At 46.5% G+C, this 53,038-nt stretch carries 37 protein-coding genes; 17 read left to right on the top strand and 20 right to left on the bottom strand.

Features of this window, described 5'->3' with window-relative positions; translation table 11 throughout:
* The first annotated feature begins 341 nt into the window (after nt 1-341).
* Nucleotides 342-1,064, top strand: a complete 723-nt coding sequence (locus tag H6G00_RS10590; RefSeq protein WP_190796698.1) for a TPM domain-containing protein — start codon at nt 342-344, stop codon at nt 1,062-1,064.
* 56 nt (nt 1,065-1,120) lie between these two features.
* On the opposite strand, the gene H6G00_RS10585 is transcribed toward H6G00_RS10590, so the two are convergent.
* Nucleotides 1,121-1,504: a DUF4346 domain-containing protein gene (locus tag H6G00_RS10585; RefSeq protein ID WP_190680127.1), complete on the bottom strand. Its 384-nt coding sequence runs from the start codon at nt 1,502-1,504 to the stop codon at nt 1,121-1,123.
* Nucleotides 1,505-1,802: 298 nt separating this feature from the next.
* On the opposite strand from H6G00_RS10585, the gene H6G00_RS10580 reads away from it, so the two are divergent.
* A complete protein-coding gene (locus tag H6G00_RS10580; protein ID WP_190796697.1) occupies nt 1,803-2,534 on the top strand; it encodes a precorrin-2 C(20)-methyltransferase in 732 nt (243 codons plus the stop codon).
* Between the two features lie 160 nt (nt 2,535-2,694).
* The gene (locus tag H6G00_RS10575) at nt 2,695-3,738 is read left to right on the top strand and encodes a hypothetical protein (RefSeq protein ID WP_190796696.1); all 1,044 of its coding nucleotides are present in this window, start codon (nt 2,695-2,697) and stop codon (nt 3,736-3,738) included.
* A 16-nt stretch (nt 3,739-3,754) separates the two neighbouring features.
* Here the strand turns inward: H6G00_RS10575 and H6G00_RS10570 are convergent, their stop codons facing one another.
* The 4 genes from H6G00_RS10570 to H6G00_RS10555 form a co-directional block, all read right to left on the bottom strand.
* Nucleotides 3,755-4,516 carry a class II aldolase/adducin family protein gene (locus H6G00_RS10570; RefSeq protein ID WP_190642944.1) on the bottom strand — a complete coding sequence of 254 codons (762 nt, stop codon included), beginning with the start codon at nt 4,514-4,516 and terminating at the stop codon, nt 3,755-3,757.
* Between the two features lie 371 nt (nt 4,517-4,887).
* Nucleotides 4,888-5,103, bottom strand: a complete 216-nt coding sequence (locus H6G00_RS10565; protein ID WP_190642943.1) for a hypothetical protein — start codon at nt 5,101-5,103, stop codon at nt 4,888-4,890.
* A 387-nt stretch (nt 5,104-5,490) separates the two neighbouring features.
* Complete coding sequence (locus H6G00_RS10560; protein WP_190796695.1) at nt 5,491-6,729, bottom strand: Zn-dependent hydrolase; 1,239 nt, start codon at nt 6,727-6,729, stop codon at nt 5,491-5,493.
* Between the two features lie 17 nt (nt 6,730-6,746).
* Entirely contained in the window at nt 6,747-7,478 is a 732-nt protein-coding gene (locus tag H6G00_RS10555; RefSeq protein ID WP_277881865.1) for an aspartate/glutamate racemase family protein, read from the bottom strand.
* Nucleotides 7,479-8,869: 1,391 nt separating this feature from the next.
* Between H6G00_RS10555 and H6G00_RS10550 the strand changes: the two genes are divergently transcribed.
* The 10 genes from H6G00_RS10550 to H6G00_RS10505 all read left to right on the top strand — a co-directional run bounded on the left by H6G00_RS10550 (nt 8,870) and on the right by H6G00_RS10505 (nt 22,705).
* Nucleotides 8,870-9,199 carry a peptidase gene (locus H6G00_RS10550; RefSeq protein ID WP_190642939.1) on the top strand — a complete coding sequence of 110 codons (330 nt, stop codon included), beginning with the start codon at nt 8,870-8,872 and terminating at the stop codon, nt 9,197-9,199.
* Between the two features lie 196 nt (nt 9,200-9,395).
* Nucleotides 9,396-10,436 carry a hypothetical protein gene (locus H6G00_RS10545; RefSeq protein WP_190642938.1) on the top strand — a complete coding sequence of 347 codons (1,041 nt, stop codon included), beginning with the start codon at nt 9,396-9,398 and terminating at the stop codon, nt 10,434-10,436.
* Nucleotides 10,437-10,487: 51 nt separating this feature from the next.
* The gene (locus H6G00_RS10540; RefSeq protein ID WP_190642937.1) at nt 10,488-10,964 is read left to right on the top strand and encodes a Rieske (2Fe-2S) protein; all 477 of its coding nucleotides are present in this window, start codon (nt 10,488-10,490) and stop codon (nt 10,962-10,964) included.
* Between the two features lie 1,222 nt (nt 10,965-12,186).
* Nucleotides 12,187-12,426: a hypothetical protein gene (locus H6G00_RS10535; RefSeq protein WP_190796693.1), complete on the top strand. Its 240-nt coding sequence runs from the start codon at nt 12,187-12,189 to the stop codon at nt 12,424-12,426.
* Between the two features lie 84 nt (nt 12,427-12,510).
* A complete protein-coding gene (locus tag H6G00_RS10530) occupies nt 12,511-13,959 on the top strand; it encodes a methyl-accepting chemotaxis protein (RefSeq protein ID WP_199318423.1) in 1,449 nt (482 codons plus the stop codon).
* Nucleotides 13,960-14,147: 188 nt separating this feature from the next.
* Complete coding sequence (locus H6G00_RS10525; RefSeq protein WP_199318422.1) at nt 14,148-15,599, top strand: methyl-accepting chemotaxis protein; 1,452 nt, start codon at nt 14,148-14,150, stop codon at nt 15,597-15,599.
* A gap of 169 nt (nt 15,600-15,768) precedes the next feature.
* The gene (locus H6G00_RS10520; RefSeq protein WP_190796692.1) at nt 15,769-19,326 is read left to right on the top strand and encodes an Hpt domain-containing protein; all 3,558 of its coding nucleotides are present in this window, start codon (nt 15,769-15,771) and stop codon (nt 19,324-19,326) included.
* A 1-nt stretch (nt 19,327) separates the two neighbouring features.
* A complete protein-coding gene (cheB, locus tag H6G00_RS10515; RefSeq protein WP_190796691.1) occupies nt 19,328-20,410 on the top strand; it encodes a chemotaxis-specific protein-glutamate methyltransferase CheB in 1,083 nt (360 codons plus the stop codon).
* A gap of 88 nt (nt 20,411-20,498) precedes the next feature.
* A complete protein-coding gene (locus H6G00_RS10510) occupies nt 20,499-21,611 on the top strand; it encodes a protein-glutamate O-methyltransferase CheR (protein ID WP_190642934.1) in 1,113 nt (370 codons plus the stop codon).
* On the top strand, nt 21,608-22,705 hold the full coding sequence (locus tag H6G00_RS10505) for a chemotaxis protein CheW (RefSeq protein ID WP_190796690.1): 1,098 nt from the start codon (nt 21,608-21,610) through the stop codon (nt 22,703-22,705). The genes H6G00_RS10510 and H6G00_RS10505 overlap by 4 nt, the downstream gene beginning before the upstream one ends.
* Nucleotides 22,706-23,149: 444 nt before the next feature.
* Here H6G00_RS10505 and H6G00_RS10500 read toward each other — a convergent pair whose 3' ends face one another.
* From H6G00_RS10500 to H6G00_RS10450, 11 genes are all read right to left on the bottom strand, one after another.
* On the bottom strand, nt 23,150-24,340 hold the full coding sequence (locus tag H6G00_RS10500; protein ID WP_190796689.1) for a response regulator: 1,191 nt from the start codon (nt 24,338-24,340) through the stop codon (nt 23,150-23,152).
* A gap of 487 nt (nt 24,341-24,827) precedes the next feature.
* Complete coding sequence (locus H6G00_RS10495; RefSeq protein ID WP_190796688.1) at nt 24,828-28,142, bottom strand: response regulator; 3,315 nt, start codon at nt 28,140-28,142, stop codon at nt 24,828-24,830.
* Nucleotides 28,143-28,202: 60 nt separating this feature from the next.
* Nucleotides 28,203-30,677, bottom strand: coding sequence for a methyl-accepting chemotaxis protein (locus tag H6G00_RS10490; RefSeq protein WP_190642930.1), 2,475 nt, complete (start codon nt 30,675-30,677; stop codon nt 28,203-28,205).
* A gap of 113 nt (nt 30,678-30,790) precedes the next feature.
* Nucleotides 30,791-33,778 (bottom strand): cache domain-containing protein, encoded by a 2,988-nt coding sequence (locus H6G00_RS10485; protein ID WP_190796687.1) that lies wholly within the window; start codon nt 33,776-33,778, stop codon nt 30,791-30,793.
* A 47-nt stretch (nt 33,779-33,825) separates the two neighbouring features.
* Complete coding sequence (gene dctP / locus H6G00_RS10480; protein WP_190796686.1) at nt 33,826-34,935, bottom strand: TRAP transporter substrate-binding protein DctP; 1,110 nt, start codon at nt 34,933-34,935, stop codon at nt 33,826-33,828.
* Nucleotides 34,936-35,212: 277 nt separating this feature from the next.
* Entirely contained in the window at nt 35,213-35,722 is a 510-nt protein-coding gene (locus tag H6G00_RS10475) for a chemotaxis protein CheW (protein WP_190796685.1), read from the bottom strand.
* A gap of 15 nt (nt 35,723-35,737) precedes the next feature.
* Entirely contained in the window at nt 35,738-36,094 is a 357-nt protein-coding gene (locus H6G00_RS10470) for a response regulator (protein ID WP_190642926.1), read from the bottom strand.
* Between the two features lie 2 nt (nt 36,095-36,096).
* Nucleotides 36,097-37,323: a response regulator gene (locus tag H6G00_RS10465; protein WP_190796684.1), complete on the bottom strand. Its 1,227-nt coding sequence runs from the start codon at nt 37,321-37,323 to the stop codon at nt 36,097-36,099.
* 857 nt (nt 37,324-38,180) lie between these two features.
* On the bottom strand, nt 38,181-38,753 hold the full coding sequence (locus H6G00_RS10460; protein ID WP_190796683.1) for a putative glycolipid-binding domain-containing protein: 573 nt from the start codon (nt 38,751-38,753) through the stop codon (nt 38,181-38,183).
* Between the two features lie 27 nt (nt 38,754-38,780).
* Nucleotides 38,781-39,293, bottom strand: a complete 513-nt coding sequence (locus tag H6G00_RS10455; protein ID WP_190796682.1) for a DUF1579 domain-containing protein — start codon at nt 39,291-39,293, stop codon at nt 38,781-38,783.
* A gap of 77 nt (nt 39,294-39,370) precedes the next feature.
* A complete protein-coding gene (locus tag H6G00_RS10450) occupies nt 39,371-39,790 on the bottom strand; it encodes a VOC family protein (RefSeq protein WP_190796681.1) in 420 nt (139 codons plus the stop codon).
* Between the two features lie 312 nt (nt 39,791-40,102).
* Between H6G00_RS10450 and H6G00_RS10445 the strand changes: the two genes are divergently transcribed.
* Complete coding sequence (locus H6G00_RS10445) at nt 40,103-40,477, top strand: nuclear transport factor 2 family protein (RefSeq protein WP_190796680.1); 375 nt, start codon at nt 40,103-40,105, stop codon at nt 40,475-40,477.
* A 113-nt stretch (nt 40,478-40,590) separates the two neighbouring features.
* Here H6G00_RS10445 and H6G00_RS10440 read toward each other — a convergent pair whose 3' ends face one another.
* On the bottom strand, nt 40,591-41,961 hold the full coding sequence (locus tag H6G00_RS10440) for a Type 1 glutamine amidotransferase-like domain-containing protein (protein ID WP_190796699.1): 1,371 nt from the start codon (nt 41,959-41,961) through the stop codon (nt 40,591-40,593).
* Between the two features lie 222 nt (nt 41,962-42,183).
* Complete coding sequence (locus H6G00_RS10435; RefSeq protein WP_190796679.1) at nt 42,184-43,968, bottom strand: hypothetical protein; 1,785 nt, start codon at nt 43,966-43,968, stop codon at nt 42,184-42,186.
* 1,088 nt (nt 43,969-45,056) lie between these two features.
* On the opposite strand from H6G00_RS10435, the gene H6G00_RS10430 reads away from it, so the two are divergent.
* Nucleotides 45,057-47,108: a helix-turn-helix transcriptional regulator gene (locus H6G00_RS10430; protein ID WP_190796678.1), complete on the top strand. Its 2,052-nt coding sequence runs from the start codon at nt 45,057-45,059 to the stop codon at nt 47,106-47,108.
* A 73-nt stretch (nt 47,109-47,181) separates the two neighbouring features.
* Here the strand turns inward: H6G00_RS10430 and H6G00_RS10425 are convergent, their stop codons facing one another.
* Nucleotides 47,182-48,963: a C2 family cysteine protease gene (locus H6G00_RS10425; RefSeq protein ID WP_190796677.1), complete on the bottom strand. Its 1,782-nt coding sequence runs from the start codon at nt 48,961-48,963 to the stop codon at nt 47,182-47,184.
* Nucleotides 48,964-49,660: 697 nt separating this feature from the next.
* Between H6G00_RS10425 and H6G00_RS10420 the strand changes: the two genes are divergently transcribed.
* Both H6G00_RS10420 and H6G00_RS10415 read left to right on the top strand, forming a co-directional pair.
* On the top strand, nt 49,661-50,908 hold the full coding sequence (locus H6G00_RS10420) for an FtsX-like permease family protein (protein ID WP_190642917.1): 1,248 nt from the start codon (nt 49,661-49,663) through the stop codon (nt 50,906-50,908).
* A gap of 224 nt (nt 50,909-51,132) precedes the next feature.
* Nucleotides 51,133-51,882: an ABC transporter ATP-binding protein gene (locus tag H6G00_RS10415; RefSeq protein ID WP_190642916.1), complete on the top strand. Its 750-nt coding sequence runs from the start codon at nt 51,133-51,135 to the stop codon at nt 51,880-51,882.
* A gap of 7 nt (nt 51,883-51,889) precedes the next feature.
* Here H6G00_RS10415 and H6G00_RS10410 read toward each other — a convergent pair whose 3' ends face one another.
* A complete protein-coding gene (locus H6G00_RS10410; RefSeq protein ID WP_190796676.1) occupies nt 51,890-52,846 on the bottom strand; it encodes an NAD-dependent epimerase/dehydratase family protein in 957 nt (318 codons plus the stop codon).
* Between the last annotated feature and the right edge of the window lie 192 nt (nt 52,847-53,038).

Genomic DNA, 53,038 nt, shown 5'->3' with positions numbered 1-53,038 from the left:
TTATCGGGGCGCTATCGCAATCGGCGACGGCACTTCACGCGCAGAGTGCATTTGCTCGCAGGCATCCTCAACTTTGAGTTGGCTCTCGCTTGCTGATTCGTGCAAGAAGTCTAATGATTTTCGTAGGGACACGGCAATGCCGTGCCCCTACAGCAGGCGATTCGCATGTCGGGAATTTCCGCGTCCTTCTCAATTTGTGCAACGCCCTGAAAAGTAAGGGAAAGCAGGATTCCTGTTTGCTCTTGAGCAAAATTAAGGGTTGATTTAATTCATAGTTACTTAGCACAGCAGTATAGTATTTTGAGAGATAAGTAACAAAAGATAAATATGGACTCATAAATATGCTCCTCTCTTCTCTTACTTCAACCTTGGCAAAGCTTCTGCGTGGGTTGCTGCTAGCGGCTGTAGGACTGATTTTTGTTGCTCAAGTCAGCGCTGCACCTGCTTATGCCACAAGCGTTTACAGTATGCCAAGATTAGCAGCGGGCGATCCCACCTGGGTCGTTGACGAAGCAGAAATCTTAAGCCGTTTGAACGAAGGCAGAATCAGCGGTGAATTAGAAAAGCTCGCCCAGTCGACAGGCAACGAAGTTCGATTTGTAACGGTGCATCGGCTCGATTATGGGGAGACGATCCAGAGCTTTGCCGATCAGCTTTTTGAGCAGTGGTTCCCTACCCCTGAAGCGCAAGCCAATCAAACGTTGCTGGTGTTAGACAACGTCACTAATAATGTTGCGATTCGGACGGGCGATCGCGTCAAAGCAACTTTAAATGATGAAATTGCCCAAAGTGTAGCTCAGGAAACGGTTATGGTGCCGTTGCGCCAAGACAACAAGTACAATCAGGCATTTTTGGATGCAAGCGATCGCCTGGTTGCGGTTCTCTCTGGTCAGCCTGATCCCGGACCACCTGTCGTAGACAACACTGTCCTGGTTGAAGGCACCTTCGCCACCCCTGAGGACACCGAAAAAAGTAACGCAACCATCTGGGTTGTGGGTTTCCTAGTTGCTGCAACGGTCATTCCAATGGCAACCTACTACCTGTACCAGATTCTTCAGGGCTAATTCTGTGAGGGAAATTTTTTGTTCGCTAAGCGAACAAAAAATTTCCCTTGTTTACTTTAGTCCTGTATATATTCCTCCCCGCTGACTAAGGCTGTCTCTGCCCGCACCAATTCTCTTCCCAGATAGGCAGCGTGGTCGAGGTAGTTGACCAGGGGAGGTTTCATCTCTTCAAACAGTTTGATGCAAAGTTCTTTAGCGGTTCTGCCGCTAAATACAGCGTTAGCCGTTCGTTCGACTTTGCCCCGCACAGGAATGGGTTTGCCCGTCTCTGGATCAAGTGCCAGTCCTTTTTCACTGATCACGTTGGTGAAATGCTTGACGCAAATTAACTCCTCCTCCCGATCTAAGTAGATGATGAAATAACCACCCGGATCGAGTTCAATGTAGCGCTGAGAATGTTTGCGATCGATTTCGGCTAGTCGTTGAGCAATCTGATTCATAACTCTGTCAAACGAGCTGTTGTATATACAAAAGTTTTACTGGACTTAGAATTTTTGGGTTTCAAATTTCAGCTTGGAACAGGCTAATACAATTTTGAAATGCATCGTCTCGCTCGCTCGGACACTCTCCTCTGGCTCAAGCATTCCAGGTGGAATCCTTATCGTTTGTACGATGCGTATGCTTTTAGGTTTAGGTTTGTCAATTTCTAGTTTAAGGTCTTAAGGCAAGGCAAATTCATTCAATCAGGTGAGCTGTTGGGTGGATTGTGGAAGGAGGCGATCGCTAATTCTAAACACCATGACTGATTCTTATTTGGGAAAGCTGTACGGCGTTGGCGTTGGTCCAGGTGATCCAGAGTTGATCACTTTGAAGGGGCTTCGCCTGCTTAAGTGCGTTCCTGTAGTTGCATTTCCGGCCGGGCTGTCTGGAAAATTGGGGATCGCAGAACGAATTGTACAGGAGTGGCTTCAGCCTGAGCAGGTACATTTGGCGCTAAATTTTCCTTACGTGCAAGAGTCCAAAACTTTAACCGAAGCATGGCAAGCAGCAGCCGAGCAGGTTTGGCAATACCTGATGCAGGGGCAGGACGTAGCATTTGTGTCCGAAGGAGATGTGAGCTTCTACAGCACCTTTACCTATCTAGCGCAAACGCTGCTGCATTCTCATCCTGAAGTTGAGGTGCAGACGATCCCCGGCATTTGTTCGCCGCTGGCAGCAACGGCAGCACTGGGACTTCCATTGACTCTCTGGAATCAACGCTTAATTGTTTTGCCTGCTCTTCACACCGTTGCAGATTTGGAAACTGCGATCGCTACTGCCGACGTAGTCGTTTTACTAAAGGTAAGTTCTGTCTATGAGCAGGTCTGGGCAGTGCTCAATCGGCACGGACTGCTTCAGCAAAGCTATGTGGTAGAACGAGCTACATTACCTGAGCAGGTAATCTACGCTGATCTAAGCGATCGCCCTCAGCTCAAACTCCCCTACTTTTCTTTACTGATCGCCCAGGTTCACCGGGCGGATTTAGGATAAGGATGAAGAAAAAACTACAAGGGATATCCAGACGTTCCCGCTCCTGGGCTGTCAGACAGGAACGTAAATCTAGTACGCTTGGTCAGTACGCTTGGTCGCTATCTACCCCATTCATCTGAAATTCCTTGCCCCCTAGCTTGAACAGAGTCCTCCACTTGCTATGTTCCGATCTTCCTTCGCTCGCTCTATTGGCCCAACCCTGAGTCAGGTTGTGCGTCAGCCTGGCTGGATTGCAACTGCCCTCTCGATAGGTGTTCATGGGCTGCTGTGGGGTGTTCTGCCAATTTTGCCGTCTTCATTTTTGGCGGAAGAGGCAGATGATCAGCGCACCGTTGGGGTTGTAGAGCTATCGCCCGAGGAGCTAGCCCGCGTTCCAGATTTCTCCACGCCAAGTCTGGAACTGCCACCGCTTTCCGAGTCTGATTTATATTCACTCACGCCGGTGCCCAATCAGGCTCCGCCGTCTCAGCTTTTTCCGCCGTTCCCACCCTTTTCGCCCGATCTTTATCCATCCTATGAGCCGCCGCCTGGTCCTCCAGCAACCAGACAGACACCCTCGACCTTTCCCTCGACCTCTGTTTCACCGTCGCCAATGCCGTCCGCTTCTCCCTCACCTTCGCCTTCACCCGGAACTGTTGCACCGACCAACCCTGGCGTGGCTCGAAATCCTGATTTAGATAACCTCACAGGCAGGGCGGGTACCGGTTCGAGTCCTGTGCCAGAAGACAATCCACGTCCTCAAGACAACCGCACCGCAGAACAGCGGCTACAGGATTCGATCGCTCAACGTCGAGCGGCGATCGCTCGTCTGGGCGCTGACTCTAGCGGAACGACCCAGGAGGAAGCCAGAACAACCTTCGTTGAATGGTTTGAAACTCAGGTCGAAGAGGGAGCCGATAGTGAATGGAAGTCGATGGAAATTGCTGCGGTCTATCCGGCAGAAGCTTGTCCACTAGAAGTTGAACCTGCGGCTGTGTATGGAGTCGTGGTAGACAATGAGAATAAGCTGGTTGGCGAACCCAAACTGGTTCAAAGCTCTGGCTATCAGTTGTTTAATCAGAAGGCGTTGGAGACAGTTGCCACTTACGAGTTTGAGAACGAATCGGATGCCAATCAGGTTTACGTGGTCACAGTCAAATTTGACCACACCGCTGAATCTTGTCAGGCTCCTGCTCCACAAGCCGACGAACCACCTGCGGGTTAGGTCTACTCAAAGCTGATTATTCCAGCAGGTCAGATTCTTCGCGCACAATCTTGTCGTAGAGCGGCTGAAAGCAAAACCAGCCAGAAGAGGGCGTACCAACCTGAGTTTGGGCAAGCTGAGCAATTTCTGGCTTGATCAGGATAGGATTGCCTGCCGCTTCTGCCATCATCTGCACCTGGCAGGATCGCTCCATCGTGATAAACCACCAGGCAGCTTCATCAACGGAATGCCCGACGGTTAATAGTCCGTGATTTTGTAGGATGACAGCTTTGCGATCGCCCAGAGTTGCGGCAATGCGATCGCCCTCAGAAGTATCCAGCACCACACCCGTATAGTCTGAAAACACCGCATGGTCTTGATAAAACGAGCAGGCATCTTGGGTTAGGGGATCAAGCGTCCTGCCAAACGTAGACCACGCCTTGCCATAGGTCGAGTGAGAATGCGCCGCCGCTACAACATCAGGGCGATGAGCATGAATCGGTGCATGAATCGCAAAAGCTGCCTGGTTAACGGGCTGATTTCCCTTAATGACATCACCGTCACTGCTGACCAGAATCAGATCAGACACCCGAATTTGACCAAAATACATGCCAAAGGGATTGACCCAAAAGTGGTCAGGAAATTCGGGATCGCGTACTGTGATGTGTCCTGCGATGCCTTCATCAAAACCATAGCGAGCGAACAAACGAAATGCAGCTGCCAAGCGCTGTTTGCGGTGTAGTCGTTCGTCTTCAACGCGCTCAAATACAGGAGGTTGGGGAAGAGCAAATTCTGACATTGCAACCCTCAGTGGTTAAATTGCAGTAGGAACTACTCAGTATAGACCCCTCAATCCTAAAGCAATTTATTCAAAACTTAAGTCTGCTTGTACAGGTACAATTCATTGCGTCTCTGTCAGAGCATCTACCATCGCAACAAATTTTTAATCTCTATCAACCCGTCTTTTCAGAAAGCTAGCACTGCTAAAAATAATAAAAACAACACTTCCAGGAAGGGGATGAAACGCAAAGGGAAAAAGCCAATCAACTTCTACTCCCTCTTTCCCTTAGCCTAAAAGCATTGCAGATCTAAAAGAAGTTCCAGGGCAAACCCCGAATAATCTTTTACGGAATGAATTTAGCAAAGAAATGCCAAACTCATCCGGAGGAATTATGAGTTGACGAGGAGATAATGAAGTTCGTCTGCTTCACGTGACTCCTGACGAATTTGCCCTTCCATTGCTGCCTGTTGGAGCTTGATAAAGGCATTCAGGTCTTCCCAGCCATACTTGGTCTGCTGGAGCAGTCTCCGCAGCTGATCTTCCGCCTCTAAAGGCAGGTAGCCAGTTTCCAGCGTTTGTCCGACGATTTCACGAATAGAAGTCATACCAGTACTCTTGAGAGTTAGAGCAGATTTAGATAGAGCTTTGGAGCTAGATTTTTGAGCGGCGATCGCTCTGTGATCTAGATCGGGCAGTGCTTCACATTTACATCAAGAAGTGTTTACAGTCCTTCAGGTTCCCGAATTGGTGAAATTACTGATAAAGCAGTGAATCGCACAGCCAGAGCGGCTTTGAGGTGAACAGAAAGCGCTTGCCAGCGTGAACTTGCTTAAGAAATGCTGTACAAACTCGACTTTCTCATAGGCATACTGTAATGCATCCTTGTAGAAGCTAGCGTATCTCATATCACAATTTTGATGAGAATTTTCGCCAAAATTGAGATAAAACGCTCTAGCCTAAACTTTATTTCCTGTGCTATGTACGATCATAACCTAATAGATCTTGTCTAACTTCAGCAGCGTGTGCAGTAGCACATTTCCACCCTGAACGCACTGTTGGGGAGAAGTGTATTCGGCTTCAGAGTGGCTAACCCCCGATTGGCTAGGCACAAAAATCATGCCCATGTCGGTGATTCGACCAACTTCCAGGGCATCGTGTCCGGCACGGCTGGGCAAGTAGCAGTAGCTTGACCCCAGTTCTCGGCAGACTAATTCGATCGTGTCTTGAATCTGGGGCATTGCGGGAGTGGGCTCAACATTGAGCAGCGGCGTGATTTGAATAGCGGTGTGGGTGGCGGCGGCGATCGCTTCCACAGCCTGCTTGAGCTGCATCTGCATTTGATTCAGGCAGTCTTTCGACAAGTCGCGCATGTCTACGGTTAGCTCGACCTGACCGGGCACAATATTTACCGCGTTTGGGGAAACTGTCAGGTAGCCAACGGTGGCAACGGGTCGGCTAGGCATTTGTCGAGCAATTTCCTGAACGGCTAGGACAATTTGGGCAGCAGCAACGAGGGCATCTTGGCGTGTATCCATTGGAGTCGTGCCTGCATGGTTTGCTTGACCGGTAATGGCGATCGCCTCACGCACCATTCCGACGACACCCTGGACGACTCCGATCTGAGCTTGAGTGTTTTCTAAGACTGCGCCTTGCTCGACGTGCAGTTCTACAAAGGCGGTCAAGTCTGCGCGAGTGCGTTTGGCGGTAGCCAGGTCGTCCCAGTTGCCGCCCAGGTTTTCCAGGCACGCCTGGATTGATTCGCCTACTTTGGGTTTGTACTGTTCAGGAGCGTTAAGCAGAACGGTTCCGGCGATCGCCTGAGAACCAATCATGCTGCTCTCCTCATCGGTGAAAACAATGACTTGAATCGGATGACTTAGGCGCAGATCATTTTCCCGCAAGGTTCGTACCACCTCAATTCCAGCCAGCACACCCAAAACGCCATCAAAGCGTCCCCCTGATGGAACCGTATCAATGTGAGAGCCAGTCGCCAGGGCAGGGATGTTCTCTTTGCCAGCGTAGGTGCCGATCAGGTTTCCGGCTGCGTCTGTTTTGACGCTCATGCCTGCCTCAACCATCCACTGCTGCACCAGATAGCGAGCCTGCAAGTCTTCTGGGGTAAAGGCCAGGCGACAAATGCTGCCACTGGGCTGTTTACCAATTCGGGCTAGACGGTTGATGCTGTCGTTGAGGCGATCGCCATTAATAGAAAGGAGCGAAGTAGTAATCATCGGCTGCATCCTGAAAGTTATTGGGGAGCAAAGGCAGACAGCATTCCCATATAGGGTTTGGCGATCGGATATGCCAGGTCGCCAACTTTACTGGTGGTCAGTCCTAGACTGACTAACATCTCCACAAATTTCACCGCCACACTCACGCCATCAATTACTGGAATGCCAAGCTGGCTGCTGATCTCAGTCGCCAGGTCAGCCATGCCGCCGCAGCCCAGGGCGATCGCCCCGCAGCCATCTTCTTTTAGCGCAATTTGGCACTCCTTCAGAATCATTGTTTTAGCGAATGAATCTGCTTCTAAACTGAGAACGGGCAGGTTAATAGCTCGAATTTTGCGACAAAAGTGAGTCATGCCATAGCGTTCGACCAGATGTTGAGCAATGATTTGAGTGCGGCTTAACGTCGTCACAATGGAAAATCCTGTTGCCACAAAAGTGGCAGCGTGCATGGCAGCTTCGGCAATTCCTAAAACCGGACCTTTTGCCAATTCACGTGCCGCAAGCAGCCCCGGATCACCAAAACAGGCAATCACATAACCATCAACCCCCTCTGTTTCCCCTTTGCGAATTTCCTCCAAGATTCCTACCACACTCAGAGCTTCGTCGTAGTGTCCTTCGATTGAAACTGGACCCGTGGTTGGATTGCAAGCAATAATCTCAGTGCCAGGACTAGCGACTCTGCAAGCCGCGATGCCGATCTTTTCGGTCATGCTAGCAGTCGTGTTGGGGTTGATGACTTTGATTTTCATGAATGACAACCATGGGGCAACGCAGAGGGCAGCACAAAGGGCAGGGTATTTAGATAGAGTAGTTGCTTTCCTTCAGCAATTTGGCATTTTTTCTCACTTTTACCCCACCTTTTGAGGCTAACAGGACTCTTTCGTTCAGCTTGTACCCATTCCAAAAATTAGGGCTACGGATGGAAGGGCACCCCACAGTGCGGGGTGCCCTTCCATCCGTAGCCTCTTTTTAGAGAAAGGTTATAGAAGTTTCGCTGGGTTGACGAAAGCGGCAGTTTGGTGCGGTTAGGGAGCTGAGTACAAACCTAGTTGGTAGTTCTGCTTTTCGCTTAGCCGTTAGTTGCCCAAAAATGGGAGAAAGCCTTGGAAAACCTTGTATTAGCTTATCAAAAAGAACTCAAAATCTTTCCTCTACTCTAAAGCTTAGGACAGGAGCGTTGAAGTAGCGATTTCGAGCCGCAAAGATACTGCTTGCGTAACCAAAGTCATTATCTGTATAGGAGTAGCCATCTAAAAAGTATAAGTATAATTTCATACATTAGAGTATAATTCCGCACTCTAAGCAAACAAGCGGAATAAAGAGCTGTCATACCTTCTGCTGTTGAAACTACCATGTTCTAAATAGCAAAAGATTCTCGCTTCAAGGATCTTTGCAGTTTCTTTCTATAATAGACGGTCTACTAGCTATCTGATTTCTACTTAATCTGCTTATCCAGAGTTTGAAAAAGCAAATTGACAACTATCTTAAGCAAGATGTGTCTTGCATTTTTCATTATTTTGTCGTAATTAATACTTACACGTACTTCCATGACCTACTAATATCTCATGGGAAATTGAAGTTCGACCTTCGCCAGTACGGTCAAGGTTCAGAAAAATTTTCTCTGAAACGGAGAATTTGAGTTAATCAACGCCAACCCGAGGACACTAAAGTGCAAAAGCATCTACTAGGCTCAGTCAGTCCAGTCTTTTTAATACGCTGGGCTGTTGTTAGCTTCCACCTTCACTACCTTTCATAGTGACTGTTGAGCAAGGCTACTTGGAGCCGAATAGCTTTTTGAGTGCGGAATTGACTCACCTATCTGTGCAGCGCAGGACTACTTTCCCTGCTCAAATGGAGCAATAGTGTAGTTCCCTCGCAGATACGTGAATAGGCGTTTTTGTGAGTTATTAGTAGTCAATTTAAAAGCACTGAGACACGACCACAAGCTTCTTCATAGCAGACTAACAGCCCTTTGAAAGACATTGGTTGATCCAATTTTCCTGGGTCTAGTTTGTAGCGAATTGCGACTAGTTCTAAGTGGCGATCGCTAGGTAAAAACTTGTGTCTAGTTATCTCGCGAGTTTATTAAGTTGATTGCCTGCTGCTCGCTGTTCCGTCCTGCATCATAGTGGAGTGCAAAATGAGATTAAGCAGTGCTTTTCGCCGTTATCATCGACAACTTGCCATAATCATGTGCTTGCCCCTAGCACTGACCATAATTTCAGGAATGGCTTACCCCATTTTTAGCGAATGGCTTTCCCTGAATAGCGTGGCGGGGTTTCTAGTTCAGGTTCATTCAGGTAGAATCTTTGGATTACAAGGGATTTACCCCCTCCTCAATGGATTGGGTCTAGCAGGATTATTAGTTACAGGAATGAGCATGACAAGCCTATCTCGTCAACGCTCTATGAAAGATACTTTGAGTGGCAGCCGTTCTGAAAAAGTGGCTCCAGACTATATCGAGAGATAGTTTGCAACCAAGCTGTTTCTCAAAATTTTATGGATCGCTCTGCTTTGAGTGACTCGTTGATCTTAGTCCTGTTGCTAGTACCTGCTAGCAGCAGATCTGGGCTGCGGCAACGCAGATACTAAGACTCTAAAAAATAGATGTTGCAAGCTGAAATAGCGATCCAAACCACACAGCATTATTGCCGGAGAGAATTTGTATGTTTGAAGGGCGTAGGCTTCGTCGAACGCTTCTGATGGCCTTGCTAGCCATCGCTGCGATGCTTGGAGTATTTTTCGCAGGCTTTTTGAGTGGTGGGCAACCTGCTAATGCAGAAACCAGACTTGCCGAAGAGATTGCAAAAGAAGTTATTGCTGCTTGTCCGTTAGCAGATCCTTCAGATTCGGCAGCTCGTGATGAATGCGGACAAAAGCTAGGTGATTCTAAGATTCTGTCCGACGCTACAGCCGTTCCTGTACTTTGGGGTACTCAATTACAAAGGAACAACTACAACATCAGGACTTTAAGGACGACAACTCGATTCCATCCCCTTGTCATGTGGCGAGTATATCTCTCAGTATTCATGTTTAAGGGTGACTATAGAATCGAACAGGTTGGGGATGCGAATGCAGGAACTCAGCAAACGATTATCTATTTCCCCTATGAATATCGTAATGATCTAGGTCTAGGCGAATATCCCTATCCATACTGGCACTCCAGAACAAAGTGGGAATCTTTCCAGTTTTCTCCTGAAGTACTTATGGTGATAGAGCAAGGGAAAATCAAAGCCGTGCTGCGTTCAGCAGAAAAAGATCGCTCTCGTGATTACAACTCCAGAACGTGGGATGGTCGCTGGACCTGGATTGGTGAGACCGGGCAACAAGAACCCCGTGTGACGCTGTTCTCCTACTTGCTCTCCGAGGATAATCCCTACACTGAGGAACTTGATCAGACTTACCGTGCATTAGATGCAGAGTCACGCAAGCACGATTGCCAAACTTGTCATAATCCTGGCAACCCCTCGTTTATTGCTCCACTCGGCATCATGAATTACCCAAACCAGGCGCTCTCAATTCGTCATACGATTGTACGAGTCATGGAGTCGAATCGTATGCCGCCAGCAGCCGTAGACAGTGACGGTGAGTTTATTCATGCCGGAATCATTGATGAGGCTGAACGGCGAAAATATCTTGAGCTTGCTAGAGCTTTTGCAGAAGCCGGAGACAAGGCTCTCAAATTTGAAGGACAACCTATTCAGTAAATGAGGTTGTCTCAGGTTAACGGATCATACTAAGAGTGAGGTTTGAGATTTATGGATCGTCGCGAGTTTATTAACTGGGTTGGTTTGTTTGGGATTTCTGCTTCCTTGCCTATCGCCATTGCAGCTTGTACGAGTTCTCCGGAGGAAGAGCAAGCCGCAGCGCCTGAAGCAGCACCTAGTGAGGGGACTGGAACGCTAGAGATGGCACCCCGTGACGATGGGTTTATTCCAGTGGGCAGCTTAACCGCACTACAGGCTTCTCAATCTGGGGCGATCGTTCCTCCTGAGGTGGCTGTTGTGATTGTGAGAAATGCTAATGACCCAACTGCTCCAACCGCAGTCAATCCAAAGTGTACTCACACTGGATGTCTTGTAGAATGGCACACCGCTGTCAATTCCTTTGTCTGTCCGTGCCACAATGCTGAGTTTGACCCAGCTGGAAATGTGACACAGGGTCCTGCCGAAGAACCCCTGCAGACCTATGATGTGAAAGTTGAGGGAGACTCAATCTTGGTGAAGCTCGCTTAAAGCATCTCTTGCTTTATAGCACTAGTCACCTCAGTTAGGATAAGAAAAAGGAGTAGGGCTAAGTCCTGCTCCTTTTTCTTGTCCTAACCTGTACATAGCAGTTCTTACTTGAGTGGAATACAAAGCACGGCATAGAAAGTTAGGGTCATGCTGTACTTAAGTTGCTATTAAATTCTCAGTATCCTATTTCAAATGCTGTTTAATATTTGATTGCATTGAACGAGCGAGCACAGCATTAAAAGATTAGCCGCTACATTCAGCCTAGCAAAAATGCCCCTCCAGGGAGTACTTCCACATTCCTTATCAATCAGGGGTTTTCTAGCAATGCTGTGTGAACGATTGATGAAAATTGCCAGAAGACCTTGCTGAGGAAGAAAGAGTCGCAATACAATTTGGGCTGGGTGTATGACATGTCTTGCACGCTCTAAAACGCTAAGAACGTATGAGACACAGGTGCATCATCAGTCTCTGAAGAGTTTGCAAAATCTAGTAGCGAGCTTCTATCTGTAGCATTTTATACATCCAATACCCCTGTTTTGATGATAGTTCAGGATCAATTTGCCTCCCATAACGTCTTGTGCAAGACTACATATTTTGGATGCATCCTGTCCACGCTTTAGTTCTTACAGCTTGGCAAGACTCGTACAAACTTCAACAATTCCCTGCTGAAACTATAAGTAATTCAGTCAATTACTATGTCAACTTAATCGTTAAAAGGTTAAGTTAAAGCTTTTTAACTGTTAGCTGATTAGGTTACAAAGCAGCTTTTTGCTGTCCTTTTTTTCTACACAAATTTGTTGACCGACCATACGACTATTTCTACTAAAAGCATCCTGATTTAGGGTGATTTTTCCGTAGTTATGATGAGACGACTTGAGCAGAGCCAAGTTTAATTTGAAGCAAAACTCTCGTAGCATAATCCTCCAGGTAGAGGATTACCACACTAGAAGATCGAGCAATTCAATGTGATAGTAATTTGTCAGTTTATCTATAAAGCCAAACATGAGAATTCATTTTCTCACCATTCTTCCATTCACAGGTTCTCTAGATATGTCTACAGCTCCTCTCAAGTCAGTCAAAAACATCATTGTTCAGTTACAGATCGCATTGGTAGTACTCCTCCGAAAAGATTAGTACCCTAATTTCTAATATTCAGGATGCGATCAATTCAACAGTGATGCTAACTGAAGAAAGGGCGGAAACGGTAAAGACTAGAGTGAAAATGGCTAGAGAAACAATGCAAGCTTTTTCTGGTGTAGCAAATGCGGTAAACGATGTGATTGTGAGTAATCAGCAAATCCCGCTGAATCTAAAGCAGCAACTTGACGGCATTCAGCAGATCGTTCAAGCGATGGGAGTGATTAACCAGGGGGCAAAAGAAACTGCCGCTGGTTTAACTCAAACCAAAGTAGGAACTGAGCAGCTTAACCATGCTGCTTCAGTTTTAAAGGAAATGGCGTAGCTCTATCCGCTTCAGAGCTTGACTGCCTCAATGCATCTATCCATATCTGATTAGTTGTTCCCACAAAAAATTTTGGAGTAAACGATGGCAACCCTTGGCAACTTAAAGCTCAGAACACGTATCTTTTTGGGATATCTTCCCTCTGTTCTAATTTTGCTCATCTTGAGCGGGCTGACATACTCGTATGTTTTAGAGAGAGAAAAACTGAACGAGGAAATTGAAGTTGCTCAAAACACGGTTTTTCAAGCACAGCAGACTGCACTTGGAATTTCTCGAATGGTTAGAGCGTTGAGAGGACAGGTGATCGATCCAAATGAGCCTCACTATCAGGAAGGTTATGAGAAGGGACTGAAGGCATTCCAAGAAGCTTCTGCGGAGCTGATTCCGCTGCTCGATGATCCTGCAACTGTTGAACAAATGAATACCGTTTTGGTGCAGGCTGAGGAAGTACAAGAAGTAGCTGGTCAAATTATCACCCTGTCAAAAGCGGGACAATTTGAAGAGTCCAAGGAGCTTGTCACTACAATCATTCTGGATGAGATGGATACGACAGTCAGGGGAATTTTAGATCAAGAAGTTGCCGCTTTAGAAGAGAAAAGAATTGAAGGAGAAGCGTCGAGACAATTCCTACTTAATGTCGTGATAGCGAGCGCTGCTGTCGCAACTGCCGTTACCGCATTTCTGGGCTTCTTGATTGCTTCTGGAATTAGCCGCAAAGTGCAGCAGTCTGTTGGGGATATCACCACTTCCTCTAATGAGATTGCTACGACGGTTGAAGAGCAGGAACGAGTTGCTCACCAGCAAGCTGCTTCGGTAAATGAAACCACTACCACGATGGACGAGTTAGAGGCATCATTCCGTCAGTCGGCTGAACAAGCCAAGGCAGCAGCAGCAGCAGCGAAACGGGCACTTGAGCTAACAGAGGGGGGCAACCAAGCCGTGGGAGAGAACCTAGAAGGCATGTTTATGCTGGAGAAGAAGGTTGGAACGATCGCCGAACAAATGTTGCAGCTGAGTGAGCAAGCTCAACAAATCGGCAGTATCTCTCAACTGGTATCTGATATTGCTAGCCAAACCAACATGCTGGCGCTTAACTCTTCGGTTGAGGCAGTTCGAGCAGGCGAACATGGCAAAGGGTTTACTGTCGTTGCCAACGAAATTCGTAAGTTAGCAGACCAAAGCCAAAGATCTGCCGACAAGATTAACGAACTGGTGTCTCAGATTCAGAATGCAATTAACTCAACCGTGATGGTGACTGAGGAAGGCACAAAAACGGTTTCTACGGGCGTAGACATTGCAAGAAGAACGGAGCAAGCCTTCACCGGAGCAGCAGATGCAGTCAATCAGGTGGTTCTCAACAACCAACAAATCTCACTTAATCTGAAGCAACAGTTAGATGGCATCCAGCAGATTGTTCAAGCAATGGAAACGATCAATCAAGGGGCAAAAGAAACCGCTAGCGGTATCACGCAAGCCAAGGTAGGAACTCAGCAATTGAATGAAACCGCTCTTAATCTCAAGCGATTGGTCTAGAGAGAGTTTCTGGGCATGTTTATCCCTGAGCAAAAGATAGAGTTCACACCAAGGCAGATACAGAACAACTCAACGATGCTGTTCTGGTTTTGAAAGAAATGGCGCGGCTCTAGTACTTAACAGTTAGGCTCAACGACTCACTACAACTGATCAATCAATTCAATGCCGCAGGAATTTTTAGGGTAACGATGAAGAATTTCAATAGTCTGAAGGTTAGAACTCGCATCTTCTTAGGATACATGCCCCCTTTAATTCTGCTATTTATTTTGGGTGGAGCTACCTACGTGAATGCGTTGGATCGGGAAAAGCGAAATGAAGAGCTAGAGGCTTCATACACCACAATTAATCAAGTCACTCAATTGGCACTTGGTCTGGGCAGAATGGCTAGGATCACGAGAGCAGCGATTGTTAATCCTGAGCAAATTGATTCTTATCAAGCTGCTTATCAAGATGGATTTCAGCGCTATCAGCAAGCATCTATAGGAATCCTTGATGTGTTAGAAAACCCCGAGGATAAAGAGAAAATGCAGGCTGTATTAGCAGATGGCGAAAGCTTTGCAGCGGTTGGGGAAGACGTGCTCTCTCTGGTGAGAGCAGGTCAAGTTGAGCAAGCAACTCAGCTCGTAGAAAACTTGAGAGTGTCTACTTTAGACTCAACAACAGATGCAATTTTGCAAGAACAACTGACTCTTCTGAATGAAAAAAAGCGTCAAGCGGAAGCTGCTGGAAATGCTTTGCTCCTGATAGCGGTAGCTGGTACTCTCTCAGCTTCGGCGTTAACCATAGTTTCGGGTGGATTAATTACGGCAGGAATTAGTCGGGCACTTCAGAAATCTATTGGCTACATTACGACTTCTTCCAATGAGATTGCCACGACGGTTGAGGAGCAGGAGCAAATTGCTCACCAGCAAGCTGCTTCGGTAAATGAAACCACTACCACGATGGACGAGTTAGAGGCATCCTTCCGTCAGTCGGCTGAACAAGCCAAGGCAGCAGCAGCAGCAGCAAAACGGGCACTTGAGCTAACAGAGGGGGGCAATCTGGCAGTGGGAGAGAACCTAGAAGGCATGTTTATGCTGGAGAAAAAGGTTGGAACGATCGCCGAACAAATGTTGCAGTTGAGTGAGCAAGCCCAACAAATTGGCAGTATCTCTCAACTGGTGTCTGATATTGCTAGCCAAACCAACATGCTGGCGCTTAACTCTTCAGTTGAGGCCGTTCGAGCGGGCGAACATGGTAAAGGGTTTACTGTCGTTGCTAACGAGATTCGTAAGTTGGCAGACCAAAGCCAAAGATCTGCCGACAAGATTAACGAACTGGTGTCTCAGATTCAGAATGCAATTAGCTCAACTGTCATGGTGACTGAGGAAGGCACAAAAACGGTTTCTACGGGCGTAGACATTGCAAGAAGAACGGAGCAAGCCTTTGCTGGAGCAGCAGATGCAGTTAACCGGGTGGTTCTCAATAACCAACAGATCTCACTTAATCTGAAGCAACAGCTGGATGGCATCCAGCAGATTGTTCAGGCAATGGAAACGATCAATCAAGGGGCAAAAGAAACTGCTAGCGGTATCACGCAAGCTAAGGTAGGAACTCAGCAATTGAATGAAACCGCTCTCAATCTCAAGCGATTGATTTAGGGAGTCTAGTTAATCGTTAGTAATCGGTAGTAGCTAATTGAATCCACTAGTTTGAAGTTGCAGCAGGTAGTTCAGCAAGATTCCTGCTTTCCCAAAAATTCGATAGGGACAGTTCTAAATCAGGGGGCATCATCCCTTCGATCGCCAATGGCATGAGCAATGATGAACTATGAAAATAGATGATGAAGAGCTGCGGGATCTGTACGAACTCTCCAGCCAGGAGCGGCTGCGGAGGCTAGAAGCGGGTTTTCTACACTTGCAAGAACATCCAGAGGATGAAGCTGTTTTAGAAGAGCTACGGCGCGATGCTCACAGCCTCAAAGGTGACTCAAGAAGTGTAGGTGTAGAAACGGTTGAAGCGATCATTCAACAGGTTGAAGCAATTCTAAAAACCGTTCAGACGAAACGAGTTGCTTTAACTGCGATGGTGAGCGATCGCCTTCAGCAAGGGCTCCATGCAGTCAATATGCTGGTTCACGAAGCGGTAACGGGGCAGCAGAGCGAAGTAGACATTCCCCACATCGTTGAACTGCTAATGGCAGCTCATCAAGAATTGAAAACCCTACAACCTTTTGGTCCTGCTATAGAAAATCCGGTTAACTCTGCGGCTCTGTCGAGTTTTATTGACGATGAAGAGCTGCGAAATTTGTATGATTTTTCTAGTCAAGATCGATTACAGAAACTCCAAGCAGGACTGCTGTATCTTCAACAACACCCCAATGATGCTACGACCCTTGAAGAAATGCGTCGCGAAGCTCACGGGCTTAAAGGGGACTCTAGGAGTGTCGGTGTTGAAGATATTGAGGTATTGATCCAACAAATCGAAGGGATTCTCAAGAACATTCAAGCCCATCGGTGCGCCCTCAACATTGAAGTGAGCGATCGCATTCGTCAAGGGCTAGAGGCGATCGGACAACTCGTCCACGAAGCTGTAACAGGACAACCCAACACTACCGATGTCATTCAAATTTTGGATCAATTGGTGCAGGTCGTTGATCATCCAGAAGAGTTTCCACCGGACTCTCTTTCTCCGGTCTTATCAAGTTTTATAGAAGACGAAGAATTACGTCACCTCTATGAAATTTCCAGTCAGCACCACCTCCAAACACTGAAAGAGGGATTGCGATACCTGGAACAGCACCCTACTGATCAGGCAACCCTCGAAGCACTGCAGCAGGAAACCCATAGCCTTAAAGGTGACTCTAGAGGAGTTGGGGCGGATGCGGTAGAAACGCTAACTCATCATGTAGAAGAAATTCTCAAGGCTGTCCAGTTAGGAAGGATTGCCTTCCTTAATGTCAGCGATCGCCTGTATCAAGAACTAGAGTCGATTCATAAACTAGTTCAAGAAACAGTTACCGGTCAACCTAGTGAAGTGGATGTGCTGCAAGAGATTGAGCTTCTGTTATTACCCCTTGACGAAGCATCAGCCTTATCAGAAGCAGAAGTCATATTAGAAACGGCTGAAGCAGAAGCTACTGAAATCACGATTGAAACAGCAGATTTAACCGCTCCACGCGCTGCAACCTTTATCGAGGATGACGAACTTCGAGAAATTTATAAGATTGCTTGCCGAGAGCGGTTACAGCGGATCGAGGCAGGCTTGCTGCGACTCGAAAAGCATCCCGAAGATGAAGCAACGCTAGAGCAGTTATTGCGAGAAGCCCACAGCCTTAAGGGAGACTCCAGAAGCGTTGGTGTAGACCCTGTAGAAACCCTAATTCACCAAATTGAAGAAGTTTTAGGAGGATTTAAGCACAAACGCATTGCCCTAACGGTAGAAGTGAGCGATCGCCTTTATCAAGGGTTAGATGCGATCGGCAAACTGGTTCATGAAGCAGTAACCGGACAAATCAGCCAAGTTGATACAGCCCAAGTCCTCAACAACCTGGTCGAAACATCACCGGCTCCAGACACTCAGGTACTTGCTCTAGAAACAGTTGCCCCCACTCAAACCCCTGCCGAGCAAACTCTCCTCTCTCCTTCCTCTGAAATTAACGAACTCTACCGCATCGACACTATTCGCGTTCCAACTCGTGATCTCGATGCTTTAATGACCCAAGCTGAAGAACTCACCGTTACCAAAACCAGCATCGGTCAAATCGCTACGGCGATTGAGGAGATGTCTAACCTTTGGAGGGATTGGAGAAGCAGTAGCAGAAACCAGGGATTGTCCTCTAAAGCCTCCTCTAAGTCCATTGCTTACCAGGAACAGCTAGAGAGAACCCTTAACTCTCTCAGAATCTCTGCTCAAGAGAGCAGTACTCGACTCGACAAAATTTCTGGAGAACTCAGAGAAAAAATTCGCACCCTGCGACTGCTTCCTCTTTCTACGGTGTTTCAACCCCTTCCTCGCACTATTAGAGATTTAGCCAAACAGCAATCCAAGGACGTAGAGTTAATCATTGAAGGGGGTGACACCACCGCTGATAAAAGTATTCTTGAAGAAATCAAAGACTCCTTGATGCACCTGGTTCGCAACGCTATTGACCACGGCATTGAGACTCGCAGTGAACGGCAAGCCCTGGGCAAACCCACTACTGCCAAAATCTGGTTAAAGGGTTACCAAACTGATAATAAAATCGTCATTGAGGTTGCAGATGATGGACGTGGGTTAGATCTTGAGAGGATTAAACAAACTGCCCTTAAGCGCGGATTGTATGACTCAGAAGAACTGGCAGCAATGTCCCCAAGTCAGATTCATTCACTCATCTTTGTACCTGGATTTTCAACTCGCAGCTTCATTACAGAAATCTCCGGTAGAGGTATTGGCTTAGACGTTGTCAGAAACAACATTGAGCGGTTGAAGGGAGAAATTCAAATTGAATCCAACCCCGGACAAGGATGCACCTTCCGAATTCAGCTCAACACAACTTTAACAACGATTGATACCGTTCTTCTAGACGTACAGGGGCTCATTCATGCATTGCCTATTGAATACCTTGAGACAACACTCTTAATCTCTGAAAGTCAGATCTCTACAACTGAAGACAAAGCCACTATTAGCTGGAATGGACAAGATATCCCGGTCGCAGATTTGAGCGAAATGTTGAAACTGTGGGAATCTCACGCTTACACTCCACCCGCCACCACAAATCGACGAAAAAGTAATTTGCAGCAATGCGTTTTGCTCAAAGTTGGGGAAGAGCGAGCCGGATTTTTCATTAATCGTCTGTTTGATGCTCAGGAAATTGTAATTAAGCCGCAAAGCCAAGTACTGAAGCGGGTACGCCACGTCGCAGGAGCCACCATTCTGCCAACAGGAGAAGTTTGTACCATTTTGAATGCTCCTGACTTAATTAAATCGTTGAAGGAGCAAACCACTCCTGCGATCGCACTCAAACCCAAAACCGTTCGACGAAAACCGACTATTTTGCTGGTAGAAGACTCCGTTCCAGTTCGCACGCAGGAAAAGCGGCTTCTGGAGAGAGCAGGATACGAAGTGGTCATTGCTGTTGATGGATTAGATGGCTACAATAAGCTGCAAACTCGTTCGTTTGATGCAGTGTTATCTGATGTAGAGATGCCCAACCTGGATGGATTATCTCTCACTGCAAAAATTCGTCAACAGCAGGAATATAAGAACTTACCCATTGTTCTAGTCACAACGCTAGATTCAGATGCAGACAAGAAAAGGGGCGCTGATGCGGGTGCTGATGCCTACGTTATCAAAGGGAAGTTTAACCAGGATGTGCTTCTAGAAATCTTAGAAAGATTGGTTAATTAAAATGCCCATTCGAGTTTTGCTGGTTGAAGATTCTCAGATTGCTCTCACTATCTTAAAGCGGATTTTAAGCTCATCTCCTGACATTGAGGTCGTAGGAGAAGCCAAATCCGGACTAGAAGCTTTGGCGATGATTCCGAAGGTGCAACCCGATGTGATTTGCACAGACCTTCACATGCCCCGCATGGATGGACTCACTTTTACATCCGAGGTGATGGCACTTTATCCTCGCCCTATATTGGTTATCAGTGCTTCTGTCCAAGACGAGGATACCCATCAAGTTTTTCAGCTTTTAGAGGCAGGAGCAGTTGATATTTTTCCTAAACCCCTTGCTGGCTTAACGATTGACAATCAGGCGTTTGGGAAAGAACTAATCAACAAAATTCAGATCCTGTCTGGAGTTAGAGTACTCACTAGAAAACGAAAAATTAATAGTAAACCCAAAAAACTAGAATCAGATAAAGTTTCTGTCTTTCAGCCAGATTTCTATCACAAACCTAAAATTGTGGTTGTAGGAGCATCAACCGGGGGACCTCAAGCTCTTCACGATGTGTTTAATCAATTACCGTCTGATTTTCCACTTCCAATCATTTGTGTCCAACACATTTGTCTAGGCTTCTTGCAAGGCTTGATTGATTGGCTTGCCAACAGTTGCTCTCTACCCATTCAAATTGCTCAGCCAGGAGATCTGCCAAAACCAGGAAAGATTTATTTCCCACCTGAGCAACGACATTTAGAGCTGGACTCTAGAGGGCGATTTATCTGCTCTGACGCTTCACCTTTAGGAGGGCATCGTCCTTCAGTAACGGTTACTTTCATTTCTGCTGCCAAGGCTTATGGGAAATCAACGGTAGGAATTTTGTTGACAGGCATGGGTAGAGATGGCGCGGATGGGATGCAGGCGATCGCCGAAGCAGGCGGTTTTACGATCGCTCAAGATGAGGCGACTTCCGTTGTATTTGGAATGCCTAAAGAAGCAATTAGCCTGGGAGCCGCAAAACAGGTTTTGCCGATTCAGGCGATCGCCCCGACATTATTATCCTTACTACACACTAATTCTTCTTATCTAGCTAGTCGTAGAGACTAACAATAGCAAATCACAAAATACTGTAAATCGATAAATGCCGTTGGATCAAGTTTGCAAGATTTTAATGAGGAGTGTTAGGAAACTAAACGTGTCACCAACAGAACCTTTGAGCGCAGAGCGAAGAGAAGCATTTGTTCGGCTCATTGCCAAGCACACTGGCATAGAAATTAGAGCAAGAGATCAGGCAAGTTTAAGCACAAAAATTTCTTCAAGGATGAAGGCGCTTAAATTAGATTCATCAACGGCATACTATCAGCTATTAGAGTCTTCTAATGCCGATGGCCATCAGGAATGGCTAGATCTGGTTACACTGTTGACCAATGGTGAAAGTTATTTTTTTCGTGACACAGAACAGTTTTCGCTTTTACGGAACCAAATTCTGCCTGAACTGATTCAGCAAAATCAAGACAGTAAAACGATTCGCATCTGTAGTGCGGGATGCTCTTCAGGAGAAGAACCTTACTCAATTGCCATCCTGTTAAAAGAGCTTATTCCTGACTTAGAGCAATGGAATTTACTGATTTTAGGTGTAGATATTAATCAGCTCGCTTTAGAGAAAGCAAAAAAAGCAATTTACAGCCCGTGGTCGTTTAGAAATGTTGACCCCGACGTTAAGCAGCAATATTTTCAACTCATTCATGATCGCTATAAGCTTGATCAAAGCATCAAAGAGATGGTGAGTTTTCAGATTCTAAATCTGATCAAAGACGAGTTTCCTCAACAGGATTCTGAATTGAGGGATATGGATTTAATTATTTGTCGTAATGTTTTTATTTATTTTGAAAGAGCGGCGATCGCCAAAGTTATAAGCAAGTTCCACCGCACTCTTAAACCTCTTGGATATTTGCTGACCGGGCACGCCGAACTCTCCAATCAAAATCTCAATCCATTCCAAATTAAAGTATTTACAGAATCACTTATTTATCAGCGTACAGCAAACGATTCAACGACTGCATCCCTTTCATCAACACTAGATGAACAGCAGAGCTATTATGCAGAAAATTTATCCTCTGATACCGATGATGACCTGGGTGACAATCCTCACGTTGGAAGAAGCATCAGAATGCAGCAAATTGCACTCAACTTGCTCAGACAGCTTCCGCCCGATACGACCATTCAAAAATTAGGAAACTTAACTGCTGCCGAACTGATTCTACAGCTAGAAACAGAACTCAAAAGTCTTGACCAGGAACTATCATGAGCCAACAGTCTTACTTTACCTTTAGCGTTAATCAACAGCGCTGCGGCATCGATACAATGTATGTCGAAGAAGTCTTTGCTCTACCCGACATCACTCCCACTCAAAAAGCTTCTCGCGATATTGTTGGTATCATCGATTTTCAAGGGGAGTCCGTGCCGGTCATGGATCTGAACCTGACGCTAGGTCATTCTCCACTCAAGTATCGATTGACGGATAGCTTAGTAATCTTAAAGTGGGAAGACTTGCGTGTTGGCATCATTGTGAATCAAATTGACGACATCAGAACTATACCTGCTCAAGAAATCAACACTGAAATTTTTCATGATCAGGAATGGACAGACGTTGAGCGGAAAAAAATCATTGCTGGAATTATTAGTGACGAAAACATCATTATCTTGAGCAATCCAGGCAACTGGCTCTGGTACGCAGAAATTCAAGAATTGCTATCTACAAAAGATTTTCCAGCAGAATTTCAGACCAACCTGCACGCAGATCAACCGCAAGATAATGGATATGAGGCACCACTAGCACGACAAACAACCCTATTTCCCAATGCAACGCCCCAGGAAAGGGAAATTTTCCGAAAGCGAGCCAACAACTTAAAAGTTTCAGTTCAACCGCAAGACTCAAAAGACCTAAAGCCTCTTGTCGTGGTTGCTTTAGGTGATGATTTTTTTGGCATTGATGTAGAAGTCGTGCGTGAATTTGTAGATGTTCGCAAGGTAACGCCTGTTCCTTGTTGCCCAAGCTACATCGTTGGCAACATGAACTTGCGCGGTGAGATTCTAACTCTGATTGATTTGCATGAATTCTTAGACCCCGCTAAGCGTTCAGTCAAAGCAATTGAGGGTTCTAAAACGATGGTGATCGAGGTCAGAAATGTGGTCGTTGGGGTAATGGTCAAAGAGATTGGCGATACGATGTTTCTCCTGGATCAACGAGAAGTCATGAAGGGTCCCAACGTGAGTGACTCCATTAACCTCAATAAGAAATACCTCCAGGGAATTGCTTCTTATCATGAGAGAGCAATGACTATTCTAGATATGGAAAGGATTTTCTTTAACAGCGGATTAATCATTGACGAAGCTATTTAATTGCCGGGTCATGAGATTGTGTCGTAGCAGTAATTAGTGATTATTGCTACGGCATACGTTGAAGAGCCTTGTACCAATTTCTATCTCTCTTCTATCACTTTCACAGTACAAAAAGCCTACAAGCGTCTGTTTCCAGGCAAAGCCTGGAAATGCCACTTCGGAGGCTCTGCTTCCATTTACAACGAAGCGGACGCAGAGCCTCTAGAACTGCATTCCTGGCTAAAAGCTAGGAACGAGAGAGACTGAGAAAATTCTCTTCTCCAAAAGTGATGAAAGAGGGCTATAGCAATTCTCAATTGCATGGCATACAGTAGTCCTCTGGAAGCGATCGCCCTCCATCTATCCTCTGCTTGAATCAAAGACTTCCTTTCTGCGATCCCTCATGCAAAAGTCACTCAAGCCTTCGCTGCTTCTAGCTTTGCTTCCATCCTCCGCTCTACTCATCTAGAGATACTTTCGTACAATTTGCAGTAGTTCTTCAGCCCGAGGAGGTTTAGTCAAAAATTCAGTTGCCCCGGCTAGTTGAGCGCGAGTTCGATCAATCGAACCACTTTTAGCGGTTAGGATCACAATGGGTGTCTCCTTAAATGCAGGAGTATCTCGTAAAAACTTGCAGATACTGTAGCCATCTGCGTTGGGCAGCAGTAAATCTAGCAAAATCAGATCAGGCTTATGCTCAATGAGTTGAGAAAATCCTCGCATCGGTTCTGGAATACTTAATACCTGATAGCCTGCTGATGCGAGAATTTTCCTTAACGTATGAGTTAATACAGGACTGTCATCAATACAAGCGATTAACGGCTGTTTCTGGTTGAACTGAGCTAACTGTGCTGAGGATGGCTGTGCTGTTGAAGCCCGTTGGACAGAAACGCCAGCAAGGGGTTGAACAAACGCTGAGAGGGGTAGGTCGGGTACTCTTTGAAATTGTAAAACTCCTTTCTCTACAAGAGAGATGAGGGAAAGGGTCACCTCAATCACCGATTTATCTACCAGAAAGGCAATGTCCCACAGGGTGAAGTTAGCGTTAAGGTATTTATCCGAAATTGGCAGCGCTTGAGGATCTATTTCCTGTTTTACGTTAGGAGCAGTCGCTTGCAGGTTAGATTCTTGCTTGAGGGTTGGGGCAAGGGTTGGGCTCAGATAACCTAATCCAGCCGTGTGCCATTTCTCCTGCATCTTTGCGACTTTGTTGAAGATCGTATACGTTTCAGGAGAAGACAGAGCAATGAGATTACAGAGCGGTGACACATCTCTTGAGCAAGTTTTCCAAGTCTCTTTAAAGTCTGTCTGATTGCTCAGTTCAAATAAACATTCCTGGATAATGCTGCGAACTATCAGCTTCGCTTGAATTAAGCTCAGTCGCTTATGGTTAATGCCTAAGTCAAGGAGTTGATATTCCCAATGCTGATGATCCATTAATTGAGCAAAATCTGCTCCCCAATTCCATTTAGGACAATGCTGTCTTAAGGCTCTATCCCACCGTCTTGCACGATGATATTCATTAGTTGCATAAAGCAATTTACCGTGAAAGATATGAAGGCACCAGATATCTTTACGACTGTTTAAAAGTAGCTCACCGTCACTCTCATCTCGACCTAATTTTTGTAATTCTTCTGTTAGCTGACTTGGTATCATCTGCAACTAAACCAAATGGTATTTCTTTGAGGTTAGGGATAAGAACAATGCGATCGCCTTAAATATGTAGACCAGTCAAACTACAGCGACAGACAAGTATCCCTTTAAGTTCAAATTTAGAACCTTAAATTTTTCTGTGAATTGACGACTGGAGTTGCTTCACCAAGTAGCTATGAAAACACCAAAACATAAAATAGATTTTAGTATTTTTGGACGCATCTATTGTGCTTATATCTATTGTGTCTTATTCAATGTGGCGATTTGTGGGCTTCCTTCTAATTTCATCAAGCAAACAGCGTTGTGTGAGCTGAACCTCAACAGACGAGTGTACATTCTGTCGTACGTGCAACACATTTTTTTTTACACTTTGATTTGTATCTCACCCGTAACTTTATTGAAGTTGAGTTCAAATCTTTACAAAGTCTCTCAAGATGCGAATTTTCTGCTCAGGTAGCAGAAAATTCATTCAGCCTGGAAAGCTTCTGGGCTAGTGGGTGGATACCATCGCCGCATCCAACAAAAACTTGACTTTGTTGATCAGTTCCAAGGTAGAAAAGCCTTTTGTCAGATAGTCCGTTGCTCCTAAACGTTTTGCTTCGGTGAACCATTCCTCAGACAATCGCGAAGAGATTACCAGAATAGGAGCTGTGACTTTTGCTTGTCGGCACCGATCGGTTAGCGTGAAACCATCCATGTTTGGCATTTCAATGTCTGTGATGATCAGAGTAGGAGTATGTTTTTGCAGCCAGTTCCAGGCTTCCAGTCCATCCACACAGGTATGAGTGGAATAGCTATAGGCGTGCAGGCTAATCTCAAGCCTTCGTCGAATCAGTGCCGCATCATCAACGATGAGAATGGTTGGCGTTGTCTCTTCTGGGTCTGGAACATCAGGTTCAGAAGGCGGAACTTCGGTAGGTTGGGGGAGTTTGGCTGGAGCCGTTAAAAGTTGTTCTAGTAAAGCAGTTGCTTCTAAAACAGGAATCAGGGTGCCATTGGTTTGCAAGCTGACTCCCATTAAACCGTCGGGTCCAACAAGAGGACTGGGGAGTGGATTGATCAGTAAGTCGGCTTGTTCTAAAAGCTCATCAGCAATCAGCCAGATGCCTTGCAAGCTGTCTTGAGGACGAATGTGGAGACAAACTGCTGTGTCAGGTAATGGGCGGGCGTGAGTCTGAGGTCGCCAGTATTCCAGTAGATCTAGTGCAGGAATTGCTTCGGTTTCACTCTCAACCACGCGAGAGTAAACGGAATTTGTTTCTTTCAGGAAAGTGATGTTTAAGGAATCGAGTAGAGCAGTCGTCCTGATCGATTCTGTAGGAATTGCGAAAATGCGATCGCCCGCCTGAAGCAGGAGACAGGGAACCAACAGATGAGGCACCGGAAACTGAAGGTGAAAGGTTGTGCCAACTCCTAGCGTAGTGTCAAGATTTAACTTTCCGCCAATTCGAGCAATCTGAGCCGAAACCACATCCATACCCACTCCACGCCCAGCCGTGATATTCGCGCGAGTCTCAGAGCTAAATCCTGACTGACAAATCACAGATAGTAGCTCAACTGGGGTTTGAGCCTGGGTTAGGGGTAAGCCTAATGCCTCAGCCCTGGTCTGGATTACCTCTGCATCAATGCCGCGACCATCATCTTGCAGAGACAGTTGAAACGTGTTGCCACGTCGTTGAAGGGACAGAGAAATCGTACCTTGCTCAGGCTTACCTTGAGTGAGGCGTTGATCGACAGGCTCTAATCCGTGAGCATAGGCATTGCGAATCAGGTGCAGCAGAGCTGGCTCCAAGTTTCGGGCAGTGCTGACATCCAGTTCAATCTGCTCTCCTTGTACGACCAGTTGCGCGGGTTTGCCGTAGCGAGTTGTCAGATCTCGAAGGACTGCTCTCGCCCGGAAGCTGAGATTTTCGAATGGCACCAGGCGACTATCTTCAACCGTATCTTGAAGCTTGAGCAGGTTGCTATCTAAGTTCTGCAAACTCTCAGCCGTCTGGCGAATCACCCGTTCTGTTTCTCTGCCTAATTCAGATAGCCTTAAGTTTGTTTCTAGCAGTCGGTTAATGGTTGTGTAACCCTGCCGATAGCGTTCGGGCGTCGGACCTTGAGTATTGCGTCTCAGGTTATCTAAAAGGGCATAGTCATCCTGAATTTGGCGAAGATAAGTGATATGTTGGGCACCTTCCTGAGCCAAAGCCACTAGCTGATTGATTTGAGTTTTTAGCGTTTGATAAAATCCACGGGCTGTACGAGCCGTAAGTAAGGTTTCTATTAAATATTGAGCTGATTGATCTAGTTTTTCTAGAGGAACAGGAATCTGAATTTTATCTGCAAGGTCGTTAGAGCGATCGGACGGAGCTTGAAAGATATGCCGGGGAGAAGCAGCAGACGGAGCTTGAGCACCTGAAAGGTTTTGCGCTTGTGCTGAATCTGGAGCAATGGAGTCAGTAGATTGATTCGGCGACTCTGGTAAATCCTCCACTTGTGTCAGGTCAACCGTGATGTCAACCTGCTCAAGCTGGTCGGAGGCTGCATCAGAGGGGCGATCGCTCCAATCTGCTGCCCAGTCCAGATCATCTGAGCCTGAATCAACCTTAAAATCTAACAGGTTAGACTCATCTCCAAACCTATCTAAGAATCCAACTTCTGCTGTTGTCGTTAGGTCGGGTTGGTCAGACGCAGGACTGAGAAAATCGAGGGAATCTTCTTCGAGGACCAGCCCTTCGGCAAGATTCGCATCATCTAGGAAGAGGCTGGTATCAGTCAGGTCGTCGGATTGCTCTGGCTCATCCAGGAAGGAGAGGGGTTGACTGAAATCAAGCAATGCATCATCTGAAGAACTATCTAAAAGGTTTTCTGAAAAGACTTCTGATGTATCGTCTAACTCGCTGATCAACTCACTATCCAGTAAATTGAGTGAGTCAAACTGATGTTGTACAGGAGCATATTCTAAAGTTACATCTGAATTCACTTCTCTGTTTGCTGTCCAGTCTTCTTCAGGTACTTCTGTCCAGTTCAGCTCAAAAGCGACCGGAGCACCACTTTGTTTGGCACAAGTTTTTAAGACGTGAAAGAGACGCAACCATTGCGATCGCCAAATTGAGTTTTCTGGACGCTCAAACAGTTGCTGAGCCTGATCAAGCAGTTGAAACCACCCCACCGCAAACTGCAAATCTTGCCCTACCTGGTGAAGTTGAGTCAGCGTTTGCTGCGCCAGGGTACGTGTCATTTCCAGTACAGAACCTTGGGCTGGGGCTTGTTCCAGCGCAATCTCCAGGTCCAGCACAATCATGTCAAATCCCTGATCGGCAAACTCCTGATGCAGTTGTTTTTGCTCATTCCAGGTGGGTAGATATCGCTCCCGCACCTCTCCATGCAGGAATTGAACCCGAGTTAAAATCGGCGCAATTTGAGCAACAGCAGACTCATCTGAAGTGGGTAAATCTAAGGCGCTGGCTAACAGTTCACCTGTTTCTAGTAATGTTTGCTGCAGGTAGCCGTCTGTCAAGGGAGGAGCCAGTTCGAGGTAGCGGAGGTCGGACAGCAAATCTTCTACCACAGTTGCGAGCTTTAGAATCGCTTCAGCCGTGACCGTGACCGCACCTCCTTTGATCGTGTGAATACACCGGTAAAGTTCCCGAATATCACTCGTCCAGGACTCGGCATGGAGCCGCTTAGTAATTTGGTTATAGCGTTGCAGACAGTCTTGCGTATCGACGATAAATAGGGTGAGTAGCTCTTGCTGCAACTGGGCTTCGGCGAGTGCTTCTGAATCTTTTAAAGGATCAACGTCTGAAATCGACATGATGACTAATTTGTGAGCGTCCTTGAACAAAATTCATGGGTTGAATCGAGGCAATACCAATCAGTTCATCAGTTGACCCACATCAGGCTGACTCACTGCAACATTCACAGTACTCGGATGAGTCTCCTCTAAAGCAGAGTGCCCGTTTTGGCGAGTTTGGCTGTGAAAGGTAGGAAATGCAGGTGCATGAGATGAGTTGGGGATAGTGCTAGGAGGCAACTTAAAGAAGTCAACCGTCTGGAGCAACATTTGAGCTAATTGCTCTATTTGTTGGGTCTGTGCCTTGGTCAAACTTGCCTGCTCGGATGTTTCAACGGCGATCGCTGCAATAGTACGAATAGACTGCAAAGCAGTTTGCACGGCAGTGGCGATCGCCTGACTGGACTGCACCATCTGTTGCCAAGTTTGATCGACTTGCTCACTCGCCGTTTGAATCGTGTTAAATACCTGCAAAGACTGGTCTACTCCAACGGTAAAGTCACTCACCTGCTGACTAATTTCTTGAACGTCATAGTCCAATCCAGATACCGTAGTTTGAATTTGGTCGGTTCTCTGTTGCAGCAAAATCAAACTTTGGTTGGTTTGAGATGCGAGGTCGTCTACCTGAGCCGCAACCGTTTCAAACTCACGGGTAATGCTGGCAAACTGTTGTGGATCTTGTTGCATTGCGGCCCGGTTTGCCAACATAGACGCATTTACCGCCAAAATCCGAGTCATGGAGGCAATTCGTTTTTGGTCCTTGGCAAATTGGGCCGCCAGTTCCACATAACTGGTGAGCATTTCGACCCGTTTGGTGATCTGGTTTGTGTTTTGCTGAAGGCTACTCATTCCTTCAGAAATAGTGGTGATTTCTTGCTGTCCTTGGAGCGTTGCGGCTTGAGTTAACTGAACTGCTTCACTAGTAGCAGTTATTTGTTGTGCAGCCTCTTGAGATAGGTCATCCACCGTCTCGATCAGGTTTTGCACCTGGATGATGGACTCTGTTTGCTGTTCAGCGTTATTTGAAACAGAGACTGCCGATTTTTCTAACTGGTTTGCCCCTTGAGCAACATATTCGGTGGTGCCCAGGACAATCGCGATGACGTGTCCTAACCGCTCGACCAGGCGATTTAGGGTATTTGCGATTGAGCCAGTCACTCCAGTGCTGCTGCGGGCTTCTACCGTCAAGTCACCTGATTCGATCGCCGCAACCATTCTTAAAAGCTGCTCAACTTCGGTTTGCAGCATTTGATTGGCTTGCTCGGCGATCGCCATCTGCTTTAATTGTTCTTCGGTTTGGACGCGATTAACCAGATCTTGCTGAATTTGTTCCTGATCAAGTTTGAGCTGCTCTAGGGCTTTGAAGAAAGCAGTGGAGATTTGTTCTACTTCGTCTTGCTGCTCTAGGGCCATCTTTTCTGTATCCGTACCAGCTATCCGATGACACTCAGCTAACATGGGCCGCAGGCGGTGATTGAGCGATCGCACCGACAGAGCCACCACCAGTGCTAAAGCCAACCCGACGGCAAGCGTTCCACCCACTGTAATGAGTGCGACCCGGTCAAACACTGCTTCATAGGGCACAAAGGCAACTGCAATCCACTCTCTTTCGGGAATCTGTTCGTAGGCCCAGTACCCCTTCTCACCTTCTAAAATTCCGGCTTGACCTGTCATCTCTGACCAAACAGGTTCTAGCCCCGGAACTGATTGATAGGTGGCTACCGGGTCTGCCTCAGTGGCAGCAGATGGATTGGCAATCACCTGCCCGGTTCTGGTCAGCAGAGCTGTATATCCGGCTCCTTGCGTTACGGGTGCCTCGATTACATCATTGAATGCAGTGGGGTCTAGTTCGACAAACACTGTTCCCAACCAACCTGCACCATCTTTTAGAATCTGAGCATAGTAGGTGGTCTTGTGTTGCTCTTCTAAGGCAGGGGATGACCAAACGTCCTCTTGAGGGACAAAAAAGGTGCGATAGCGATCGCTTTCAGGATAAAAGCTATTGGCTTGAGTTCCGTCTACATAACGAACGTCATTGTAAGGCGGAGACAATAACGTTCCAGCCGCATCTGGTTCACCCGAATCAAGATAGTAGTAGGCAGAAAACCACTGTTGCTGAGGCAAAATACCATTTTGACTTTGACCAACGCCTAAGCCCCTAACAAAACTGGGGCGGTCTTTAAACAATTCAAATAGCAGCTGCCGATAGGTTTCGGCTGAGTTGGTATTGCGAAGATGCAGCGCCAGGATGCTGGTTCTCAGGCTCTCTGCAAAGAGCTCGGCTTGTTCCAAACGACCATCCAAGAGCTGTACTTTATCACTCACAGCTTGTTGGATTTGTGCTTCTGCCTGGTATTTAACGATTTCGCCAAACAGAAAAGTAATGCCACCCACTCCTACCAAAGCGCCTCCCACAACTGAGATAAACAACTTGGTGCCAATCGAGTTGAGGCGAAACCGTTGAATGAGTGGAAGCTGATTGATCGCTCTGAGAAAACTCATTCCACTAGCAGAGTTAGGGGTGGAAGGTCGGGGAGTGTGGGGTGTGAATGACATAAACGATCTGAATAAAGTTCAGGAATATGAAAGTTGCCGAAAAATCGATACAAAACACTTCAAACCGCACACCCTGTCCTGTTTAGACCAACATGAAACCTGCTTGAAACTGTTTAGAGCGATCGCTTAGGAACAGTTTGAGCCGAGAGATGCATTTCAACCCTGTCTGTTGTGTTAGCAGAGATATCCACGGTTGGAACCTTTGCCTGAGAGAGATCTACGGGTGTTTGAATTACCGTTTTGTCGCCTTTTAAGGTTGGCAACTGGAAGAATTCAATACTTTGCAGCAGTTGATTAGACAGCAGATTCATTTTCTCGGACTGAATGCGGGTGCGTTGAGACAAGCCCGCCGTTTGGGTCGCAATTTCGGCAATGTCTCGAACCACTTGAGCCGCAGACTGAGCCGCATTTACGATTGCCTGGCTGGATTGAGTCACCGCCTCACCTGCATTTACAGTTTCCTCTGTCACCACTTGGACACTGTTAAATACCTGACTGGATTGATCAACCCCTTCAGTGAAGCCTCTCACCAAGCCTCCCAGGTTCTGAATGTTGGCATCAATGATCGAAACTACACTATGAATTTGGGTACTGCGTTGCTCTAGTGTCACCAGTCCTTCGTTGGTTTGCTGCGCTAAGCGACCCACCTGATTGGCGATCGAATCAAACTCACGGGCAACAACGGCAAATTGTCTGGGGTCGCGTTGCTCAGAGGCGCGAGCGGCGACCAGCGAAGCGTTGAGTGCCAGTGTTTGAGTCAGGGAAGCAATCTGGCTTTGTTCCTGCACAAACTGGTCGGCAAGTCCGACGAATTCGCCTAGCGTTTTCATCTGTTGCACGATCCGGTTGGTACCTTCTTGCAAGACCTCAATTCCTTGCGTCAAAGTAGCGATCGCCCCCTGTCCTTGTTCCACAGTGAGCCGCACACTTTCCAGCGAAGTGGTAGTTGCTCTGGCTTTCTCAGCCGAGCTTTGCGCCATTTGCTCAACTTGCTCGGTCAATTGCAAAACCTGAGTAACCGCCTGTGCCTGCTGTTCGGTGTTGGTCGCCACGACTTCAGCCATTGCCTTTTGCTGGTTGGCTCCTTCTGAAACCTGCTGAGCCGCCTCAACCACCTGAGTCACTACATCTGTGAGGCGCTCAATCAAACGGTTAAAGGTATCTGCAACCAGTCCTGTGGTGCGATCGCTCACTCTTGCCTGAGTGGTCAAATCTCCTTCTTCTACTTCAGATACAACGTCTAGCAAATGACTCACTTCTTGCTGCAAAATCTCACTTTCTATCGCAATTGACACCAGGTTTGCGACTGAGGTGACGAATGTTTGTTCATCTGCCTGCCATGCCCGCTCAGCGTTGCGGTCACAGCGAATCACGCCAGCCGTTTGACCCCCAATCTGAATTGGAATGTTTAAGACCGACTGAATACCAGATGCAATTTTCTCATTTGCAAAGAGGTTATAAATTGCAGGGTTAGCAATAGCATTTGTGGTGGCAATCACCGTATCAATCGCCTGAAAATACTCCTTTGCATGAATCGCGGTCAAGATATCTGCATCTTTATGCTGTTTGGTGGAATGGTCATACTGATCCAGACAGGTGAGTCCAGTGCGATCGCTCGTATACACCCAAATGCTGACGCAATCCACCTGGATGGTTTGGGCGATCGTCTCAGTAAAGGCTTTAGCCACCTCTTGAGCATCTCCTTGAATCAGCGCTTCATTTTGAGCCAGACTTGCCAACATATCGTTTTGATGGCTCAACTGCTCCGAGTTTTGGCGCAAGGTTTGCAGCAGGTTTTGAATCTGGGCCGCCATCTGGTTGACGTTGGCACCCAGAATTGCAAACTCATCACTACCCCGCACTGGGATTCGGGCTTCTAACTCACCTTGTCCCAGCTTTTCAACCGTTTTGGTGACTCGCTGAATTGGGTCAGTGGCCCGTTTTGCTAAAAACGCACCCAACGCAGCCGCGACGAGAGCAGTTAGGACTGTACCCAGGGCGATCGCTCGCAACAACTGCCCCTGAGGCACAAAAGCAACATTAGATTCAACTGAGGTGACAACGCTCCAATCCAGGTTTGCAGCCGTTCTGATGGGGGCATAGGCATTTAGCTGTTCACCCGTTGCGGACTCTGCTAACCAGGCTTGCTGCCGTTTTTCGGCACTCACTTCAGGGAAAAGGGGCACCGCCTCAGCGATCGCCCCACCTAGTGCATTACTGTCAGTATCGGGTAAGTCTTGGAACACATTGCCTGAACTATCCACCAGTCGGTAGGTTGTTCCCTCGCGCAAGCTCGCTGTTCTGAGAACTGCGTTTCCCACATACTCTACCGGAATCCTGGCTGCAACGACCGCGATTGTTCTTCCAGACTCATCTGCGACCGGAGCCGCTACATAAATGGAGAGCCTTTCCGTGCCATCTACACCCGTCGTTGTACTCGGTTCACTCACAACGGCTTGTTCTGTGCTGAGAACTTGCTGAAAGTAAGCCGCATCTTTCTGATTCAGTTCACGCGCAGAACCTTGAGATTGGGCAATCACCTCACCCTGGAGATCGTATAAAGCAATACTTGAGTAGGTTCGATAGTCTTGAACAAATGTAGTAAATTCCTCTGATGCAGCTTGCTCCAGCACGGCCCGCTGTGGAGAAGTGGCACTAAGATTACCCACTCCCTCATCTTCAATGAGGTGATGGGCGATCGTGGCGACCGTTTTGATGTTAGCCAATCGTTCTTCCAGGAAGCGACTCACCTGGTCAGAAAGCTGATTTGCCTCAAGCAACTTTTCTTCAGCAATCTGTTGAGTAATCGCACTGTCTCCAGAACGATAGGCATACCAACCCACCATCGATACAGGCAGCACACCAAACACAGTTGCCAAAATAGTCGCTTTAACACCAATGCTCAACCCCCTACCTAACAGGTAGTCTTTCGAGAGATTCAGACCCGATCTTCTAATCGATTGTCTTAACTTTGAGGTAGCGATATCCATCATTGCTGGACCTCCAGGAGAAGGCGAAGTTTGAGCAGATGGGGCTGAATTCGCTGTATTTTTAGGAGTATTCTGTTGGGAATCTGATACGTTCTGATGTTGGGCAGGCATAACGATAGGTTCCTACGTTATTTAAGTTGCATGAAAGCGAAAGATATCTAACTAGGAGATATAAACTCACCCAGACTCTGTTCGTTAATTCGATTCCATTGATAAATTCCCTGGCGGAATCCTTTCCAATTGTCATAAATCCTACGAAAACCGCCATCCTGGCTAGAAAATCCTTCGTATAGCTCCAGGGCTGCGGCTTGTGCGCCATTGATAATTTCGCTAGAGTAAGGGGTCAACTCCGTTCCACTACTCACTAATCGCTGCAATGCCTCGCGATTGGCTGCGTCATATTGAGAGAGCATCATAATCTGAGCCTCAGCAGCAGCAGCTTGCAGAGCTTGCTGATAGCCGGTGGGCAACTGATCCCAGGAGCCCCGATTCACAATCAGTTCATAAGTGGTTCCAGGCTCATGCCATCCTGGGTAGTAGTAGAATGGAGCAACTTTGTTTAGTCCTAATTTCTCATCTTCGTACGGGCCAACCCACTCTGCTGCCTCAATATCATTTCGCTCAAGAGCAGGTGGAATTTCTTCAGGCGGGAGAGTTTGGGCGGCTGCCCCTAAACGCTTCATCACCTCTCCACCCAGACCCGGCATCCGAATTTTTAGCCCCTTCAAGTCAGCCAGGGTGGTTACTTTTCGCTTAAACCAACCTCCCATTTGGTTGCCTGTACTGCCTGCGGGAAAGTTGATTGCGTTGTAGTCGGCATACACTTCCCGCAGCAGGTCTAACCCACCTGCCCCATACATCCAGGCTAGATGTTGGTTAGGACTTAGCCCAAACGGCACACTGGTCGCAAAGGCAAAAGCTGGATTTTTGGAAGTGTAGTAATAGCCAGCCGTGTGACCACATTCGGCAGTGCCCGCCTGGATAGTATCCAAAATTTCCAAAGGAGGGGCAATTCCACCAGCAGGAAAGGCCGTGATCAGAAAATTTCCACCCGTTAACTCATTAACGCGATCGCAAATCAGTTTTGCTATCCCAAATACAATATCCAAGTTTTCGGGCCAACTGGTTGCCATTCGCCACTCAACTCGGGGCTGAGAACCTGATTGAACTTGAGAGCCAAAAAACTGGGGTTGGTTGCTGCACGCAGCTAGAGTGCCTGCTGTAGCGGTGCCAATGGTGAATTGACGAAGTAAATGTCTACGTTTCACAGTTCTTCTCGTTTAAGGGTGAATGAGGTTTCAAGCAAAACGGTCCAGTTCGTTACCATTTTTTGCAGGGTAGGCAGTACTCATACCGATTTAATTTGAGGACGTTGCAGAGGCGTGTAGGGGCGCACTGCAGTGCGCCCCTACAGAAATTGATGTGTCGCGCAATCTATTCAAATCGGTATCACTAACTCTCACAGTTCACGTCCCTAGTCATTCAGGTCTTCGCCAAGCGTGAGTGGTACTCACTCCTACAGCAATACGATTGGTTCCTCGGGATTTAATGCCAGTATTGGGGTGTCCACAGGCGATCGCTCAACAGTTCAGGACGAAAAAGCTGAATTGATCCCGGAACAGGCAATGATTCAGTTCCAGAAAGCTTAGATGCAGCAACACCCAATACTTCATCGGGAAGTTGCCCAGGCGAACGGTTATCCAAAATTTGATCAACTACAATCCCAATACCTGCCAGATGTTCAGTCTCCTGGCTTAGCTGCACCACATTCACGGTTTCTCGCATTAATCCGGATGTTTTCTTAAACAACCGCTGAATTTCAACCAGCGGCACAATCCGTCCATGATTATGAACCACTCCCAGAATGGCCGCATCGTAAAAGGGCAACGCTAAGATTTGCGATCGCTCAATCAACAAAATCTCAGCCACACACACCGACGGAAAAGCAAATTGTTGATCTCCAACTTGAGTGAGAATATAGCGATCTTGCAGAGACGGCGACGTTGTCAACTCCGTCTCTCCCTGCATAAGACCCTCTGCCGCAGCGTCTATCATATCTGGCCTCAAACTTTAGAACTTTTGCAAGGTTTGTTCGAGACGTTCGCGAGTCATGGGTTTCGGCAAATAGTCATTTGCCCCAGCTCGTTTAATTCCATAATTGATTTCCACAGCAGTCTTCTTGCTGGAATAAAAGATGACATGCTGCTTTGCCGTGTTCTGGTTAGAACGCAACTCCCGCAAAAACTTATAGCCATCCTGTTCAGGCATGACAATGTCAAGAAATACAGCGGTGTAATTGCCAGTCGCAATCTTATCAATCACCCCTGCCGTACTTTCGCAAGACTCAACCTGATGCCCCATTCCCTCAAGTAAGGATGTTAAGAAATGCCGATCTACAGCGCTATCATCAACAATTAGAAATCTCATGATCACTTCTCCTGGACTAAATGCGTCTCAACCTGATTTGAGGCTTGTAGCGGCGCTAATTCTCCTAACAATTCTCGAAGCTCAACCTGAAATCGTGGTACCTCCTGCATCACCACCGGTTTTGACAAGAACTTACAGCCACCCCACTGTGCTCGCCAGTTATTGGAAAGCGTTTTCTCAGCCGTTAACATCACTAAAGGAACCGAAGCCAACTTAGGCTGACGACGAATTTGCTTAACCAGATCAAAGCCCGTTATTTCCGGCATATTGATATCTAAAAAGATAATTGCCGGGTTGGAGTACAGGATTGTTTTAAGCGCAGTAGCAGGGTTTTGAGAGAGCTTGACCTGATAGCCCCAAGTCGTAACCAAACGCTTAAACTGATTCAAAATGATTGGAGAATCGTCAACAATGACAATCTCTGGAACAATAGCAGCGGCAGATGTGTCAAGCGTAACTAATCCTTCATTGACCAGTTTGGCAAATCCTTTAGCAATTTCTAATGAATCTTGAGCTAGCGTTTCAGCAATCTCATTCAAGGTTTTGCCATGTAAAACCAGATTTTCCAAGCGTCGTTTTTGCTCAATTGACAAATTTGAGCGGGATACCGCCTCAGTGTTGAGAGTTGGAACGCTCTCCATAGAAGGAATTTGAGCCTGGAGTTTGCGCCATAACGCCTGTCGCTTTTGAACATCAGAAAGCAAGCTTTCTAGTTCAAAACCGGGAATTGGAGATTCCACATGTAACTGAGGGGATGGCAAAAACTGAGCTTGTCCTGGACAATCAAACAAACACAGGTCCAGGTCTGACAATATCTTCAGCCGCAATGCTTGGGTAATTTCTGACTGCTCGACTAGGCTCAGCTTGCGCAGTTCGTTCAACAGCCTGGGAATAATAATGCGTTTTGCATTATGCTGCGTTGAAGTGAGTTTCCGCTCTAGAGTGAGAATCGTTTGCCTGACGCTGCTGTGGCGGAGACGAGGGATATAACGCTGCAGTGTTTCAAGCAAGCTCGGCCAGGAGAACTGTTGTTTCCCTGAGAAGACAACCCGTCCTTCTAGTAAAGCAATATATAACGGATTGACTTGACTGTTTTTAGGAGCAGCAGGAAATTCACAAAGCCAATAGCCCGTATGCGTGCCTTCAAGCAAATCTTGAGTTGCGTGGTTCAGTTTCTGGGGCAACTCTTGCGCTTGAAACGCAAAGTTATAAATTGCCGGTATGACCATGACGAATCAACAGGGAATGTATTGAGTAGACAGTCACTTTGTGCCATTGAGATAAGCAAAACAGCCCTTCGAGGGAAGGGTTGAACAATTAATGTAGAACTGACAGCAAGACAACCAATCAGCTAGGGAAACAACATCAAGTTAAGCAGGACAATTTTCCCAAAAATATGACTACAGGTAGAAGCACAATTAGCAGCGATAGAAGCACAATCAGCTAGGCGGATAGCAACACTAAGTGTTAACTGCATTAGGTTCGAACCTGAAAAGCTTACACCCTAAGCTGTGGCGATGACCTGAAATATTCTGGTGACTAGTACAGTTCTAGCCTGGTTCGTTACTACATTATAGTCAGAGCAGGTAGAAGCCAAAACAGACTGTTTGTTGCACAAAAGGTATTGACCTATATAGAAGTTAGATGCAATTCGTACTTTTGCGCAACTTTTGATGCAAATGCCGAGCATTACTCCCAACACAATATCCTCTCGCTGCCTCAAAGACTAGCGATTTGTATGAAGATTCTTTGAACCTTGAGCCCTAGATTAATGTAATCTCAACCGTATTTCCGCAAAGGTACGCTGGGCAACAAGAAAATCAATTGAACTGCCTAAACCATCTTGCAATACGGTTATGTTGAAACTTAAACAAAGTTTACACTAATAAGACTTTGGTACTTTTTCCTAACGTGTAAATTCTACGAGTTAGGGTAATTCTACTGCAACACGTGCAACACGTGCAACACGTAACGGATGCAATTGATAGGAGAGTTATACCGTTTCTCTACAAAGAGGATACAGAGGGAAGGGCACCCCTCGGCGGGGTGCCCTTCCCTCTGTATCCCTAATTTTTGGAATTAGTAATTAGATGAAGTCATCCGGTACTGATGGTTCCGTGGCTTTCACTTGTAGGCGTGCCACAAAACGATCAACTTCTAATGTTGCAGCATAGTCTACGTCGGAGGCCGCATACTCATATTCATAGCTTGAGACACGACGGTAGTACTGCTCAAGTTGTTTTAGTTTGAAGTCTGGAAAGTCCAGCCATGCTACGGGGGCTCGTGATTGTTCCTCAACTCTCAACGCCATGCGACGGATTGCGATCAAGTTAGTGGCTGGCGTAAAGCCGAGGTCAAGGTCCATACAGCCTGCTGTTTCCTGGGACTCTATTCCGTTGATACTCCAATGTCCGTTCGAAGTAGGAGCGATCGCTAGCGCAACGTCTGATTGACCAACGAAACCCGAAACACTGGCAGCACAGGTCTGCCAACTGTTATTAACACTCACCTCATAAGCAAGGAGGCACGGCATCTGCTCGAACAGGAAGATCGCTGTACCGGATAATTGCCAGCCAGCAGTGGATTTCCAGAGTCGGCCGATGTCGTGTCCAGGCAGATCCAATCTCTGCCAAAGAATTGTGTGATCGAGAAAACTCATCAAAGTACTGATTAGACGAAGTTCAAATTACTTGCGATGATAGTTCACAGTCATGAACTGTTGCCACTGTCCATCGTCCTTCAAGAAGTGAGAAGTCATCACTCGGTGGTCATCGCCCTTAAACTCAATCACGTCCTTATACTCTGCCATCTTCCCTTCACCAGACATTGCAGGACCCTCGCTGTGGAGCGACAACATCGTTTCAGTGGTATTCATCTCACCCTTGTATATCCACAGGTAGGTCATCATTGACCCAACCCAAGTACCTACATACTGTTGCTTTTGGGAGTCATAGCCAAGCGTCATCATGGTTGTTGCGGTATCACCATCGGGCATCTCACCGTATCCTTCTGCCACAACCCAAAGTTCGCCGAGCGATCGCACACTTTCGTTTCCCGTACATTTGACTGGCGGCTGGTCTGGACCCATTGATGCTTCAGTTTCATATGTCCATTCACCAACTAATCTCTGGAGCCAATGATGTTCTTTTTGAGGTTCAGAATGCATCATTGACTCCTGTTGAGCGGTATTAGTCTCCATTGTTTTATCTCCTTATTCTTTCAAAAAACTACAGTATTTCTTGATCTGGGCATCAGGCGGTTTGATCACTCCGGGCATCAGGCGGCTTGATCACAATTAATCATCCAGGGAATGCCAAATTGATCGACTAACATTCCAAAACGGTAAGCCCAAAACGTCTGTTGGAGCGGCATCCGGATCGCTCCATTTTCTGCCAATGCGTGAAAGATGCGCTCTGCTTCCGATGGATTGTCCAGCCCAATCGATACGGAGAACCCTTTAGGCTCTTCCGTATATCCAGGTGGATTGTCAGAACCCATTAATTCCTGATCGTCTATCATCAGTGCAACATGCATGATTTGATCGCGCCACTCGGAGGGCATCTGCGCAATCATAGATGGGTCTGGAGACTGTGCATAGGTCATCATATCTGTGATTTTCCCGTTTAAGCACCGTTCGTAGAACTTAAACGCTGCTTCACACTGACCATTAAACATCAAGTAAGAATTCAACTTCATGGTACGCTCCTTTGGCTAAAGAATAATCAAGAATTGCGATCGCCTAGAGTGATAGAGCTATCCCACACATAATAGTTCAATTGTACTATTGTTTATCAAATTTACTCACTTCTGCAATTTATCTTTAGGAAAACCTAACTACAGGAAAAAATGCAGAACATACAGGAATCAGTTCACCCTTTGCTGTGAGATGAGAGCAAGCCAAGGCGATCGCTATCCTAAAATGGAGATTACTGTTCTCAGTAGCGAAGTTATTGCAGTTAATCTCAGTAAAACTTAAACATTCCTCGACCCATAAAGGGGCAACCATCAATGGACAATAGAACTATCGAAAATTTGGAAGAAAAATTGCAGCAAGCTATGCTCACTAGCAATGTTGCTGTACTAGATGAGCTGATTGCCGACGACCTAGTTTGGACAATGCACACTGGTTTTGTAAGTAACAAGCAATCCGATTTGGACGCACACCGCTCTGGAATCTTCCAGTTCACTAAGTTGGAGATTAGCGATCGCCAGTTTCATCCTTACAGTAGCGATTGCGTCGTCGTCACCCTCAAAGCAGAAATTGGTGGGGTCCTTAACGGTCAAGCTTTCTCAGAAACTTATCGCTTTACTCGTGTCTGGATGCAACGACAAAACCGCTGGCAAATCATAGCAGGTCATGTGAGTCAAATCATTCCTCAATAATACCAACGTGACAGGTGAGTGTTTGGTGGGGAGCAGCCGCATTGTCATGTAAATGATGAGAACAAAAAAGGGGCAGACCGAAGCCTACCTCCCTTTAAGAATCACGCTTATGACTAACGCTTTTGTTGAAGTCGATATCCCAGTCCTAGTGCGCCAATGCTAAATAAACCTAACAGTGTCCCAGGCTCAGGGACAGGAGCGATCGCAATTTCCAAATCTTCAAAGGAATAGCGCACATTTCCCTGGCTATCGGTGCCAGAAAACCCAGTTGCCCCAGGAGATTTAGTCAGAGTTACACCATAGGTTGGATTAGACTCAAGACTCTGACCAAAGGCTTGAGTTTCGGTACTGTTAAACAGGGCGATCGCCGTTTCCGTGAAGGCTCGTGGATCAGTCCAGGTACCTAGTTCATCATCAAAATAGCTGAAAATATTTCTTTCTGGTGGAACCTCACCAGATTGCTCGTTTGTAATCGGCGTTTTATTGCCAAAAGCAGCTTCATTCGTCAGGGGATTGAACTGATCACCCTCATTCAAGTAGGCTTCTGTAACTCCACCGATTGTCCAGTAACTATTTTTTTCGCCTACGTTGGCTTCGGATAGGTCAAAGATAGACACTCCCCCCTGCCCTAAAACCGAGAAGTTGACTGCTTCAGTTCCCGCATCAGTTACGACCAGAGCGGTGTTCTCATCTACACCATAGGCTTTGTTAACACCCAAATCAGATGCTAGACGAATGATCCGTCCCTGTCTTCCACGTTCGCTAAAGTGGCTATCTAACAAACCATATTCAAAGAAGCCCAACCCTCCCAACGGGTTATAGTACAGCGTATTATCGAACGGTGGACTGCCTACAAAACTGACTGGACCGTCCCGCAATCCCTCGTAGCTTTCTCCGTTTGTCACCATTGGTTCGCTAGGCTGCACAGCCGTTCCAGCACTAGTACCCGCAATCACTGCACCCTTATCGAACTGTTGTCGCAACGACTCAATCAACGCAGTATCAGTACGAGTCTGAGTCGCTGCATCTTCATTGAAGAAGCAGTCAGTAATAAAAGACTGATCCCCACCCGTAAAAATAAAGGCGTTGCGATCACTAATTTGACTCACAACTGAAGAATTGGGGTCATTCTTATAATCACTGCAAGTATCCCGCGTGATTGGGATATACTCTACATCCACAGAATCGCCGTACAAAATCTCAAAATCTTCAAGATAAAAGCCTGCCGAACGAGGCGGATTAGAACTGGCAGTAGAAATAATGCCAATTTTGGCACCAGCAGTTCCCCCTACTAAATCAACAATCTTTTGGTAGATAGAAACCCCGTAGGTTTCCTCACTACCACCACTGCCAGGAAAAGCCCATTCTCCACCCACAAGTACCAAAGAGCCTGCTCTAGCAGGAGAAGCTTGGACTCCAAACGCAGCCAAAGTGAGAGCGATCGCAACTTTTGAAATCGGTACCAAACAAATTAATTTTGTCATGGGTGATTGCTGTTAAAAGACATCTGCTTTGAGGCAAATAGCCAGGTTCAATCAAGCGAACTCTCAATAGTTAAAAAACTTTTGCGAAATCAAACACCCAAATCTATCATTTCCCCTTATCTTTCTCCTGGGAAGAAACTCTAAAGAATAGATCTTCTACGCTACCATTCACGCCTCAAAAAACGATTCATGCAGGAAGTCTAGTTAAAGGGAGCACTGAAATCATTTCAGTTGCAAGACTCCTGGATTAGCCCGTGCCCATGCCATCGCTTCTACAACCAAAATCGGGTCACCAGAGTCAAGAAACTGCTGCATCCGGGCAATATGTCGTTGTTCTGCCGCTGCCGCTTTAAGACGCTGATGTTGTGCTTGAGCCAGACAAGCAGTCTCCTGAAACGCTGCTTGAACCGCTTTAACGTTAGATAACGCTTGCTGGATATATTGCACTCCCAAAAGTGAGTCTGAGGTGGTGAGAGGAGCAAATTTGGCAGAGGCAGCGTTGTCAACCTTGGTATCACCATTACTGTCATCTAAAGGAGTACTAGAGGCAACGCGATCGCCCAATCCCTGTCCAGACTTACTATTACCGCCATCCATAGATAATAAGCTTGAAGGACTGAGCCAGTTAGATGCGTAACTAACGCTATCTAACTGGCTGTCCGTATTGAAGTTTTGGGGGTCTGGGGGGTTTTCCACAGGTGACTCATATGAAGACTCATTTTCTACAGGAGATCCATCCGAGTAATCAATATCAAAACAGCTAACATCAAAATAAGTAGGATGCCACAGGTCTCGGTGACGATAGAGAGATGCCCCACCTACACCGTATTGCAGCAAAGTTTGAAATCGAGCTGTCGCCTTTACAGGCAAACTATTTTTCTCAAGCAAGTCTGCGATCGCCCTTCTAATTCGATCTCTGGTTGCAGCAGACTGACGTTGATTCCAGGATGGAGATTGATCAACTGCACTCACCAGTTCTGGATCGTGCAAAGTAGTAGAAACCTTTTTACTCTGATCTCCAAAATGGAAGTAATGACTACTTTCAATACACCGTGCCCATTCCTCTGCCCGGTGTTCAATTTCATGCTGATGACGACACCATTCCTGATAGCCAGGTAAGGATCGAGCTATTTCAAAAATTTCACCCACAAGAGCTTCTCCTCTCAGTGGTTCTCCACCTGAGAGAACGTGATGAAAAATATAAGCTCTCATAGTGATACGTCCCAGCAATCGATTAGTTTGTCCATGTCCTGTCCAACCCAATTCGATTTCAGCATTTAGATCATTGATAAATTTCTCAGCTTTACCAGAGATGCCGAAATGTTTTCGCTTTGCCTGTTTAAGGATTTGTTTGAGTGTTTTTTCATCAATGTCGTTGTACTGCTGAGCAAATACCCATTGGTTTACAAAGGCTTGAGAATCAGTCCAAACGGGCTGCCATGCCTCATTTAATAAATAAGAACCGATTTGTAGCGGTAATCGGTGAGCGTTAAACAAACTTAGATTGCCATCTGCTGCATAGGGCTTTGGGTTTGGAAAAACTTCCAATTGTCCAGGTTGAAGCTTAAAGCCAGCATTTTCAAGCGAACAGGCAATGGCGATCGCCAACTGCCAAGAGCTTTGAACCTGTTGAAACGGAAAATAGAGATGCAAACCGCCACTATAGCTAGAGGTACAGGCAATATACCGGACCAAACTAAGGGGCTCCAACGCAGCCACAATTCGCGAAACTGCCAGCGGATCTCGTTTGGGATGATAGAGACTACCCGCGTCAATGTCCAGTAGGCAATAGTTAGTCTCAGCTCCAAAGCGAACACCATAAAGATAAGCACCCTGACGAATCAAACGATCTGATAAAGGGTGACGGCTCTCCGTTTTCCACTCGACAGGTGCATCTAAATCAGGATGTCTTGCCCAAATGTAGTCAAAGCGGTGAGGAAACAGCGATAGAAATGTGTCTTCCCACTCACATACGCTTTCAAAGCGGATTGTGCTGGTTTCTTTCATACCAAACTCTGAACTTTTAATTTGCACACAAATGTTGCTCTCACAATTTGGTGAAAGCTGCGAATGATTAGAGGTCTACAACCCTAAAGATTCTCTTGATAGGTATTGCGTCTGATTATTAAACAACCTGTTTTTGTCCACCATCAGTTGAGTCAACACCGTTTGCTCAAACTCCCCTTTAGACTTGGCAACAATAGCTGAAATGATTTAGCTGCCTTATTTCCAGGATCAGATTGTTAGTTGATTCTAGGCGCAAAAATTTAGCAACACTTTTTTTCGTAGTGTCATACTAGAGCAATGGCGATCGCCCTTCCATAGCTTTGTTTCGCCACTCTAGAAAGCCTGTCAACCTTGTCAACACATTTTGTTTCGCTAATCTAGACTCAACTGGCAATAATGTTTTGAGATACTAGGCAACCTGTCAACTTTGTCAACTTCGTTTCACCAAATGTTTGTTGCTTAATTCAAGAATTCTTTGTCAATTTGTCAATTCTTTACTGCTTATCTATCCCTAGTTGCTTGGGTTGAAACAAAGCCCTCTCTAGGTTCTTAGCTACGCTATATCTAGTGACGACTACTTTAAGCTAAAAATTTTGTTACCCAATCCTAGAATCTAGCGTCAATTTGTCAACTCTTCATCACTTAGATAAGTGACAGGTCGGATGAAGTGAATCCCTAAACCGCTAAAAACAAAGCGGGGAAGGAGTTTCATGCTGTTAAGTCTGCCTAGATTCACGTGAGATAGACCTAACCAAATCAGACAACGTAACTGGATTCTAGAATTTGTGTCAATTTTGTCAATTGTTAAGCAATTTAAACTTCTCGCAGATTTTTATCGGAATGAATCGGAGAAATTAGCCTACAAACGATCCTGCTGATCGAACCATTTCCTACATAGCGCGGCATTTGATAAAAGCATACGACTGCTAGTACGTTTGTTTGATGTTGATAGATCCTAGAGACAAAGTTGTATGATTCTAGTCTCGTGCGGCAATTAAGAAATAATGGAGCGATCGCTATACTCTTACGGGTGAGCGGGCTAACCAATTCAGACTGGGCAACGTAGGCTTGAAGTAAGTTTCTCTGTATTGTCAATTCCAACCACCGATTTTGATCTTCCGCGTTCAGGGTTATACTATGCCGATGTGAATCGGTTCTGTGTAGCACCTGTGAATCAGCCTGATAACCTTGTCCTAGCCTCTACTCCTGTCTTGGCAGAGCCTCTTTCTCTCAACCTCACGTCAGTTTCTCCAGATCAGACACAGGTGCTAGATCTTGCTGCAAAATTAAAAGCAGACAAATCGTTTCTAAATCTAGTCCTGGTTAATGTTGCTACTGGAATCAATCAATTCAGACTGCATCTAGCAAACACACGGGCCAAAGATAGAGCAGATGCACGGAACCTCTACAGCGAGACGGAAAAGCTTGGCGTTCTGCAAAAACAAACACTCCTGAGGATTGAGCGCCGATTCCGCTCAGTGCTGAGAACGGATGAGTTTTGGAACCAAACAGCAAGCTGGATTTTAATCCGGCTTGACCAGTGGCAGCGAGAAGGGTTAATCCCATCCGACTGCTCAGTCGCAGGAATGTTATCACTAGAAGCTGGGGTTAACTTGACCGATAGTGATGAATGGCGTGAATCATTAGTCGTGAGTGCCTGTGCTTTTCACACAGCGAGTCAATGGTTACGTTACTTAGATCTATCAGGGCAAAATACAGTTGAAATTGATAAATTGCTGGGTGTTCAATCTGTTGATGCTGTTATACGTGAGCCTTTATTTCAAGATACAGAATTTGAACGCGTAGCAACGGGTTATCCTATTCTCACAGGTGCCCAAGCCCTGATTAATTCGCAATGGGAAGATGGAGAATATCCCTATTGGCAGAAGCTCGTTGGGGAAGGGTTTATTCAGCATCAGATTGTTCGTCAAAGCCCCTCTAGTCAACAAATTGAGCTAGTTCCAGGCAAAGCTGCATGGGAGATTATTCAGCAGTTTGGACCGGAAGCTGCCTATGTATTTCTCATTTTTTCCTCCTATGCGACCGATTCAGACGAACCGTGGGCAGAGCAGATCCGATTAAAGGGGACTGACCTGATCCGACTCTTTGGTTGGGATAAGCGCACAGATATCACGATTGCCCAAAAGCTCAAAAAGATTGGACATCTCGTAGAACTAGTCTGTAGCCTCTCCGTGTTAGTCAAAAACATCAACATTGGCGCAAAACGATATAACGTTGAGCGGGGCGCAATGTGGATTTTAGAAGGGTTAGGCTATGCGGGTCAGTTGGCGCTGACAATGGATATTAACCAGCCAGATTCCCCAACCTACGAGGCAGGCGACCCAGATGAGTTATATATCAAGGTACGTCCTGGAGTTTGGACTGAAAAGTTTCTCAATGCCAGCGATGGTAGTGCCAAGGAAGCGCTCTTCCAATATGGCTATTTGGCAAAGAGTACGCTTCAAATTAATCCTTATCGCCAACGGTTAGCTTCAAAACTTGCCATTTTCCTGACAATCATGAGTCGGATTCGAGACGATGGTCGCTATGAAGTGCAGACTCTACTAGAACGGCTAGAGCCAAAAGAACTCTTGGAGAATGTTCAGAAAGACCGACTACGCCGCGTTAAGTTGATCGATCAGTGGGATAGTGCTTTACTCACTCTCAAAGAGTTAGGCTGGGAAATCGATTTTGATCCAGCAACTTATCCAGAAAGTATCCGACCTGCTTGGTCGTTGAGTGATGAGTCTGAGTCTGGGTCTGGGTATCGTCCCCGTAACTGGTTAGCAACTTGGTTGAAGGCGATCGTCATCATCAAGCCTTCAGTAAAAATTCAGGAAAAGCTCGGTGCCCATGCCCCTGTTTCGTTAAAGCCTGAACGGACTCGTGTTCAGTCGCCAATGCTAACAAGTGATGCAATTCAGGCAGCACTCGATGCAAAAGATATGACTAAAGCGCAACTGGCAGATGCTCTACAAGTAGATCGTTCTCTGGTTACTCGTTGGCTAAAAGGGCAGCGAACAATTCAGCCTAAACATCTTGAACAAATTAAGATGTTGCTTGGAGATTTTGAACAGGATGTGAACGCTATATCTCAGAAAACAATGCCGCTAATCACCTACCATCTCACTAACAGTTAAGTTGTGTCTCAGAAAAAAGGAGGAGGGCTTGACCCTCCTCCTTTTTTATTGAGTGACTGGCGCTATACAGCTATTAACTTACGGAAGAATCCCAACTGCTGAAGTTTGCAGTCAATTCGTTCCAGGTTATATTCAATGTTCCAGGCTTGGAGGAACCATTTTCATATCCACCACTGACTCCCCAGGGATTGAACAAGGTGAATTTTTGGGTGGAGGAGTTGTAGTCGGTTAATACATAAACGTGGTTGTAGACGACTGTGGACGAAATTTGGCCACTTGCTTTTGAATTGACACCGATCATCTTGCCGGCTGCAAAGGCGTTGACCAAAGTATCAAAGTTTAGCGAATTGCGGATAGAAGAACTCTTTGCTGTGATGTCACGAATCGCATCTCCAAACCAACCGTTGTTGATGCCCTGATAAGAGTTGGAGTGGTCATTATTCCAGCGATAAGTCCAGCCTGAAGAGTTGACTTGAGCGTAAGCTTTTTCTGCTAGAGCAACCCACAATTCAGTGGAGGTGCGATTGTAGTATCCACCTTGGCTAGCGTATGTGAGTTGACCTGACGAAGCGACGGGCAAATATTGGTCTACCGTGACGTAGTCAGCAACACCTTGATTAAAGAAGCGAACGGTGTAAGTGTTATCGCCATTATCAATAAACATATCTTGAATCAAATTGGGAGAACGTATCGCTGTTGCAGCTAAACCTCCTAAGAAATAGCAGTTACTGGCTTTGCCCTGTTTGATGTCCTGGTAGCTCACACCATTTTGAAATAGGGAACCGTTTGCATAGCGATAGGTGTTGGCGGCAGCGGGGCGATCGCTTCCTAAAAACCACTTATTCACCAGCTTCTCAAGATGAACATCACTGCTACCTGCAAACAAATTCCCCAGTGCTTTCCCCTGATACTGTGAGTTTGCCTCATTGCTATTCACAACTTTGCTAGATAGAACTCGGACATGATCGTCCATTGCGACATAAGATTTGTCGCTAGTTAGAGTGCGGAGATCATTGAGTTCAGTGGAGTCAATTGCTCCTCCATCTTTTGCATCACGAAAGATAGTGATCATGTCATTCCGATCGAGCTTGCTATCAAGGAAGCGAGATCGTGTAGCAAATCGCAGTCCAGCATCTCGAAGCGTATTACCAAACCAATCCTCTGTAGGGTCAGCTTCAGTTTTGTTATCAAAGAAATTGCTGGTTTTAGTGATATAGCCTGATTCGCTACCTAGTCCGCTACTGCCATAGCCGAAAAAGGGTGGATAGCTATCATTCCTTTCGCTGTCGTAGTAACTGTTAACCCGTAGCTTGTCTAAATTTTGAGTGGTACCTGTGTAGTTAACGGCTGAGGTGATTTGATAGGAGCCGGTATAACCTGAACTGTCTGAATTGCTGTAAGTAATTTGTTGTCCACTGCGGTAGCGATCGCTTGTGCTGTAGCCATAGCCTGTGTAGTAATCGCCATTGCCATAGCTGTATTTGAACGTGTAGCGCTGATAGCTTTTTACTGCAGAAGCAGACACACTCAATTGATATCCAACGTTGCCGCTACGGGGATAAACCCGAACGTAATAGGTCCCTGCATCTAATACTTGATTGATTGCTTCACCTTGATTACTGCTACGAGTCGATCGCCTTGTAGGTTGACTTCTAGACTTACTAATTAACGCCATATCAGCGTTAGCATTCAAACCCTTTAAGGCAAGTTTAACGCTGCTGCGCTTGCCCAATGTAAAGCTGTAGTAGTCGTTGGTATCAAGAGAGCCAACTCGATCTTTATAGGTTCTTGGTGTAGAAGTAAGGCTAATTTGTCTCGCTTGCTTGGGCGTATTGCCAGCGTAATCAGCAGCCATAATTGTGTTCTCTTATTAAGTCGCTTGGTCATAATTTGCCCAAAATCGACATCTAGAACACGGGAAAAATCATGCTTTTTGTCCGAATTTATACTGAAATTTTGCTGCTAATACTTATGTTGTTTCCAGGGTAAATACTGCAAAGATGTTACTTCCTAGCTGTAGTTAGACAATTTAGTGGCTTATACTGAGGACGTTTATAAGGTATTCCTGTTCATGAACAGGAATTTGTTAAGTGGACTTAGAAGTTTGGGAGGCGATCGCCATGCAGTATAATTTTTATCTCAAAGCCTAAGTATTAATATCAAAGCGACCTTTTGCCATATCGGTATATTTCCTAAAGCAATTCTGTAGGTTTACTTAAACACAACTTTGTGAAACTCATGAATTCAATAAAACGCATACTCTCTCCAAGTAGAAATACGCTGTTATCATGTTTCTACTTAAGAAGAAATACTTTTTGGATCAGCGATTGAATTGGAAACTAGTAATTCTGTGAGGTGAAAGTTACTGAGCTTGGCTATCAACCACATCTTGGGGTTGCTGTTACCGCTGCTACAAATCTGAGCCGGGCAGCCCACTTACTGCACTGGCACATCTGTCCAGCGAAGTAGGGCAAGAGCAAAGTAACATTAAATTAAGTGCCTACAGTAAAACTTTATCGGGGCACAAGAAAGCCTCTTAGCGTCTCCAAATCATGGCTTCTATTGCCCGCAAAAATTTGTTTGAAGACATCCCTCGCTTCCTGGTTGCCCAAGCGGGGATTGTTTTTGCAGTCAGCCTCGTAACAATTCAAACGGGCATTTTAGAAGGATTTACACGCTCTACCGTACAGCTAATCGAAAATTCAAATGCTGATATCTGGGTTGCGGCTGAGGAGATGGTTCACTTTGAGCTGACTCAACCGTTGACTCTAGGGCAAGTTGCACAGGCACAGCAATTGGCAGGAGTCAATCGGGCAGAGGCGCTGATGATTCAAAGCGGCAGGTGGCGCAGCACTTCTGGCGAGATTGCTCCTGTCAGGCTGATTGGTTATGACCCAGATGGGCGGCTATTTAGGTTGTGGGACATAACACAGGGCAATCAGAGCGACCTGAATGAACCCAACACGATCATGGTGGATGAGACAAATTTGCGATCGCTTCAGCTAGATCCGGAAAACGGACGCGGCTCAATCAACTCCATCCCAGCCCGTGTCGTAGGGCAAACTCAGGGAACGCAATCGATCGCCACAAGTGCCTTCATCTTCACGTCCCTAGAAAATACGATGAACTATGTCAGCGCAGGCTTGACTTCTAATGTTCTCTGCGACGTGCAGCCGGGCGGTGCGCTGGAGTGCAGCACGGTGTATGAACGCTCTGACTCCCCTGCTGACCCCGCTGCTTCGCAGCCTCGGACCCTAACTTCGACCGACCCAATTTCATATGTGTTGGTGCGGGCAGAAGCGGGGCAAAATATCGAGATCCTAAAGCAGCAACTGGAAGATGAGCTCGTGGGTACGCAGGCTTACACCCAGACAGAAATGGCGGACCACACTCGTAGCTATTGGGAAAAGCGGACGGGCATTGGTTTTGTCTTGAGACTGGGAGCAGCTGTAGGAGTCGTTGTTGGGATGGTCGTCGTCGGACAGATTCTATATGCGTCTGTCTCTGACCACATGAAGGAATTTGGCACCCTTAAAGCGATGGGAGCGTCTGATCGAGTCATTTACAGCATCATCATTGAGCAAGCCTTGTGGATGGCAGTTTTAGGCTATGTCCCTAGCATGGCTTTTTGCTTAGGGTTGGGAGCGTGGACTTTTGCAACTCAGGGGATCACGATTCTCATTACTCCGCTCTCTGCCATCGGCATTTTAGGAATCACGATCGCCATGTGCGGTGGCTCTGCTCTATTTGCTATCCAGAAGGTGACTCATGTTGATCCTGCAATCGTTTTCAAAGCTTAGTCCTTCAAGGCTGGGATTGAGTGTAAAGAGTTTCTAATGAAAGCTTAATCAAGCTAGCTAGGGTGTCTAGGTACACTAAAAATAAGGTCGTATGTGGCTGAAACTTGAAAAAACAATCTACTTAATCTGGATTAGAGCGACTTCGATGCGGATCTAACATTCTGGCGATTCGATTGCGATTTGTCTCTACTACTTTAAAATTCACATCTCAACTACTGAAACGCATGGCAGCTTCTCAAATTAATTTCACCGAGTTAGGTACCCGGTTTCAAAGAGGTTCTACGGCTCCAAGGCTAATCAACGAGCCTGCGATCGCCGCGAAAGGCATAGAAATGGTATACCACGCGGGTACCCAAAGCTTTCATGCGCTTCAAGATATCAATTTAGAAATCGCTAAAGGAAATATTCAACTGCTGATGGGTCCATCCGGATCAGGAAAGACAACTTTGCTGTCAATCCTGGCAGGAATTCTAACCCCAACCAGTGGCAGCGTGTTCCTGCTGGGCGAAGAAATTACACGTATGTCTCGGCAGCAGCTTTCTCGGTTCCGACTAAGGAACATTGGCTTTATCTTTCAGGGATTTAACCTGTTTCCGGCACTGACGGCAGTCGAGAATATCGAGGTCATCCTAAAACTAAAGGGCTACCGAGTAGGGGCGGCTCATAAAGAAGCCTTATTTCTGTTGGAGCAGGTCGGGTTGGGAAACAAGGCAAAGAATTTGCCGCAAGACTTGTCAGGTGGACAAAAGCAACGGGTGGCGATCGCCCGTGCCCTAGCTGGTGATCCCCAACTCATCATGGCAGACGAACCTACGGCTGCGCTTGATTCTCAAAGTGGTCATGCTGTGATTGCGCTATTGCGAAACCTGGCAAAAGAGGGCGGACGCAGTGTGCTGATGGTGACTCACGACTCTCGCATCATTGATGTCGCCGATCGGGTTGCGTACTTAGAAGACGGGATTTTGAAGCGGTAATAGACATCTACCGCTTCAAAACTTCTCGGAGTGTTGCTTCGACCGAGCGAGGTTGCCAGCCCAGTTCTTGGACCGCTTTAGTTGCGTCTACCCGAACGCAGCGATCGTAGATGTAGTGAACCCTTTCTCGGCTAAGTGGGGGTTGCCAGGAAAGTAGCCGTCCTACCGGATCAAGCAAATTTCCTAAAACCCGGACGATCGCTTTTGGCGCTTCCCCAGGTGGCGCGATCCCAGTTTCTTGACTGAGGAATTGAAACATTTCACGAGTCGTCATTTCCCCAGCAGAAAGGATGTAGTGGGAACCTGGCTGGGCTTTATCGGCAGCCAGCAGCATTGCTTCTACCAGATCGTCTACGTGGACGATCCCGGTGATGCGATCGCTCCCCGCCCACAGCTTCAGTCGCCCTTTGAGAAACTGGTCGATTACCGGGCCAAAGTGGGGATCATCTGCCCCAAAAATGCCCGATGGCATGACGCTAACTACGGGTAAACCTTCAGCCGCGAACTGATCAACTAGCTGCTGAGCCTGATATTTGGTGCGATCATAGCCCGACGAAAACCCTTTTTGACTACGCTGAAACGTTTCGTCAATCACCTGCCCTTGGGTGTCACCATAGATGCCAATCGTGCTGCAATAGACGACTTTAGACACACTAGCTTGTCGCGCCGCTTGCATTACAGCACGAGTTCCTTCCACGTTGACCTGCTGCATTTTGGCTTCATCGACTACGCCCAGTTCCACATAGGCAGCCGTGTGAAATACAGCATCAACGCCCTGTATTGCGGCTTGTAGTGCCTGAGAGTCAGTAATATCGCCGTAAGCCAATTGCACTTTACAGTCGGACAGACGAGACAAATCGCTAGATTTGCGTACCCAGCCTATGACGGTATCTCCTCGTTGTTCCAATGCCTTCACCAAATGCGATCCGGTAAAGCCATTGGCTCCTGTGACCAATGCTTTCATTCTCTGCGTCCCCATTACTAACCCTAAGAATTAACCTGCTCCACAACCTGCTTGAAGAAGTTGGGTTACGCTTTGCTTCGGCGTTGTTGCACAAAAGAGGGGTTGCGGGCGGGAGAGACATGGTAAGTTTCAATTACCACACCAAAACCTGCCATGCAAGCTCAATACCGCATCCGCAACTGGTCTGAGTAT

Origin of the sequence: Leptolyngbya sp. FACHB-541 (genome assembly GCF_014695875.1) — a bacterium.
GTDB lineage: Bacteria > Cyanobacteriota > Cyanobacteriia > Elainellales > Elainellaceae > JAAUTN01.
Note: the sequence above shows the minus strand (reverse complement) of the source record. Positions and strands in the feature narration are given on the sequence as shown.

Coding starts and splice junctions, on each gene's coding strand:
- H6G00_RS10590 (WP_190796698.1), top strand. CDS start 342: ATGCTCCTCTCTTCTCTTACTTCAACCTTGGCAAAGCTTCTGCGTGGG.
- H6G00_RS10585 (WP_190680127.1), bottom strand. CDS start 1,504: ATGAATCAGATTGCTCAACGACTAGCCGAAATCGATCGCAAACATTCT.
- H6G00_RS10580 (WP_190796697.1), top strand. CDS start 1,803: ATGACTGATTCTTATTTGGGAAAGCTGTACGGCGTTGGCGTTGGTCCA.
- H6G00_RS10575 (WP_190796696.1), top strand. CDS start 2,695: ATGTTCCGATCTTCCTTCGCTCGCTCTATTGGCCCAACCCTGAGTCAG.
- H6G00_RS10570 (WP_190642944.1), bottom strand. CDS start 4,516: ATGTCAGAATTTGCTCTTCCCCAACCTCCTGTATTTGAGCGCGTTGAA.
- H6G00_RS10565 (WP_190642943.1), bottom strand. CDS start 5,103: ATGACTTCTATTCGTGAAATCGTCGGACAAACGCTGGAAACTGGCTAC.
- H6G00_RS10560 (WP_190796695.1), bottom strand. CDS start 6,729: ATGATTACTACTTCGCTCCTTTCTATTAATGGCGATCGCCTCAACGAC.
- H6G00_RS10555 (WP_277881865.1), bottom strand. CDS start 7,478: ATGAAAATCAAAGTCATCAACCCCAACACGACTGCTAGCATGACCGAA.
- H6G00_RS10550 (WP_190642939.1), top strand. CDS start 8,870: ATGAGATTAAGCAGTGCTTTTCGCCGTTATCATCGACAACTTGCCATA.
- H6G00_RS10545 (WP_190642938.1), top strand. CDS start 9,396: ATGTTTGAAGGGCGTAGGCTTCGTCGAACGCTTCTGATGGCCTTGCTA.
- H6G00_RS10540 (WP_190642937.1), top strand. CDS start 10,488: ATGGATCGTCGCGAGTTTATTAACTGGGTTGGTTTGTTTGGGATTTCT.
- H6G00_RS10535 (WP_190796693.1), top strand. CDS start 12,187: ATGGCTAGAGAAACAATGCAAGCTTTTTCTGGTGTAGCAAATGCGGTA.
- H6G00_RS10530 (WP_199318423.1), top strand. CDS start 12,511: ATGGCAACCCTTGGCAACTTAAAGCTCAGAACACGTATCTTTTTGGGA.
- H6G00_RS10525 (WP_199318422.1), top strand. CDS start 14,148: ATGAAGAATTTCAATAGTCTGAAGGTTAGAACTCGCATCTTCTTAGGA.
- H6G00_RS10520 (WP_190796692.1), top strand. CDS start 15,769: ATGAAAATAGATGATGAAGAGCTGCGGGATCTGTACGAACTCTCCAGC.
- cheB (WP_190796691.1), top strand. CDS start 19,328: ATGCCCATTCGAGTTTTGCTGGTTGAAGATTCTCAGATTGCTCTCACT.
- H6G00_RS10505 (WP_190796690.1), top strand. CDS start 21,608: ATGAGCCAACAGTCTTACTTTACCTTTAGCGTTAATCAACAGCGCTGC.
- H6G00_RS10500 (WP_190796689.1), bottom strand. CDS start 24,340: ATGATACCAAGTCAGCTAACAGAAGAATTACAAAAATTAGGTCGAGAT.
- H6G00_RS10495 (WP_190796688.1), bottom strand. CDS start 28,142: ATGTCGATTTCAGACGTTGATCCTTTAAAAGATTCAGAAGCACTCGCC.
- H6G00_RS10490 (WP_190642930.1), bottom strand. CDS start 30,677: ATGTCATTCACACCCCACACTCCCCGACCTTCCACCCCTAACTCTGCT.
- H6G00_RS10485 (WP_190796687.1), bottom strand. CDS start 33,778: ATGCCTGCCCAACATCAGAACGTATCAGATTCCCAACAGAATACTCCT.
- H6G00_RS10475 (WP_190796685.1), bottom strand. CDS start 35,722: ATGATAGACGCTGCGGCAGAGGGTCTTATGCAGGGAGAGACGGAGTTG.
- H6G00_RS10470 (WP_190642926.1), bottom strand. CDS start 36,094: ATGAGATTTCTAATTGTTGATGATAGCGCTGTAGATCGGCATTTCTTA.
- H6G00_RS10465 (WP_190796684.1), bottom strand. CDS start 37,323: ATGGTCATACCGGCAATTTATAACTTTGCGTTTCAAGCGCAAGAGTTG.
- H6G00_RS10460 (WP_190796683.1), bottom strand. CDS start 38,753: ATGAGTTTTCTCGATCACACAATTCTTTGGCAGAGATTGGATCTGCCT.
- H6G00_RS10455 (WP_190796682.1), bottom strand. CDS start 39,293: ATGGAGACTAATACCGCTCAACAGGAGTCAATGATGCATTCTGAACCT.
- H6G00_RS10450 (WP_190796681.1), bottom strand. CDS start 39,790: ATGAAGTTGAATTCTTACTTGATGTTTAATGGTCAGTGTGAAGCAGCG.
- H6G00_RS10445 (WP_190796680.1), top strand. CDS start 40,103: ATGGACAATAGAACTATCGAAAATTTGGAAGAAAAATTGCAGCAAGCT.
- H6G00_RS10440 (WP_190796699.1), bottom strand. CDS start 41,961: ATGACAAAATTAATTTGTTTGGTACCGATTTCAAAAGTTGCGATCGCT.
- H6G00_RS10435 (WP_190796679.1), bottom strand. CDS start 43,968: ATGAAAGAAACCAGCACAATCCGCTTTGAAAGCGTATGTGAGTGGGAA.
- H6G00_RS10425 (WP_190796677.1), bottom strand. CDS start 48,963: ATGGCTGCTGATTACGCTGGCAATACGCCCAAGCAAGCGAGACAAATT.
- H6G00_RS10420 (WP_190642917.1), top strand. CDS start 49,661: ATGGCTTCTATTGCCCGCAAAAATTTGTTTGAAGACATCCCTCGCTTC.
- H6G00_RS10415 (WP_190642916.1), top strand. CDS start 51,133: ATGGCAGCTTCTCAAATTAATTTCACCGAGTTAGGTACCCGGTTTCAA.
- H6G00_RS10410 (WP_190796676.1), bottom strand. CDS start 52,846: ATGAAAGCATTGGTCACAGGAGCCAATGGCTTTACCGGATCGCATTTG.